This window comes from Rummeliibacillus sp. JY-2-4R (genome assembly GCF_053847205.1).
Map to the genome: position 1 here is coordinate 3979336 of NZ_CM132623.1, position 57671 is coordinate 4037006.

General features: G+C 35.1%; 54 protein-coding genes and 1 pseudogene (2 of these 55 only partly in view). 19 read left to right on the top strand and 36 right to left on the bottom strand.

The features are described 5' to 3' along the window. Positions 1 to 511, bottom strand: partial view of an L-aspartate--L-methionine ligase LdmS gene (ldmS, locus tag ACWV26_RS19635; RefSeq protein ID WP_455896336.1) — the beginning only. The gene continues 668 nt to the left of window position 1, outside the view; the window shows 511 of its 1179 coding nt (coding positions 1-511); its start codon is at positions 509 to 511; its stop codon lies off the left edge, out of view. A 278-nt stretch (positions 512 to 789) separates the two neighbouring features. Between ldmS and guaC the strand changes: the two genes are divergently transcribed. Together guaC and ACWV26_RS19645 are read left to right on the top strand one after the other, a co-directional pair. Further along, a complete protein-coding gene (gene guaC / locus ACWV26_RS19640) occupies positions 790 to 1773 on the top strand; it encodes a GMP reductase (RefSeq protein WP_455896337.1) in 984 nt (327 codons plus the stop codon). Positions 1774 to 2058: 285 nt separating this feature from the next. After that, positions 2059 to 4020 (top strand): methyl-accepting chemotaxis protein, encoded by a 1962-nt coding sequence (locus ACWV26_RS19645; protein ID WP_455896338.1) that lies wholly within the window; start codon positions 2059 to 2061, stop codon positions 4018 to 4020. Positions 4021 to 4086: 66 nt separating this feature from the next. Here the strand turns inward: ACWV26_RS19645 and ACWV26_RS19650 are convergent, their stop codons facing one another. Further along, positions 4087 to 4467 carry a VOC family protein gene (locus tag ACWV26_RS19650; protein ID WP_455896339.1) on the bottom strand — a complete coding sequence of 127 codons (381 nt, stop codon included), beginning with the start codon at positions 4465 to 4467 and terminating at the stop codon, positions 4087 to 4089. 296 nt (positions 4468 to 4763) lie between these two features. On the opposite strand from ACWV26_RS19650, the gene ACWV26_RS19655 reads away from it, so the two are divergent. After that, positions 4764 to 5660 carry a hypothetical protein gene (locus tag ACWV26_RS19655; protein ID WP_455898307.1) on the top strand — a complete coding sequence of 299 codons (897 nt, stop codon included), beginning with the start codon at positions 4764 to 4766 and terminating at the stop codon, positions 5658 to 5660. A gap of 83 nt (positions 5661 to 5743) precedes the next feature. Here ACWV26_RS19655 and ACWV26_RS19660 read toward each other — a convergent pair whose 3' ends face one another. After that, positions 5744 to 6115 (bottom strand): hypothetical protein, encoded by a 372-nt coding sequence (locus ACWV26_RS19660; protein WP_455896340.1) that lies wholly within the window; start codon positions 6113 to 6115, stop codon positions 5744 to 5746. Positions 6116 to 6362: 247 nt separating this feature from the next. Here ACWV26_RS19660 and ACWV26_RS19665 point away from each other — a divergent pair, with 247 nt between their 5' ends. The 5 genes from ACWV26_RS19665 to ACWV26_RS19685 all read left to right on the top strand — a co-directional run bounded on the left by ACWV26_RS19665 (position 6363) and on the right by ACWV26_RS19685 (position 11729). Then, positions 6363 to 6515 carry a hypothetical protein gene (locus ACWV26_RS19665; protein WP_455896341.1) on the top strand — a complete coding sequence of 51 codons (153 nt, stop codon included), beginning with the start codon at positions 6363 to 6365 and terminating at the stop codon, positions 6513 to 6515. A gap of 412 nt (positions 6516 to 6927) precedes the next feature. After that, positions 6928 to 8316, top strand: a complete 1389-nt coding sequence (locus ACWV26_RS19670; protein ID WP_455896342.1) for an amino acid permease — start codon at positions 6928 to 6930, stop codon at positions 8314 to 8316. Positions 8317 to 8387: 71 nt separating this feature from the next. Then, the gene (gene pgeF, locus ACWV26_RS19675; protein WP_455896343.1) at positions 8388 to 9152 is read left to right on the top strand and encodes a peptidoglycan editing factor PgeF; all 765 of its coding nucleotides are present in this window, start codon (positions 8388 to 8390) and stop codon (positions 9150 to 9152) included. A 214-nt stretch (positions 9153 to 9366) separates the two neighbouring features. Further along, on the top strand, positions 9367 to 10557 hold the full coding sequence (locus ACWV26_RS19680; RefSeq protein ID WP_455896344.1) for a M14 family metallopeptidase: 1191 nt from the start codon (positions 9367 to 9369) through the stop codon (positions 10555 to 10557). Between the two features lie 356 nt (positions 10558 to 10913). Beyond that, a complete protein-coding gene (locus ACWV26_RS19685) occupies positions 10914 to 11729 on the top strand; it encodes an alpha/beta fold hydrolase (RefSeq protein WP_455896345.1) in 816 nt (271 codons plus the stop codon). A 94-nt stretch (positions 11730 to 11823) separates the two neighbouring features. Here ACWV26_RS19685 and ACWV26_RS19690 read toward each other — a convergent pair whose 3' ends face one another. Further along, positions 11824 to 12396: a GNAT family N-acetyltransferase gene (locus ACWV26_RS19690; protein WP_455896346.1), complete on the bottom strand. Its 573-nt coding sequence runs from the start codon at positions 12394 to 12396 to the stop codon at positions 11824 to 11826. Positions 12397 to 12712: 316 nt separating this feature from the next. Between ACWV26_RS19690 and ACWV26_RS19695 the strand changes: the two genes are divergently transcribed. The 3 genes from ACWV26_RS19695 (at position 12713) to ACWV26_RS19705 (ending at position 18140) form a co-directional block, all read left to right on the top strand. Further along, positions 12713 to 13936, top strand: coding sequence for an ATP-grasp domain-containing protein (locus ACWV26_RS19695; RefSeq protein ID WP_455896347.1), 1224 nt, complete (start codon positions 12713 to 12715; stop codon positions 13934 to 13936). Positions 13937 to 13950: 14 nt separating this feature from the next. After that, positions 13951 to 15993: a hypothetical protein gene (locus ACWV26_RS19700; RefSeq protein ID WP_455896348.1), complete on the top strand. Its 2043-nt coding sequence runs from the start codon at positions 13951 to 13953 to the stop codon at positions 15991 to 15993. A gap of 320 nt (positions 15994 to 16313) precedes the next feature. Continuing rightward, complete coding sequence (locus ACWV26_RS19705) at positions 16314 to 18140, top strand: hypothetical protein (RefSeq protein WP_455896349.1); 1827 nt, start codon at positions 16314 to 16316, stop codon at positions 18138 to 18140. A gap of 173 nt (positions 18141 to 18313) precedes the next feature. Here ACWV26_RS19705 and ACWV26_RS19710 read toward each other — a convergent pair whose 3' ends face one another. The 5 genes from ACWV26_RS19710 to ACWV26_RS19730 form a co-directional block, all read right to left on the bottom strand. Beyond that, complete coding sequence (locus ACWV26_RS19710) at positions 18314 to 18826, bottom strand: glutathionylspermidine synthase family protein (protein WP_455896350.1); 513 nt, start codon at positions 18824 to 18826, stop codon at positions 18314 to 18316. Between the two features lie 351 nt (positions 18827 to 19177). Next, the gene (locus ACWV26_RS19715) at positions 19178 to 20659 is read right to left on the bottom strand and encodes a malate:quinone oxidoreductase (RefSeq protein ID WP_455896351.1); all 1482 of its coding nucleotides are present in this window, start codon (positions 20657 to 20659) and stop codon (positions 19178 to 19180) included. A 559-nt stretch (positions 20660 to 21218) separates the two neighbouring features. Then, a complete protein-coding gene (locus tag ACWV26_RS19720) occupies positions 21219 to 21494 on the bottom strand; it encodes a hypothetical protein (protein ID WP_455896352.1) in 276 nt (91 codons plus the stop codon). Positions 21495 to 21603: 109 nt separating this feature from the next. Next, the gene (locus ACWV26_RS19725) at positions 21604 to 22818 is read right to left on the bottom strand and encodes an MGDG synthase family glycosyltransferase (RefSeq protein ID WP_455896353.1); all 1215 of its coding nucleotides are present in this window, start codon (positions 22816 to 22818) and stop codon (positions 21604 to 21606) included. A gap of 703 nt (positions 22819 to 23521) precedes the next feature. Continuing rightward, positions 23522 to 24139 carry an NUDIX hydrolase gene (locus tag ACWV26_RS19730; protein ID WP_455896354.1) on the bottom strand — a complete coding sequence of 206 codons (618 nt, stop codon included), beginning with the start codon at positions 24137 to 24139 and terminating at the stop codon, positions 23522 to 23524. A gap of 185 nt (positions 24140 to 24324) precedes the next feature. Between ACWV26_RS19730 and ACWV26_RS19735 the strand changes: the two genes are divergently transcribed. The 4 genes from ACWV26_RS19735 (at position 24325) to ACWV26_RS19750 (ending at position 29458) form a co-directional block, all read left to right on the top strand. Further along, positions 24325 to 25515 carry an MFS transporter gene (locus ACWV26_RS19735; RefSeq protein ID WP_455896355.1) on the top strand — a complete coding sequence of 397 codons (1191 nt, stop codon included), beginning with the start codon at positions 24325 to 24327 and terminating at the stop codon, positions 25513 to 25515. Between the two features lie 285 nt (positions 25516 to 25800). After that, complete coding sequence (brnQ, locus tag ACWV26_RS19740; RefSeq protein WP_455896356.1) at positions 25801 to 27150, top strand: branched-chain amino acid transport system II carrier protein; 1350 nt, start codon at positions 25801 to 25803, stop codon at positions 27148 to 27150. Between the two features lie 209 nt (positions 27151 to 27359). Next, positions 27360 to 28196, top strand: coding sequence for an alpha/beta fold hydrolase (locus ACWV26_RS19745; protein WP_455896357.1), 837 nt, complete (start codon positions 27360 to 27362; stop codon positions 28194 to 28196). A gap of 2 nt (positions 28197 to 28198) precedes the next feature. Then, positions 28199 to 29458, top strand: a complete 1260-nt coding sequence (locus tag ACWV26_RS19750) for a SpoIIE family protein phosphatase (RefSeq protein ID WP_455896358.1) — start codon at positions 28199 to 28201, stop codon at positions 29456 to 29458. A 113-nt stretch (positions 29459 to 29571) separates the two neighbouring features. Here the strand turns inward: ACWV26_RS19750 and ACWV26_RS19755 are convergent, their stop codons facing one another. Both ACWV26_RS19755 and ACWV26_RS19760 read right to left on the bottom strand, forming a co-directional pair. After that, on the bottom strand, positions 29572 to 30171 hold the full coding sequence (locus tag ACWV26_RS19755) for a hypothetical protein (protein WP_455896359.1): 600 nt from the start codon (positions 30169 to 30171) through the stop codon (positions 29572 to 29574). A 14-nt stretch (positions 30172 to 30185) separates the two neighbouring features. Next, complete coding sequence (locus tag ACWV26_RS19760; RefSeq protein WP_455896360.1) at positions 30186 to 31358, bottom strand: Alp7A family actin-like protein; 1173 nt, start codon at positions 31356 to 31358, stop codon at positions 30186 to 30188. Positions 31359 to 31802: 444 nt separating this feature from the next. Here ACWV26_RS19760 and ACWV26_RS19765 point away from each other — a divergent pair. Beyond that, a pseudogene (locus tag ACWV26_RS19765) lies at positions 31803 to 32110 on the top strand (anion permease); the annotation flags it as partial. 144 nt (positions 32111 to 32254) lie between these two features. Here the strand turns inward: ACWV26_RS19765 and rlmH are convergent. The 8 genes from rlmH to yycF form a co-directional block, all read right to left on the bottom strand. Next, entirely contained in the window at positions 32255 to 32734 is a 480-nt protein-coding gene (gene rlmH / locus ACWV26_RS19770; RefSeq protein ID WP_455896361.1) for a 23S rRNA (pseudouridine(1915)-N(3))-methyltransferase RlmH, read from the bottom strand. Positions 32735 to 32824: 90 nt separating this feature from the next. After that, positions 32825 to 32989: a CxxH/CxxC protein gene (locus ACWV26_RS19775; RefSeq protein ID WP_455896362.1), complete on the bottom strand. Its 165-nt coding sequence runs from the start codon at positions 32987 to 32989 to the stop codon at positions 32825 to 32827. 162 nt (positions 32990 to 33151) lie between these two features. Further along, positions 33152 to 34396: a S1C family serine protease gene (locus tag ACWV26_RS19780; protein WP_455896363.1), complete on the bottom strand. Its 1245-nt coding sequence runs from the start codon at positions 34394 to 34396 to the stop codon at positions 33152 to 33154. A gap of 174 nt (positions 34397 to 34570) precedes the next feature. Further along, positions 34571 to 35359, bottom strand: coding sequence for an MBL fold metallo-hydrolase (locus tag ACWV26_RS19785; protein WP_455896364.1), 789 nt, complete (start codon positions 35357 to 35359; stop codon positions 34571 to 34573). A 12-nt stretch (positions 35360 to 35371) separates the two neighbouring features. After that, on the bottom strand, positions 35372 to 36199 hold the full coding sequence (locus ACWV26_RS19790) for a two-component system regulatory protein YycI (RefSeq protein ID WP_455896365.1): 828 nt from the start codon (positions 36197 to 36199) through the stop codon (positions 35372 to 35374). Next, complete coding sequence (locus ACWV26_RS19795; protein ID WP_455896366.1) at positions 36186 to 37523, bottom strand: YycH family regulatory protein; 1338 nt, start codon at positions 37521 to 37523, stop codon at positions 36186 to 36188. Before ACWV26_RS19795 ends, ACWV26_RS19790 begins: the two co-directional genes overlap by 14 nt. Further along, positions 37514 to 39337 carry a cell wall metabolism sensor histidine kinase WalK gene (gene walK / locus ACWV26_RS19800; RefSeq protein ID WP_455896367.1) on the bottom strand — a complete coding sequence of 608 codons (1824 nt, stop codon included), beginning with the start codon at positions 39335 to 39337 and terminating at the stop codon, positions 37514 to 37516. The genes ACWV26_RS19795 and walK overlap by 10 nt, the downstream gene beginning before the upstream one ends. Before the next feature lie 5 nt (positions 39338 to 39342). After that, positions 39343 to 40053 (bottom strand): response regulator YycF, encoded by a 711-nt coding sequence (gene yycF, locus ACWV26_RS19805; RefSeq protein WP_455896368.1) that lies wholly within the window; start codon positions 40051 to 40053, stop codon positions 39343 to 39345. A gap of 419 nt (positions 40054 to 40472) precedes the next feature. Between yycF and ACWV26_RS19810 the strand changes: the two genes are divergently transcribed. Next, positions 40473 to 41369 carry a YitT family protein gene (locus ACWV26_RS19810; protein ID WP_455896369.1) on the top strand — a complete coding sequence of 299 codons (897 nt, stop codon included), beginning with the start codon at positions 40473 to 40475 and terminating at the stop codon, positions 41367 to 41369. A gap of 64 nt (positions 41370 to 41433) precedes the next feature. Here ACWV26_RS19810 and ACWV26_RS19815 read toward each other — a convergent pair whose 3' ends face one another. From ACWV26_RS19815 to rpsF, 8 genes are all read right to left on the bottom strand, one after another. Then, positions 41434 to 42726, bottom strand: coding sequence for an adenylosuccinate synthase (locus ACWV26_RS19815; protein ID WP_455896370.1), 1293 nt, complete (start codon positions 42724 to 42726; stop codon positions 41434 to 41436). 199 nt (positions 42727 to 42925) lie between these two features. Further along, entirely contained in the window at positions 42926 to 44284 is a 1359-nt protein-coding gene (dnaB, locus tag ACWV26_RS19820; protein WP_455896371.1) for a replicative DNA helicase, read from the bottom strand. A 12-nt stretch (positions 44285 to 44296) separates the two neighbouring features. Continuing rightward, entirely contained in the window at positions 44297 to 44746 is a 450-nt protein-coding gene (rplI, locus tag ACWV26_RS19825) for a 50S ribosomal protein L9 (RefSeq protein ID WP_455896372.1), read from the bottom strand. Beyond that, the gene (locus ACWV26_RS19830) at positions 44743 to 46719 is read right to left on the bottom strand and encodes a DHH family phosphoesterase (protein ID WP_455896373.1); all 1977 of its coding nucleotides are present in this window, start codon (positions 46717 to 46719) and stop codon (positions 44743 to 44745) included. Before ACWV26_RS19830 ends, rplI begins: the two co-directional genes overlap by 4 nt. Positions 46720 to 46732: 13 nt before the next feature. Next, on the bottom strand, positions 46733 to 47674 hold the full coding sequence (locus ACWV26_RS19835) for a YybS family protein (protein WP_455896374.1): 942 nt from the start codon (positions 47672 to 47674) through the stop codon (positions 46733 to 46735). 180 nt (positions 47675 to 47854) lie between these two features. Then, positions 47855 to 48091, bottom strand: a complete 237-nt coding sequence (gene rpsR / locus ACWV26_RS19840) for a 30S ribosomal protein S18 (protein WP_455896375.1) — start codon at positions 48089 to 48091, stop codon at positions 47855 to 47857. 55 nt (positions 48092 to 48146) lie between these two features. Next, the gene (ssb, locus tag ACWV26_RS19845; RefSeq protein WP_455896376.1) at positions 48147 to 48695 is read right to left on the bottom strand and encodes a single-stranded DNA-binding protein; all 549 of its coding nucleotides are present in this window, start codon (positions 48693 to 48695) and stop codon (positions 48147 to 48149) included. A gap of 47 nt (positions 48696 to 48742) precedes the next feature. Then, positions 48743 to 49033, bottom strand: coding sequence for a 30S ribosomal protein S6 (rpsF, locus tag ACWV26_RS19850; protein WP_455896377.1), 291 nt, complete (start codon positions 49031 to 49033; stop codon positions 48743 to 48745). Positions 49034 to 49199: 166 nt separating this feature from the next. On the opposite strand from rpsF, the gene ACWV26_RS19855 reads away from it, so the two are divergent. After that, positions 49200 to 49745, top strand: coding sequence for a DUF3267 domain-containing protein (locus ACWV26_RS19855; protein ID WP_455896378.1), 546 nt, complete (start codon positions 49200 to 49202; stop codon positions 49743 to 49745). 106 nt (positions 49746 to 49851) lie between these two features. Here ACWV26_RS19855 and ychF read toward each other — a convergent pair whose 3' ends face one another. The 3 genes from ychF to ACWV26_RS19870 form a co-directional block, all read right to left on the bottom strand. Beyond that, on the bottom strand, positions 49852 to 50952 hold the full coding sequence (gene ychF / locus ACWV26_RS19860) for a redox-regulated ATPase YchF (protein ID WP_455896379.1): 1101 nt from the start codon (positions 50950 to 50952) through the stop codon (positions 49852 to 49854). A 94-nt stretch (positions 50953 to 51046) separates the two neighbouring features. Further along, entirely contained in the window at positions 51047 to 51253 is a 207-nt protein-coding gene (locus ACWV26_RS19865; protein ID WP_455896380.1) for a DUF951 domain-containing protein, read from the bottom strand. A gap of 6 nt (positions 51254 to 51259) precedes the next feature. Further along, a complete protein-coding gene (locus ACWV26_RS19870) occupies positions 51260 to 52150 on the bottom strand; it encodes a mechanosensitive ion channel family protein (RefSeq protein WP_455896381.1) in 891 nt (296 codons plus the stop codon). A 73-nt stretch (positions 52151 to 52223) separates the two neighbouring features. Between ACWV26_RS19870 and yyaC the strand changes: the two genes are divergently transcribed. Further along, positions 52224 to 52820: a spore protease YyaC gene (yyaC, locus tag ACWV26_RS19875; RefSeq protein ID WP_455896382.1), complete on the top strand. Its 597-nt coding sequence runs from the start codon at positions 52224 to 52226 to the stop codon at positions 52818 to 52820. Here the strand turns inward: yyaC and ACWV26_RS19880 are convergent. From ACWV26_RS19880 to mnmG, 6 genes are all read right to left on the bottom strand, one after another. After that, entirely contained in the window at positions 52779 to 53483 is a 705-nt protein-coding gene (locus tag ACWV26_RS19880; RefSeq protein ID WP_455896383.1) for a DUF554 domain-containing protein, read from the bottom strand. The genes yyaC and ACWV26_RS19880 overlap by 42 nt on opposite strands. Before the next feature lie 10 nt (positions 53484 to 53493). Continuing rightward, positions 53494 to 54333: a ParB/RepB/Spo0J family partition protein gene (locus ACWV26_RS19885; RefSeq protein ID WP_455896384.1), complete on the bottom strand. Its 840-nt coding sequence runs from the start codon at positions 54331 to 54333 to the stop codon at positions 53494 to 53496. After that, a complete protein-coding gene (locus tag ACWV26_RS19890) occupies positions 54326 to 55087 on the bottom strand; it encodes a ParA family protein (RefSeq protein ID WP_455896385.1) in 762 nt (253 codons plus the stop codon). The genes ACWV26_RS19885 and ACWV26_RS19890 overlap by 8 nt, the downstream gene beginning before the upstream one ends. Before the next feature lie 158 nt (positions 55088 to 55245). Further along, entirely contained in the window at positions 55246 to 56106 is an 861-nt protein-coding gene (gene noc / locus ACWV26_RS19895; RefSeq protein WP_455896386.1) for a nucleoid occlusion protein, read from the bottom strand. A gap of 187 nt (positions 56107 to 56293) precedes the next feature. Continuing rightward, positions 56294 to 57010, bottom strand: coding sequence for a 16S rRNA (guanine(527)-N(7))-methyltransferase RsmG (gene rsmG, locus ACWV26_RS19900; protein ID WP_455896387.1), 717 nt, complete (start codon positions 57008 to 57010; stop codon positions 56294 to 56296). Between the two features lie 222 nt (positions 57011 to 57232). Continuing rightward, on the bottom strand, positions 57233 to 57671 hold the end of the coding sequence (gene mnmG, locus ACWV26_RS19905) for a tRNA uridine-5-carboxymethylaminomethyl(34) synthesis enzyme MnmG (RefSeq protein WP_455896388.1). 1448 nt of this gene lie beyond the right edge of the window; only the last 439 of its 1887 coding nucleotides appear in the window; the start codon falls outside the window, past its right edge; its stop codon occupies positions 57233 to 57235.

Genomic DNA, 57671 nt, shown 5'->3' on the forward strand with positions numbered 1-57671 from the left:
TTAGAATTAGAGGAGTTGACCATGATTTCAACTCATCGACTAACTTATTTCCATTTATAACAACACGTCTAGGGACAAATTGTTCAGGTACAATTTCCCCTAAATATGCCTTGCTATTTAAATAATTAAAAACATCTGCATCCATCCAATATAAATCACGTGCTATTTCATCCTCATCATGGATATAGTGAAACACAATTTCTTTCTGCTCTTTTTCCCAAGTTTTTAATACAGCTGCATACTCTTTTGCATTCTCAAATTGATACGGTTGCTCAGGGAGATTAATGCCGAGGATATTAAATAATTGTTTTGCTTTATTTGTTTGAGTTGCCTTGTGAACTAAGGTGGGGAGATCTGAAATTACTATTTCTCTCGCTGTTAGAAAATTAGATTGATCTGTATCTTGTGGCATCCATGGATTTTCACGAAAAGATGTCCTTGAACAATATACGACATCTTCACCATACAATTGCTTTAATGTATATTTAGGTTTAATTTTCAATCTATTCATTTGACATACTCCCTCCTATAATAAACTGTATTCTAGATAAATTTATGCTTAACTGTATCTATGCCTATAAGGTGCTTTAAGCATAAGCAAGCAACTTAACACCTTATTAGTTATGTACCCCATTTTAAATTTCCGAAAACGCTATCATTAGTATAAAAAATAATATTATTAGAAAAGCTAACTTTGTTTTGACAAAAGACTAAAAATAATGTAAATTACCAAAGGACGAACATTTTTACTAAAATAAAAAATAATATTCGTTTTTAGGAGTGTGTTTTATGGATAATGTATTTGATTACGAAGATATACAATTAATTCCCGCAAAATGTATTGTAAATAGCCGTTCTGAATGTGACACTAGTGTGATGCTTGGTGGCCACAAATTCAGACTTCCCGTTGTCCCTGCAAATATGCAAACAATTATAGATGAAAATATTGCAGCAAAATTAGCCGAACAAGGCTATTTCTATATCATGCATCGCTTCAATCCTGAAAAACGTGCAGACTTTGTCAAAGATATGCAAGCTCGCGGATTAATCGCTTCTATCAGCGTTGGTGTAAAACCAGAAGAGTACACATTTATTGAAGAATTAGCTAAATCCAATTTAACTCCAGATTATATTACAATCGATATTGCTCATGGACATTCAAATGCCGTGATCAATATGATTCAACATATTAAACGTTTGCTTCCTACTACATTTGTTATTGCAGGTAATGTTGGAACACCTGAAGCTGTACGTGAACTTGAAAATGCCGGTGCAGATGCTACTAAAGTTGGGATTGGACCTGGTAAAGTATGTATCACTAAAATTAAAACTGGCTTCGGTACAGGTGGTTGGCAATTAGCTGCACTTCGTTGGTGTTCAAAAGCTGCAACTAAGCCAATAATTGCAGATGGCGGTATCCGTACACACGGCGATATTGCAAAATCTGTCCGTTTTGGTGCTACAATGGTCATGATTGGATCATTATTCGCAGGCCACGAAGAGTCTCCTGGTCAAACAGTTGAAAAAGACGGTAAACTATACAAAGAGTACTTCGGCTCTGCTTCTGAATTTCAAAAAGGTGAAAAGAAAAATGTTGAAGGTAAGAAAATGTTCGTTGAATATAAAGGCAGTCTAAAAGATACATTAATTGAAATGGAACAAGACCTTCAATCTTCTATTTCATATGCTGGTGGTACAAAGCTTGAATCTATTCGCAATGTTGATTATGTTGTTGTAAAAAATTCTATTTTCAATGGCGATAAAGTGTACTAGTAATAATAAATATAAAAAACTGCACTTACATTTCTGTTAGAATGTAAAGCGCAGTTTTTTTATATTCTCTATATTTTTGTATTTTATAAAGCAATATTTTGATTTATTTATCAGAATTTTTGGGAATTTAAATAATAATTATTCTATTGAAGTATCATATACCTATGTATTATACTATCTTACGGTAACAAATTACTAGTATAGAAATCAACAGCACGTTCTATAGTTACACATAAAGGGAATCCGAAAATCATTTCCTATCAATTACATAGTGAGGTACTTCAAGTGAAAAAGATATTAAATTGGAAGCTGCGTACTAAATTAATAAGTTCATTTTTGGTTATTTTAATAATACCTTCTCTTATTTTAGGAGGAATTGCATTTTACAGCACAACTATTCAAATTGAAAAGGAACAAGTGAATAGTGCTAAATCTAGTATCAATCTTTTAAACTCAAGTATAACAAATACGATTGATCCAAAAGTTCATGATGCACAATATTTTTCCAAAAGAATCACTTCTTCATTATTAATTTCTTCAAAGAATTCAGAGTTACGTAAAATTTTAGATCAATATGTCAACGAGCATCCCGAAGCCGCAATGGCCTATGTAGGAACTGCACATGGCGAAATGATTCGTATGCCATTTTACCAATATCCAAAAGATTATGACCCCCGTGAACGCCCTTGGTACCAAGAAGCAATGCAAAAGAACGGAGAAGTTGTTATTACAGAACCTTATGTATCTTCTACCAGTGGGAATCTAGTCATTACGATTTCTAAAAAATTAGCTGATGGTTCAGGAGTTATTGGAATCGATATCAGTATTGATACATTGCGTAGTATTACAAACAAAATAAAGATTGGCCAAAATGGTTTTATTTCATTAGTAGATAATAATGGTGTTTATATTTCGCACCCAAATAAAAAAAGTGGAAGCCCTGCAAATGAATCATACATAAAAAAAGTTATGGCTAATTCAATGGGACAAATGACGAACAAAAAACATGAAATTCTCTATATGACCAATAATTCAACAGGTTGGAAAGTAATTGGTTCAACAGACAAATCGGAAGCAACTAAAGCATCATTACCAATGCTCTATACTAACATGATTGTACAAATCATCTTCTTCATTATTGGAGGAATTGTAATTTCGTTAATCGTTCGTTCTATTATAAAACCAATTGACCGTTTAAAAAATAGTGCACAAAAAGTAAGTGATGGTGATTTAACAGAAGATATTGTTGTTAATTCAAATGATGAAATTGGCGAACTATCAAAATCATTCATCGATATGAAAGATAAACTTTCTACTTTAATAAGTAAAGTAAACAATAGCACCACCCTAGTGCGCTCTTCTTCGGAGGAATTGTCTGCAAGTGCAAGTCAAAATATAGCAGCCTCTCAACAAATTGCCGCCGCTATGCAACAAGTGACTATTGGAACTGAAAATCAAACTGTAGGAATAGAACAAAATGCGGTTTCAGTAGAAGAAGTGTCTATAGGTATTACAGCTATAGCTGAGGATGCTTCTCAAGTTTCCAATCTTTCAGTACAAGCCACTCAACAAGCAGAAGAAGGTGGAAAATCCATTCAACATACAGTATCTCAAATGGATTCAATTCACCAGTCTGTGACTCAATCTGATACTAAAATTAAATCTTTATATGACCGTACGAAAGAAATAGGGGCAATTTTGGATATCATTGGTGATATTGCTGACCAAACAAACTTACTAGCACTTAACGCGTCGATTGAAGCTGCAAGAGCTGGCGAACATGGAAAAGGGTTTGCTGTTGTTGCAGATGAAGTGCGAAAACTTGCAGAGGGTTCTAGAGAATCGGCATCAAAAATTGCAAGTCTTATTACCTCTGTCCAACAAGATTCTGGGGAAGCCGTGAAAATAATGGGTCAGACTTTAGAGAATGTCAAAAAAGGCATTACGATTTCTCAAAGTACTGCGACCAAATTTGAGGCAATTATTGAAAGTATGCGAGATATTACGCCAAAAATTGAAAATGTCTCTGCAACATCCGAACAAATTTCAGCATCGATTCAGGAAATAGCTGCAACTGCAATAAATCTTAACGACCATGCCAAAGATAATGCTGCTGCTTCTGAAGAGGTTACTGCTTCTACAGAAGAAACATTGTCTTCTATGGAATCTATGGAATTGGCAGCAGGGCAATTACTTAATATGGCAGAAGAATTACAACAGATTGTCCAACAATTTAAGATTCAATAATATTAAAAGGCTATCCAAGAGTGAGGTACTAAGAACACTTTTGGATAGCCTTTTCCTTATAGTAAATTATTTATTCTTCTGCATTACTGCAAAATAATTATTCTCAACATCTGCAAAGTTAAATACTTTGCCACTAGGTAGACTTATCATCTCTCCTACGGTGATTCCCTTTTCTTTAAATTCTTCGTATAAGCTCTCTACCTTATCTGTAAAAAACATTAAAGAAGGTGTTTCTAAATTTAAGTATGGCTCCATTTCCCCAATTACCTTTTTGTCATAAAGCATAAAGCTTGTCTCTGCAACATTAGTAGGTGCAATTTCAATTTCACGTACTGGGCCATTCATCCCTTCAGAGCGGATAACAAACCCTACTTTTTCAGTCCAAAATTCTTTCACTGCGTCTTGATCGTTTACATAAAGCATAACCTGTCCTAGTCGTTGAATCATCATATACCCCTTTCAAATTATAAGTTTCTTCTATATATTATTGACTATACATACGATTTTATAAAGGATATTCTAAGCACTTTTCATAAATATTCCTGTCCAGCATAAATTTATATAAAAAAGGTGGGGTTAATATTAATAACGATTTACAATTTATCCGATATTTTTTACCTCCGACCGCAACTATTTTAGAATTACCACAAAAGGGGCCGCTGATTCAACATATTGATGTAGATGGCGATTCTGTTGAAGAATTAGTGAGCGCATACATTTATCAAGGGGATACCTTTTTATTGATGCTAAAGCAAATCAATTTTCAGTGGCAGCCAATTGTTCACCTCAAAATAGACGAGCATACAATTGCCGGAATACATTCATATAAGCTTAAATCTAGTACAAAAAAGGCTTTAGTCATTGAATGGAATACAAATGAATTGCCACCGTATTTAGATTACTTAACTTGGACACCGAATGGTTTTGAAAGACTACCTGTTGACTCTCCGCAGGTAATAATTACAAAGAGTTACGGAGATGTCACTGGAGATGGTGTAATCGATACCATTTACCTTACAGGGACCAAAAAACCCGATAGCCCATATTGGCAAGATATAACACTTGTTATCTTCCAACAATCCAAAAATGCTATTGAGAGGATACCCTTAAAAGACCACAGTGGATACAATCCGACAATTTTCCTTGGTGATTTAACTGGCAACCATGTAAATGACATTCTAGTTACCATTGATACAGGAGGTAGTGGGGGCACAATCTATACTGATATCTTTTCATATATAGATGGTAAGATGCATCACATTTTTGATGGAGATGAGTATCAAGAACGTTCAAATTATAATGTTACATATGAGGATTTTTACAAAGTACGTGTAACAAGTTCATCGCCTCAAAAACGTTATCTATTAGATATTCAGTATAAAGGAAAAGAGTATTTATCAGAAATATATAATATAAACGGTTCGTTAAAGGCCCCTATTGAAGGTTGGGTCGATCCAATAGGAGGGCTATATCCTATTGATTTTGATCGTGATGGAATATATGAACTGTTAGCATTTCAGAAGATTGCCGGTAGATATCATGCAGATGGCTTGGGGTATGTACAAAATGTATTGAAATGGGATGGCAAACAATTTGCTACAGAGCGCCAAGAGATTTCAATTGAAGGCGAAAATTTATAACAAACCTTAAAGAGTTCACTAACCAAAAAGGTAAAGCCCTCATTTACTAGCTAGTTGGCTTTACCTTTCTTTTAAGTTCTAAATTATTTTACTTTTTTTAAAGTGAATTTTTGTTGTTCATAATTTGAGAAATCCAATACTACTTCTAGGTAATTGCCTTTGGTTTCTTGTAATTCAAAACCTTGGCTTATTAGCCCTTTCCAAAGTGCTAAGTCTAATGCATAAGGAGCTTCATGCTGAAGAATATCAACGAAGTTTTTAGATAATGCAACTTGATACGTTCTTTCATCATTTTGAATACATAATACATATGTTCTCCAAGTTTCTACAGTAACTTTATACCCTTTATGCCACTCCTGTAATTGGCCTTCAATATCGCTTGCTACACGTTTAAAGAACTTTCTTGTTGCAAAACTATTTGCCATCGTTGTTCTAAAAAAAGCATTTGTATTCATCACATTCTCTCCTTCGCTTTAATTTCCTAGTTATCTTATAGGTATTATATAAAATTGTTTATAAGAAGTAAACTACTATCTAAAAAATTCTTTTTAATTGAATTCAGATAATCTAAAATACCCTCTCATATTTTAGTTTCCATTTGCATAAAAATTTGGTACAGGGTATCAAAGTAGCATTTAAATACCCTTCAACGTAAAAATGGAATTTAGAAAGACCAATTGGAATTTGAACAAAGGTTTTATATTGAAGTTCCATACTAAGACATTACCAAATAAATTAGAACAGGAGAGAAAAATTGCAGAAGATGCTGCCAAGGAACAAGCCATTAAGATTGATACTGAGAAAAAGGCAAAAGCAAATGCTGAGGCAAAAAAGGACACAGTTAAGAAAGCCTGAAAAGAAACGGCAAAAAGTGTTATCAGAACAACAAACCCTTATCACCAACTAGCCCTTTCAGATCAATATTTGAATAGCACTTCCCAAGAAGGCACCATCATTGGTGATTTTAGTACTGTTATATAAGGATTAGAGTTGTTCAAATTGGACGATTCCTTCCATATCGAAAGCCTCGTTTAAAAAAGAAAGGGAGTCATAAAAGTGTCCTTTTGCACCTTTATGACTCTTTCTTTATGTACTCTTGCCTTTTCTAAAGTTAAAATTTATTTCACATTCTTACTTAATTTATTAATAAATAATTTGAAATCATCTTTTTTCGACAAATATCGCCGTTATTTGACAAACTTCTATTGACATTCATTGTATAAATGTTTAGAATTTTTATATTATTTAAACGAAACGAGTGTACAAAATGAAAAATTCTATTTTCCGTAAGAAATCAGTTGATGAGCTTTTACACGAACGCGGAAAAGTTCACTTAAATAAAACAATTGGTGCATTCGATTTAATGTTACTAGGAGTCGGTGCTATTGTAGGAACAGGAATTTTCATACTTCCAGGAACCGTCGCTGCTGAGCACGCTGGTCCGGGAATTATCTTTTCCTTTATCATAGCTGCCATCGTCTGCACATTTGCCGCTATGTGCTACTCTGAATTTTCTTCATCGATTCCAGTAACAGGCAGTGCATATACCTATAGCTATGTCGTATTTGGCGAACTAGTTGCTTGGCTTGTCGGTTGGTCCTTAATATTAGAATATGGACTAGCTGTAGCAGCAGTTGCAACGGGTTGGTCAGCATATCTTAACTCATTATTAGCAGGCTTAAACATTCATATCCCTCTTGCCATTTCAGGAGCATTTGATCCTACCAAGGGGACACTAGTGAATATACCAGCAATCTTAATTATTTTATTTACAGCACTCTTTTTAACTAAAGGCGTTAAAGAATCAACTCGCCTTAATTCCATTATGGTTGTTATAAAAGTAACAGTTATTTTACTGTTTATTTTTGTTGGTGCGTTCTATGTAAAGCCTGACAACTGGCATCCTTTCACCCCATTTGGCACAAGTGGTATTTTATCTGGAGCTGCTCTCGTCTTTTTTGCATATTTAGGTTTTGATGCCGTATCATCAGCAGCTGAAGAGGTAAAGAATCCACAACGGAATATGCCAATTGGAATTATTGGTTCTCTTCTTATTTGCACCGTCTTGTATATTGCTGTATCGCTTGTTTTAACAGGAATGATTCCCTATACTGATTTAAATGTAAGTAACCCTGTTAGCTTTGCCATGCAAATGGTCCATCAAGATTGGGCATCAGGTATCATTTCTCTCGGTGCAGTCCTTGGAATGATGACCGTCATTTTAGTAATGCTTTATGGAGGGACACGCCTTATTTATGCATTTAGTCGTGATGGTTTACTACCAAAAATCATGTCTGAATTAGAACCAAAACATCATACACCTGCCAAAAATACATGGATTACAGCAATACTTATTGCATTTTGCGCAGGATTCATTCCATTAGATAAATTGACAGAGTTAGTTAACATAGGCACCTTATTAGCGTTTACAGTTGTTTCAATTGGTGTGATATTTTTACGAAAAAACAAAGGAATACCAACTGGTGGATTCAAGGTTCCATTCTTCCCAGTTATACCTCTTATCTCATTTGCCTTGTGTATTTTCTTAATCACAGAATTATCTACACATACTTTCATTTTTTGCGGAATCTGGATTATTATCGGGTTAATCATATACTTTATGTACGGCAAAAAGCACAGTCTATTGAACAAATAAAGTCGCAACCAGTCAATCCACATGCCTATACATTCCAAATTCTTTAGGATATATTAAAATCGGGTGATGAGATGAAAACAAATATTTACTTAGACAATGAAAAGTTAATCGCAGGTATTACGATGAAAGATCTAAATGAACCAGAAGAAGGAAATATGGCTCTCCATACATGCCTAAACCCAGAAGATGTGCTAGCTAATCGCAAGAGACTTGTAGCTACTTTGAATTGTGGGTTAGACAACTTTGTTTGTGCCAATCAAACACATAGCGCAAACGTTCATAAAGTAACAATTGAAGACATCGGCCGTGGTGCAAAAAGTAAAGAAACCGCGATTCCAAATACTGATGCCCTTTATACTTATGAATCGAATCTGTTATTGGGTGCATTTACTGCAGATTGTGTTCCAGTTACTTTTTATGATGAGAAGAGCGGTCTGATTGGTGTAATCCATTCTGGATGGCAAGGGACTGTTAAAGAAATTTCACTAAAAACTTTTGAGCATCTACAACAGATGGAGCATTGTAATCTAAACGATTTACATGTCCATCTTGGGACGGCACTTAGTCAAGAAAAGTTTGAAGTTGACGAAGATGTTTACTTGAAATTTAAACAACTAGGCTACGCTGATGATTTTATGTTTTATAATGACCAAACCCACAAGTATCATATAGACAATCAAAAAACCGTAAAAAAACAATGTGAACTAGCAGGAGTTCCATCTGACCACATTACAATTGATGAAACTTGCACTTTTATAAATCCCCAAGGCTTCTCATATCGCCAAGACAAAAAGGCTGGAAGACACTTGACGTTTATTATGAAAAAAGAAGATTAAATGTAATTGAATAAGAATTAGTCCATTACTTAGCATTGAAAAAGATGATTTCTATATTTATAGGAATCATCTTTTTTATCTTATAGATGCATTTTTAGTTGTTCCATTTTTGTCTTCTATCCTCGTTTAACCCAATTCAACTTTTAATAATATATATTCTCTTTAACATATACTCTTATGATGAGCAATTTTATATTTAAGGAGGAACATTTTTTTGGACATATTTGTTAGACCTGGGGATTCATTTTGGCATTATAGTCAACTATTTGGAATTCCACTGCAATTAATTTTGGATTCTAATGGTGGTAATAATCCGCAAAGTCTTACCGTAGGGCAAACCATTCAGATTCCCGGGTTTATAGCTACAAGTTACCAAATTAAAGACGGAGACAATTTGTGGGCAATTTCTCAGAAGGAAAACATCCCTCTTGAAAGAATATTGCTCGTTAATCCCGGGCTTAATCCCTATTATTTATATATTGGTCAAACAATAAAAGTTCCTAGAAGGGTTACTTGGAGGATTATTAATGGGAAACAGGAGTATGACTACAGTCTTATGACTAATGATATTAAAAAATTACTTGCGATATATCCATTCTTACAAACGTCTTCTATTGGAAATTCAGTATTAGAGAAAAGTATTCCAGAAATTCGAATAGGATCAGGAAACAAAAAGGTCCATTATAATGGTTCCTTCCATGCAAACGAATGGATCACTACCCCAATTATCATGAATTTTTTAAACGATTATTTACTTTCTCTAACAAACCATACACCTATCCATAGGATTTCCACCTTCCCTCTGTATCAGCAAACATCTTTGTTCATTGTGCCAATGGTCAATCCAGATGGCGTTGATTTAGTGTTGAATGGACCACCTGAGAATGAGTTATGGAGAGAAAGAGTCATGGAGATGAATCATAATAGTGATGATTTTTCTGGATGGAAGGCGAATATTAGAGGCGTAGATTTGAATGATCAATTCCCTGCCGATTGGGAAAAAGAGCGAGCTCGTAATCCTAAAAAACCTGGTCCAAGGGATTATGGAGGAGAAAAGCCATTATCCGAACCTGAAGCAATTGCAATGGCTGAACTGACAAGAAAACAGGATTTCGCATGGGTACTTGCTTTTCATACACAAGGTGAAGAAATTTATTGGGGATTTAATAACCTCGAGCCGCCTGAATCTGAAGACATGGTGAATGAATTTAGTAGAGTCAGCGGCTATGAAGCAGTTCGTAATGTTGAAAGTTATGCAGGATATAAGGATTGGTTTATTCAAGATTGGCGCAAACCAGGGTTTACAGTTGAAGTTGGTAAAGGGGTCAATCCACTATCTTTAACACAGTTTGATACAATTTATGAAAAAACCTTGGGGATTTTTCTAGCAGGACTATATTTATAAATTAAAGCGTTAAAAAGGCGGCAATTGTTTGATTGCTGCCTTTTCTTGTTCCATGTGAAACGTGATAAAAAATCCCATCTTAATTCCTCCATGGTTAATAGGGTTAGTACCTTGTATGTATCATTCTTTACATTGGATATCTAACACCTTTTTCCTTTAGATGAATACAATACACTTAAAGTAAACCGATAAAGTGAAACTTCAATCAGTGGAGGTTTTCCTCCATATCCCTCTGATTGTTAGTTGAAACCATCATGCTTTATGGGCAGTTTATCTAAACCCTGCCCCTTTGAATTTTCTCAAGCCTTGAGATGGAATCTTACTGAACATTAATACGGATAAAATGGGGTTTGAAAATGGAGTATATGATTAGTGTTGAACCAGGTGTAAGGATTTTTGTCAATGATATGAACCCAAATGGCAAGAAAACAATTCTGTTCCTGCACGGTTGGCCAGCAAACCACAAAATGTTTGAATATCAATATAACGATTTTCTAAAAGAAGGTTACCGGTGCATAGGGATGGACATGAGGGGGTTTGGGAAATCAGATAAGCCTTTAAATGGATATGATTATAATCGACTTGCAGATGATATTCGATATGTAGTGGAGGCTTTAGGATTATGGGATTTCACATTGGCTGGCCATTCCACAGGGGGAGCTGTTGCCATTCGATATATGGCACGCCACAATGGATATGGTGTTAACAAACTTGCACTCTTTGCCGCTGCAGCACCTAGCCTTATTCAACGTCCTTATTTCCCATATGGTTTAAAAAAGGAAGATGTTGAGAAGTTAATTCTTGAAACGCAGAAAGATCGCCCTAACATGCTTCGTGGATTTGGCGAACAATTCTTCTATCAAAAAATCTCTAAAGCCTTCTCAGACTGGTTCTTCCAATTGGGTTTAGAAGCTGCAAGTTGGGCAACTATAGCTGTTGCTAATACTTGGTTAGTTGAAGAATTGTTTTATGATCTTGCTAAAATCCATGTTCCAACTATAATTCTCCATGGCGTTCACGATCAAGTTGTGTTATTCCCATTAGCACTTGCTCAACAACAAGGGATAAAACATGCGAAGTTAATACCATTTGAAAATAGTGGGCACGGCTTGTTCTATGATGAACGGGAAAAATTCAATCTGGAGTTTTCTCGCTTTCTTCTACAAGAATAGAATGGATTTATGACTTTAAATAAAAAAGAGAAGCAAACCATCATTTGGTGAGTATGCTTCTCTTTAACTTTTTTATGTTTCCTACGATAAGCAGTTAAACGCTTACTTTAGAGGCAGCAATAGGCTCCTTTAGCCACAGAACTTCTGACATTGGCTGAGAATCACATCCATATAATTCTTGTGATTTAAATGCATGAACCTCTTTATAAATATTTTGCATTCTACTAAGCACCCAGCTTTCAGTTGCACGTTCTGGAGACCAGCAATAAATATCCATAACATTTAACTCACCTGTAACCATATGAATTCTTTCGTAACCTATAGAATCCATCTTTACGAAATCATTTCGGTCATAGAATCGAATTCTTTTTTCCGAGTCGGGATCACTAGCAGTAATAGGCTCTACCTCTAATATAATGGCTTTCCCCTTTTTCTTAAGTTCATTAAGAACTAAGCTTCCAATACCTTTTCCACGAGTTTTTCCTGTTACAAGGATATAATCGATGAAAATGTAATCTAGTTGTTCAAAATACACAAGAGTATATTCTGGATCCTCCAAAAGTTTGTAGATTCCTTGTTTCTCTTGAAAAAGTAATTCAAAATGTTTTTTTGACTTCATTTCTCTTTCTGGAAAATACTCCATTAGCCTATTGTACCAGTTACTCATCCCTTACACTCCTCCAATTAAACTTTTAGATAAACCTAATTTCCCCATTGCATAAAATTACCACTTTCAATATAATATTTTTAATATTATATTTATTCTATAAAATCTGAATATTGCATTTCCAATTCTAACATCTCAATTCAATAATAGAAATAAGAGATATTGTCGAAAATGATTAATATTCAATTACAATAATTACAGAATTGTAAAATTTTATAGAATTTAAATAGAAACATTCAAATATAATAGAATCTTCAGTAAAATAGAAATTGATTTAAGCACTTCAAATATTTTACAGACAGGGAGTTTAGTAGACATGGAAATTAAAGAGAATCATAAGAAAAACACAGCGTTGTTAGGATGGAGTCTACAAGCAATTGAGGCAATTGATAAATTGGATCGTCCTTATGTTGTTGTTGGTCCACCTGAATTTCAGACTTTTGCTGAAGCAAATGGCATTCAGTTTGTTCCATGGCAGTTTGATGTTTCAATCGAAAAAGCAGATGAACTCTATGAAAAATTAAAAGAACTTCAAACAAAAGTTGTTGTTCCAATATATGAAAATACGGTTGAATGGGCTGGCGTTTTAAACGCCAAAATATGGAATAACCCTAAAATCTTCAACAAATCCCTTCTATTAAGAGATAAAGGCTTAATGAAACGTAGAGCACACCTAGCCGGACTACGAGTAGGCATTTTCGAAGAGGCATATGATAAAAATGACGTCCATCGTTTCTTTAATCGTATTAATCAAACATTAATTAAAAGTGATGGAGATTTTGAGCCAATTCATGTAAAGCCATTTGACAAGGCTGGTACCGTTGGCCATTTATTCATTAAAAAGCCAGATGATATTGAACAGATCATTGATTCTGAATTTCCTCTGCTTATGGAAAGTCACTTGGAAGGACAAGAATTTTCATGTGAGGCCTTTATCCATAACGGCAAGGTTAAATTCTTAAACATAACGGAATATGTAAAGCTTGGTCACTCTAATTTTGTTCCAGCTTCACCTTCACTTGAAAAATATCGACCACAAATTAGAAAAGAAATTGAAAAGATTGTTAATGGCTTTGATGTCAAGTATGGAATGATTCATCCTGAGTTTTTCGTTACCCCTGATGGAACAATATACTTTGGTGAGGTTGCTGGGCGTATTCCTGGAGGCCATATTTTTGAGCATATTGAAAACGTTTATGGGTTTAGTCCATATCAAGCTCAGATACTTTGCAGCGACCCAGAAACAACTGAAGAAGAACTTAATGCCTTTTTCCCTAAAGAAGTAGTTTCGTCAAAGGGATTTTCTGGTAATGTTATGGTGTATCCAAAAGTAAAAACTGTTGAAAAGCTTGATATACCAAAAGAGCTTAAAGAACATCCTTATTTTGTAAAGCATGACATGTTTATTCCTGCAACATCCAAGGTATCAGAGCGGGTAGGTTTCGGAAATCATTACGGAACTATTTTCTTCTTCGGCGAAGATAGCAAGGAAATTAAATCCCTTTTAGAACAATATGAAAAGCACAATTTCTACCTATAAGGAGGATATGAAGGATGACTACTTCAACTACTGTGAAAAAGCAAAGTAATGAAGCGAATACAAAAAAGACTAATACTGCAAACAGAAAAAAAAGATTAGATAGAAGAACTTCTATATTAAAGAACAAATTTGAAGAAGCACTAAAAACACTTGATCAAGCAAAACCATTTGCTAAGAGCCTTTATCAAACACAAGTATTCCAATTAGCTGTTGAGCTTGCTTCTACAAAAGAAGGTATGCCTGTTATTTATAGCTATGCACATTTGTTCGATCAAGCTGGTGTTTTCAACGGTGGACAATGGGAAGATGTAACAAAGATGCAACCTCCATTCGTAGGTGGCTCGCTTCGACTTAAAGGCATCAATTCCATTATTGAATTGTTAAGTGAAATGAGAATACTTGCAATTGCAAAAGGAAGCTATGTACATGAGAGCATAACCGAGGAAGATGCAAGCACATTCCTAAATGAAGTACTAGCTTTAAATCTTGACCTTTTATTCCCTACTGATGTCGATACAGAGTCTCCTTTAGAAGATCACACTATTCGAGCTCAAAACTTATTTGATTATCTTGGACAAGAACTTTCTTTTAATGCAATCGCTGATAAAATGGTTCAGGAGATTGATAGACTAACTGTTCAACGGCCAATCATTACACATAGAATATTGGATATGGTCCAAATGTCTTATCGTTTAATAAAACATAGCACCATCGATGATAAATCTGTAAAAGCTCTTGAAAAGTATTTCCTTGCTACTTCTGTTCCTACTCCATTAGGTAAGAATGTATCAGATCAACGGGAATATAGACTGAAATTAGAACAGGCGAAAGAGGAAGAACTTGTTACAGAGGCTAAAGTATTTGCACAATACATGAATGGAACTGGTCTTGTATCTCCATTCCATGCGGTCCTACTTCGCTTCCTTAATCGCAAACATCAAGATATTATTCAAGCAGCACTTGATTTATCTGAAATAGGAATTGCAAGTTTCAATGCAAATAAAGAATTAATCCATGATATTATTCAAATATCCATTTACCCTGAAACAAGACAAGCCATCTACGGACTTGCTAAATTGCTTGATCGTGGTGTTCTCTCTGTAGAGCCATTAATCCCTGCAATTCGCAGACTTTTTGAACTTCCTATTAATGCTCAAGTGCGCAATTTGCTTGCCAAATTTGCGAGCGAGCAAAGCGGAATTACAATCAATGGCATTCTTATTTCTGGTGTTATTAGCGTACTTGGACAGCCACTAGGTATTGGACAAGGTCTAAACCCTATTTGTCAATCAGCCAGAGCAATTTCTCTATGGGCACAGTTTGATACTGTAAGATTAGTAGAATACATTACTCGTGCAGCAAGAGACAATGATATTGAAATGACTTTTGAAGGCGAGAAGATTAATTCCAGCCTTTTAGGTATTGGCGTTGCAAGTGAAATCCAAGGTGACTTAGACCCAGTGTCTATTATTCTTGTCCCTCATCTTGACCGAGTTTATAACGAAATGATGAAAAGAACTCTTCTTCGTGGTGAAGACGGTCATAAATGGGTAAACCCTGAGTTCTATGGCGAATGGATTTCAAAAGGTTTTATTAATGTGATTGATCAATTTACATTGAAGGTTACAAATTATTCAGCATTTGTGAAACTATTTTATGCTACTCATCATCCAGACTATAATGAAGGTCACGAATTAATATATCCAAATCCTGTAGGCATATTTATTACAAATGTACACGCAGAGTTACTTGGCTTACATGCCGTTTCGATTCAAAGAATTAAAAAAGACCAAAATGGGGAATATCGCATTTACTTCTACAACCCTAATAATGATAGTGGACAAAATTGGGGACAAGATATCAGAGCAAGCGTTACAGGCTTTGATGAAAATGAGGGAGAGTCTTCCTTGCCATTCCATGAATTCGCATCAAGATTGTACGCATACCATTATAACCCATACGAACAAGGTGATACCTATATGGTAGAAGATCATCTTGTTGAAAAGGTAGAAGAATTGGCAAGAAAAAGCTGGGGCAAAAACTATATTTGGGCATAGTGAAACAACCCCAGTAGCAGCCAATTCTTATAAACAATAAAGTTTAAAAAAGACCCGAATCTTTCGTGGTCTTTTTTAATTAAAGTATATGCCAAAAATTTGAAATAATGTTTATTTAATGGTACATTAATTGGAATTTCAAATAATCTAAAAGTAAAAACAACAATTGTTTATACAGTGTTTCATTCATTCATATAATAAATTAAGGCACTCTTTTCTCTCAAATTTTTTCAAATAAAGCATTTTGGTTGAATAGTAACTCATATTGTACTCCACAATAAAATATATAAAGGACATTTACTTTAAAGGAGGATAGATATATGGGACTTTTACAATTTTCTTCAGAGAATGCATTTCAAAAAGCCTTTTACCAGTTAGCACAGGCAACCTTACCAAGTAAAAAGTTATTTCAACAAACAGTATTAGATGAAGCATCAGTCCTTCTAGAAGAACATAATGGATTAGAAATACTTTATCATTATGCGCCTCTTTTTGATCAGGCAGGGATTTTTATTGGGAAACCGTGGGAAAATGTCCAAAAACTTAACCCTGTGCTTGTTAGAGGTACTTTTCACGCCGGGGGCTCCACGGCAGTAGCCGAAGCATTAAGTGAATTAAGAATTCTTGCCATTGCAAGTGGTGACTATGTACATCCAGAAATGACTGCAACTGAAGCAAATGAATTTTTGACAAAAGTTTTAGCTTTAAATATCGATTTACTTCTTATGAAAGAAACAGAAGAAAACCGTGTAAATATGCTTTATAAGGATCAACAGGCATCTGAAATTTTAAGGTTTATTTCAGAACACTGTTTTTCACCACGTGTTTTTCAAAACGTTTATCAAGAAATAAATAACCTTGCTGTCCAAAGGCCTATTGTCACTGATAAAATATTGAAATTAATTGCTAGTGCAAAAAAATTAACAGATGGATTAGAAAATGTAGATGCAAGCTTGCTTCTATATGAAAAGGCAGTCTATTCACCCTCAGATATGTCTACTGGCATTGATGTAGAAAATTATGAAACAAAATTAAAAGAAGCTAGTGTTTTACAACTAACAACAGAAGCTGAGCAGCTCCTAACATCTATGGTACAAACAGGGCTAGTATCAACATACCATGCAATTTTTTTAGATTACATTAATAGAGAAAAGCCTGATTTGTTACACCACATACTTGCTGTTGATCAAAAAGCAAAGGATAACCTACAATCAAATTTATCCCTTATTTCTTCTCTTATTACTACCTCAATTACCCGACAAACACGGAGAAGCATCTATGGACTTGTGCGTTTATTACAAAGAGATATATTTACAAATGAACTTATTATGGAATTGGAAGCGCTTATGAAGGTTCCTATCCAAGATAAGATTAAAAATAGACTGATTTATTATCATAAATCAGCAAATACTGATACTCTCAAAAAGCTGCTGGTTTCAGAAATTATAAGCATTTTAGGTACCCCTTTAGGCATTGGGCAAGGGTTTAATCCTACTTGTCAATCGACAAGAGCACTTAGTTATTGGGCACAAAAAGAGCCCGTCTTGCTACTCAAAATGTTTAATCAATTTCTAAAAAAAGGGTATATCACAATTCATTTTGAAGGGAGAGCTTTTTCCTCTGACATACTATCCCCAGTTCCTCTTGAAGATGAAGTGAATATTGATGCGGTATCTTTCCTTTTAATTCCTCACCTAGATTCTATTTACTTTGAAATGTTAAAGGCTGCTGACGGACGTGGGCAAGACTCGCATAAATGGATTAATCCAGCGTTCCATATGACTGGAATATGGCCAGGGTTTTCTGATATTTATAGTGACTTTGATTTTCAAGCTAATTTCCTTCGTCACTATCATCCAGTAAACAACCCTGACGTCAATAAAGAATTACCACAACCTGTTGGTATAACAATTTATAACCGCTCTGGTCAAGTGCTTGGCGCACATGCAGTTTTGATTCAAAGAGTTGCTCCTGATCCAAACGGTATAATTCGTGTTTACTTTTACAATCCAAATAATGACAGTCTCCAAATTTGGGGAAGTTCCATACAAACAAGTGTTAATGGTAATGGAGAACTTGAAGGGGAATCATCCCTTCCTATTGAAGAATTTGTGCATTTTTTGTATGCATTCCACTTTCCAATATAAGAGGCAAGCGTAAGTAAGCAATTCATAACTTTGTATTCCAGAAAAAACTACAATATTAAATAGCCAAGACAAAAGCCGATTTTCTGAAATTCTGAAAATCGGCTTTTTATTAGCCCTATAAGTAGGAAATTTTATAACTTAAAAACAAAGAAACATATGTAAGAGCCTATCCCTTATTCATTAACTTTTAAAACTCCAGCAGGCAGGTAATAAGAAAGGTTATTGGTAATGTTACCACCTATTCTATAACCAATTGCTGTCGCCTTTCCATTAAGTAGGAAACTTCCGAGTAGGAGTTTTCCCCGTTGTTTTCCCTTATTACAATTAAAGGTTATTGGCGGATGCTCTACAAATTGCTGATAGACAGGAATGAATTCTGAATAAGACCTTTCAACATCTGCATGGATTAACTGACCATCTTTATTAAAAATTTCTACTGTGTCACCTTCTCTCCCGAAAGAGGGCTTTTTTACATAGGGGATACCCTTTTGTAAAAAATAATCAGGCTCAAGATAAGTTGGTAGAAAATATTCATCTATCCACGTATGTTCCTCTTCAGTAAAAAAGGGATGATGCTCCTCATGCAATCCCCAAATTTCTGACTGAACTGCTTTATTTTGTAATAAAAAGGCTGACGGGGGGTTATAATAGAAAGTTTTTGCTCCCTGATAAGTTCCAAAAGCCATAGCCCAATTGGATTTCCTCTCTCGTCTTCATCCATTATTAAGTTTTCTATAGGGAATGTTTGCCGATAAAGGATGTCTATTTTGATGCTTTTGATGCCTCTTTCATCAAAAAGGCCCACACCTCTTTGGATTTGAAGCTTATGGAGTGGTGCAAAGGTAGATGGTATAAGATTTTGTTAAATGAACCCAGTACGTTTATTTCTTTATGAGCATAAGTAGGAACCTTAATACTCACTTCTTTAATGATGTTGTACTTTCCTTTCTTTAAAAACAAAGAACCTTCAATCCAAAGATGGATTAAAGGTTCTTTGTTTTATTTCAATAATAAGCTGTTCTCCACTGAACTTTTTACTATTTGTTTAAGTGAAGAGCTTTATCTGTTGAAGCATGAAGTTCTTTAAGAAGTTCTGGGTTATCCATAAGTTTAGTACCATATGAAGGAATCATTTCTTTAAGTTTTGGTTCCCATTCCTCGATATATTGAGGGAAACATTTATTGATAATATCAAGCATTACGTGAACAGCAGTAGAAGCACCTGGAGATGCACCTAACAATGCAGCAACTGAGCCATTAGCTCCAGTAATTACTTCTGTACCAAATTGAAGTGTCCCTTTACCACCTTTTTCGGTATCTTTGATAACTTGTACACGTTGACCTGCTACTACGATATCCCAATCTTCACCTTTAGCAGTTGGAATGAATTCGTGTAACTCTTCAATGCGTTGATCTTTTGATAACATTAATTGTTGAACAAGGTATTTTGTTAAATCTAAGTTTTTGGCACCTGCTGCTAACATAGTGAACACATTGTTTGGTTTTACTGAACCTAATAAGTCCATATTTGAACCTGTTTTTAGGAACTTAGGTGAGAAGCCAGCGAATGGTCCAAATAGTAGTGATTTTTTATTGTCAATGTATCGTGTATCAAGATGCGGTACAGACATTGGTGGTGCGCCAACTGCAGCTTTACCGTAAACTTTTGCATGATGTTGTTCAATTACTTCTTGGTTATTACATACTAAGAAGAGACCGCTTACAGGGAATCCACCAACATGCTTGCTTTCAGGAATACCTGTTTTTTGAAGTAGAGGTAGACTACCACCGCCAGCACCGATAAATACAAATTTAGCAGTATGGTATTGTAGTTTACCGTCAGCGCTTTTTACTTTTACTTCCCATAGTCCATCGCTGTTTTGTTTAAGAGTTTCAACTGTATGTTCGTAGTTAACTTCTACATTTTGATTTTTTAAGTTATCAAATAACATACGTGTTAAATTACCAAAGTTAACGTCTGTACCAGAGTCAATTTTTGTTGCAGCAATTGGAGTATTTGAATTACGGCCATCCATAATTAGTGGAATCCATTCTTGTAGTGTTTCTGGATCTTCAGAGAATTCCATACCTTCGAAAAGAGGGTTTTTTGAAAGCGCTTCAAAACGTTTTTTAAGAAATTCTACATTTTTTTCACCTTGTACTAAACTCATATGAGGTAGTGGCATGATGAAGTCCTCTGGATTACTGATTCGCTTGTGATTTACTAAGTGAGACCAAAATTGTCTAGATAATTGGAATTGTTCATTGATATTAATTGCTTTGCTGATATCTAGTGTGCCATCTGGTTTTTCTACTGTATAGTTAAGTTCGCAAAGTGCAGAGTGTCCTGTACCTGCGTTATTCCATTCATTAGAACTTTCTTCACCAGGTTTGTTTAATTTTTCAAATACTTTAATGTTCCAGTCAGGTACTAATTCTTTAAGCATAGTCCCCAAAGTTGCACTCATTATTCCGGCACCAATTAAGATAACGTCTGTTTTACTTTGTCTGTTACTCATTTTTACCATCCTTATACATTAAATTTGCAAAAAAGGAAAGGCGCTCCTGCAAATCAAGTACAGCAAGCAGGGTACGACCTAGTCACACACCTTTTCTGTATCAATTATATCTTTTAGCGTATCACAATTAATTATTGATTAAAATATCTTCTATTATATAATAGTTAAATGTTTATTAAAAGCGATAAAAAGCGTCATTTTCGTACATTATTTTCTGTTTTATTGCTTATTTAAGCAAATGTAGGTTATTTCGCGTGATATTTTGTCATAAAATTTAGTTATTTATATTTTTTGGGGGTTATTTCATAAATATTTACTTGCTGAAAAGCCAATTCAATATTCATTTTATTTTGATGTACTAAAACTAATATTTCCAGTGAACTAAGTGGATATAAGCCTATTAAAATAATAGTTTTCTTATCATAGAGTATAAAATTGTTTCACGTATAATAATTCCATTTGCATCTAATAATGTAGTTAATTCTATAATTCATTAAATTCATGAGGATTAATATGCAATAACCCCCGATGAATTTATGAATTCACCGGGGGTTATTTACTATCCTTGATTCTTTTGCTGTACCTCATGTAATTGTCGTTTTATGAGCTCTAGGTATTCTTTATTTTGCGTTATTGTATCCATATGCTCACCATACTCGACTGCATTTAAGAATGCATTTTCTGCATGCTCTATTTGATTGAAAGCATGCTCAAGTGCTATCTCTTCCGGATGGGATTTTGCTTGTTTCAACAAACGCTCTGCCTTTGTGACAGAGTTACCAAACAAAGTGCTTGGATGATCCTGTTTCCAACTTACATCTGAGTGCTTAGCCAATATGATTTCATCCTTTCCTACCAATTAGATAACCACATTATCTATTATGTAGTATTGGAAGTGTCCAGAAAAATATGCATAAGGATCACTTTAAAGAAGAAAAACATAGTCAGTCTTGAAGTATAGAGAGCTCACTTTTATCGTAAGTAGTTTGAAGTATTACATCAACAGCATCTACGGATGAGTTTTTTGTATAAAATAATTTTGCCCTATGCTTAATCAAAGTTAATTGGAAAGAATTATCCATAATTTGCTTAACTTTTTCAATTACATCATTTTCATCATCACATAACATAGCCAGTCCTAAATTCATAAGATAATCTGCATTTTCTTCTTCCTGGCCTGGTAAAGGCTTATATATTAATAGCGGCAACTCCATTACCATAGCCTCTGTGATTGTGACCCCACCAGGCTTTGAAATCAAGAGATCAGATATAGCCATTAACTCATTAACATTTTCGCAATAACCCAATATCAACAATTTGTGTTTAGAATTGCACAATTCCTCTGATAGTAGCTTTTGCAGTTTTTTATTTCTTCCACATACGAAAATAAGCTGAATAGAGACATCAATCTTTTCGAACGCCCTGATAGTACCAATACCTTTTCCTATAAAGCCATCTCCGCCCCCCATTACGAGGATAGTAAAATGGTTTGGTTTTAGTCCATACTTAAATGCTAACTGTTCTCGCGATTGTGTGTGGCTAAATTTTTGCATTATTGGAATACCCGTACAATTAATTTTTTCACTCTCAACTCCTGCAGCAATTAAGCTATCCTTTACCTTTTTAGAGCCTACTATATATTGATCGGTGAAGGGATGAATCCAATAAGAATGATTTGTATAATCTGTAATTACTGTGACGTTGGGTATATCGATTAACTTGCTCTCCTTTAACCTTGAGATAATACTCGCTGCAAATGGATAGGTACTTATGACCACTCTTGGGTTTGTTTCTCTTATAGTTTCAAGCATCGTATTCATACCAGATGAAAACAGAACATCTAATTTAACGGAAAAAGAGCTTCGTATTTTTGTTTTTTGATAAAAATAACCGTAGATAATTGGGAATTTCTTTATTACTTTTTTATAAAAATATCTACTTACTGGATATAAATACGGATGAAGACCTAGCATAACGTCAATTGTAATAGGCTCTAAATCTGAAGCATAATAATTTATTGCCTCACTAATAGCTTTTGCAACTTGCTTATGACCATCCCCAAATGTTGCCGAAAGTATTAAAATTTTATCCTTCTCTTTTATTGACACGGCTTCACTCCTTACTACATCTGAATCCATGTTTTCCTGAAATTTCTCCATTAAGCATACCTCTCATCTATAGAAAAGCATTTTTTATGTATATTGACGTAGGAAAATGGGTTAGTTTATATTTACTTCAAAAATTAATATTTAAAAGGAACGTTTTAAATTTAAAATTCCATTGAATATGGTTTCATTTTTAACTTGTAATTGAGTGTACTTTGCCAACATCAACTAATTGGATAACAACATTATCTAGAGCATAGTACTGGATTTGTCCTGAAAATATGCACGGATACTTAGCAAAACTTTATATTCTAGTAAAAGGATTGTTGAACGTAACGCGAACTAATGATTTTAATTGGCAGGAAATCCACTAATCTGCGGAAATATATAAAAGCAAAAGCACATCACCTTTAGCATGATGTGCTTTTACTTTAATTCTTAATTAAAAATTGAGGCTAAATAGGTTTGAATCGTTTTAGGCAATGTTTGAAAGAATAATCCTTCATATTTAATATCGAGTAGTCCCGCAATGAAAATTATTATAATTAAAATTATAAAAAGGGGTTTCTTATTTTTTTTAGAAATCCTCTTCAAATAGAATCCCTCCTCTTTAAAAAAGATAATTTGATAGACAGCTAATTAAGTATATAGTGATTCATGCAAAATACATATATTATTCTTGAAAAGACTACTCGCAGAAATCAAAAAATAATCACCGTAAGGTTTGCAAACTTTTGGAGGTGATAGATTAAGCCTATTATTTAATGACTTCTATAAAATGTTTTAAAATTCTTGCTGTTAATCCCCAAATCGTATACTTCTCATAATCGAAAAACCATTCTTCTATTGAGCGCGTTCTCCATTTATATTGATTGCCATTCATAATTTTATCAAATGGGAAATCTGGTGAAGGCACTGGTTCAGACGATACTAAATGCATAGACGGCTCAGTATTTAATAGCCATTTAACTGGTACTGTAAATACTTCTTCAACTTCCTCTTTGTTGTATGAATGAATACTTTGATTGTAGTTGATTGTTGCCACAAATGGATAGACAACAAATGAAGGAGAAGCAATATACGGACTTAATTGTCCAACAACATTGATATCCTTTGGGTCGATACCTAATTCCTCATTGGCTTCACGCATTGCCGCAGCCATTGGAGATTCATCCGTTGGATCAATTCGACCACCTGGGAAACTAATGTCCCCTGGTTGTTTCCTCATAGTAAATGAACGTACCTCAAATAGGATATGCCACTCATTATTTACTTGAATAAGTGGAATCAAAACTGCTGAACGAAACGCTGTTTCCTCTCCAATGAATAAAGAATGATTTTGGCTTAATTGATTCTTCAATCGATCTAGGAACATGAACTTCCCTCACTTCAAATGTTTTAATATTTTTAATCGTATCATTAATAGATTCATGGATAAAGAAGATTCAAATAGTGATTTTATAAAATATAGCAGCCTTGCAAAAATATTTTATGATATGATGTTTAGACTGTGTATCTACCCAATGACACAATTACAACCATCAAAGAAAAGAGGTATTTATGCACCCCCAAAAATTATCTAAGCAACATTGGTTGCTTATTCTAACTCTTACTTTATTAACATTTGTTCTAGGGACAAGCGAATTTATTATTGTCGGAATCTTAACCGATATTTCCTCTAGTCTTCATATAACAAATGCAAAAGCGGGCACCCTCGTTTCTGCGTTTGCAATTTCTTTTGCAATCGGCACACCACTAGTGATGTCAGCTACAAGTCAATTTCAAAAGCGCAGATGGATGTTACTTTTAATAGGATTTTTCATCATCCTAAATGCTTTGTGCACCATTTCGACGAGTTACATCATGCTCATTGTCCTTCGGATGATGATTGCTATTGTATCAGGAGTATTAACCTCTCTAGCCATGATTGTTGCAAGCGAAACTATGCCTATTGAAAAGCGCGGACTTGCTATTTCATTTGTTTTCGGTGGTTTCACACTTGCAAATGTCGTTGGCGTGCCAATTGGTACTGTCATTGCTGAATGGTATGGCTGGAATGCTACTTTCATGTTAACCACTTGCCTTGGGGCATTAGCGTTTTTAACATCCTTTTTCGTCTTGCCAAATAAACTTAGCCAAATACGCAGTTCGATACGGGATCAGCTTTCTTTATTGACCAAGCCACGAATTTTGATGGCTTTTTTCATCCCTGCTCTTGGATTTGGTGCGACTTATGTGGTCTTTACGTTCCTTGTCCCTATTTTGAAGGGAATGGAAGTACCAAATCATTCAATTAGTTTCATCTTGTTTGGGTACGGATTTATCTCGATTTTCAGTAACATCCTCGCTGGTAAAATTGCTAGTTACAATGCAATTGGTCGGCTTCGGTTTGTTTTTCTCTTACAGGCAATTGTACTGATAAGTTTATTTTGGACAACAAATTACTTTGTTTTAGGACTTGTAAACATTGGCTTGATGTCTTTAATGTCCATCCTCTTAACAACATCTACTCAACTTTATTTGATAGATCTTGCCAAAATTTATCAGCCAAAGGCAACAGGACTCGCTGCTTCACTTATGCCAGTGGCTAGCAATGTAGGAATCGCTTTTGGTTCTGCATTAGGTGGAATAGTGTACCATCAAGTAAATTTAATAAATGTAACATGGGTAGGTGGGTTAGTTGCAGTCTGTGCAAGTCTACTAACTTTCCTTAGTTATCAATTAGACCAAAAGCAAAAGAAAGCAGCATAAAGGGGCCATAAACATACTTCATTGCAATTATTTGTTCTCAAGAAGCCTACAGTCTCTTTTCGTTATATTTAATGAAATTAAATTTATCCCTTATAAAGAATGTAAAAGAGTATTAAGGACACTTAGTTGTGCCTTGATACTTTTTTAATTACTGACCATTTGCTTATTAATAGTTTGGTTTCACTTTCTCTCTTGCTCAAATGTAGCTTATATTCTCTTTTCTCTATAGCTAATTCCTAAAAAAGTGTTAAAATAGATAAAATTCACCTTAGAAGGAGCACAAGTATGCAACAAAAAATATCATTTTCTACCTATGCCATCATTGGTACGATGCTGTTCGGAATGTTCTTTGGGGCAGGAAATTTAATTTTTCCAATCCAAATGGGGCAACTCGCTGGCACGAACTTTTGGCCGGCATTAATCGGCTTTTTAATAACTGCAATCGGACTTCCATTTATGGGCATTCTAGCATTTGGTTTATCCGGAAGTAATGGATTACGTCATTTAGCAAGTCGAGTTCATCCACTATTTGGGGTCATCTTCTCTGTAGCACTCTACCTAACCATTGGACCGTTTTTTGCCATTCCACGTACAGCAACAGTACCTTTCGTGGTCGGTTTTGAACCATATATCAATCCAGCACATAGCAGTTTATATCTCGGGCTCTTTAGCTTTGTGTTTTTTGCGATTGTCTATTATTTCTCCTTAAATCCAGCAAAAATCATGGATTATATCGGCAAATATTTAACCCCTGCATTTTTAGTGTTTTTATTAATTCTGATTGTCATTGCCATTATCAAACCGATGGGCCATTTTGGTAATCCAACAGGTGACTATAGCAACTTAGCTTTTATAACGGGCTTTAAAGAAGGATATAATACGATGGATGCCCTTGCGTCACTCGCATTTGGTATTGTTGTCATTCAAGCGATTAAGGGACAAGGCATTACTAATACGAAGGAAATCGCCAAAACCACTTTGAAATCAGGCATATTTGCTATGGTATTAATGATGCTAATTTATGGACTCATTACCTACATGGGGGCATCAAGTGTATCTGCCATCGGAACACACGATAATGGTGGTTTGATCTTTGCTGCAGTAGCTCAGCATTACTTCGGTTCATTCGGATCCATTTTATTGGGGATAATTATCGTATTAGCTTGTTTGAAAACGAGCATTGGACTTATTACGTCTTGCAGTGAATTTTTTAATCAACTATTTCCAAAAGTAAGTTATAAATTGTTTGTTCTTGTATTATGTCTTATGTCATTTTTCATTGCCAACTTTGGTTTAAATAACATCGTTCAATATGCGGTACCAGTATTAATGTTACTGTATCCATTAGCCATTGTACTAATCATATTAGCCCTTTGTTCCCCTTTATTTGGCCATAAGCAAAGTGTTTACTTGATCACAATGTTCTTTACTTTTTGTGTAAGCCTGTTTGACGGCTACAGTGCGTTAGTCGATAGCTTACCAGGTGCGTCTCTCTCTTTGTTTAATTCTATTAAACAGTTCTACACAGATTATTTACCACTTTACGATATTGGACTTGGCTGGATTTTTCCTGCTATAGTTGGTGTTTTTATAGGCATTTTATGGCCAACAAGTGGTAAGAAAGCTACTGCCTGATAATATATTAAGAACCAGCTCAGAGTAACTTCTAAGCTGGTTCTTATAATTTCCCCTACTTATTTTAAAAATCATATGTCCTAATTTATTTTATATTCAAAGTTACTTAATAGGTATTTGATATCATAGTTAACCTTACGTTATCTTTATAAAAAGGAAGTATGTTATGATTACTACTATTCAGAATCATATAAGAAAGGATCCTTAGTATGGAACAAAATATCTTGCTTCGTAATAATGTCAAAGTAATTGGCAAAGGTACTACATCTATCGTTTTAGCACCAGGGTTTGGTTGCGATCAAAGCGTATGGAGTTCAGTTTCACAGGCTTTCGAAAATGATTATCAGGTAGTCTTATTTGACTATGTAGGTTCAGGGAATTCTGATATAGAGTCCTACAATCCAAAAAGATACAGTACACTTTCAGGTTATGCACAAGATATATTAGATATTTGTGCTACTTTAGATTTAAAAAATTCTATCTTCGTCGGCCATTCGGTTGCAAGCATGATTGGTATGCTCGCAAGTTTAAGCCATCCTGAATACTTCTCACATCTTATTATGATTGGCCCCTCACCTTGTTATCTCAACAAACCACCTCATTATTTTGGCGGATTTGAAGAGGATGATCTACTAGGGTTAATAGATATGATGGAGAAAAACTACATAGGTTGGGCGAATGTATTTGCATCGACCGTAACAAATAATCCAAATCGCCCGGAAGTTAGGCAAGAACTAGAGAACCGCTTTTGCTCAACGGACCCTGTTATTGCCCGTAATTTTGCAAAGGCAACTTTTTTTGCAGATAACCGGAATGATCTCGAAAAAGTAACACACCCAACGCTTATTTTGCAATGCTCTGAAGATATTATTGCTCCTGCAACAGTAGCACAATATACACATGAGCATATTCCAAATAGTGTATATAAAAGATTAGAGGCAATTGGACATTGTCCGCATATGAGTCACCCTGAAGAATTAGTAAGCGTCATCCATCAGTACTTAAAGAAATATTCGGTTAAAATCCCGAAAGAGGAGATTTTATAAAAATGGATGAGCAATTAAACCATGCACCATGTGGATTTCTGACCATGTCAGAAGACGGAATTATTAACTTAATGAATCAAACCTTATTAGAATTACTTGGCTATACTAGTTTAAATGGACAACACATCAATTCAATTCTTACCACGCCATCTCGCCTTTTTGTTCAGTTTTATCTTTTTCCACTTATAAAATTAGAAAACCATATTGAAGAACTGTATATCTCACTAAAGGCATGTAATGGAGAAGAAATTCCTGTACTTATTAATGCTTCTAAAAAAAATGTTGAAGAATACACTATTATTGAGTGCATTCTTATCCCAATGAGGCAAAGAAGCAAGTATGAGAATGAACTGCTGATTGCAAAAAGAGAGGCTGAATCCGCTTTAATAGCAAAGCGAGATGCTATTGAAGAATTAGAGGAAGCTCTTAAAACGCTTGAATCTCAAAAAGAAGAATTAGTTAAACTGAACAAGCAGAACCTACAATTCAAAATAGATACAAAAAGAGAGTTAGAACTTGCTAGAAAAATCCAACAGACATCTCTTACAAAGCCTATTCATAATGAACATATTGAAATGGAGACATTTTATAAAGCGTCAAAAGAATTATCAGGAGATATTTATGGTATTTATCAACTTGATTCAAACCGATATGGAATTATAATACTGGATGTAATGGGACACGGAATTTCTTCAGCGTTAATCACCATGTCTCTTCACGCTCTTTTCCATAGACTAATTATGGAGGAGGGACTTACAATTGATAAGGTTATGAAAGAGTTGGATAATCATTTGCATGAATTGTTTCATAATAATGAAGATGCAAGACATTATTGCACTGCTATTTTTCTTTTGATTGATACAGATAAACAAAAAATTGATTACATTAATGCTGGTCATCCATCTGCTTTATGGCAAGATGATACTGGAGCCCAATTTGAATTACATTCAACTACTCCACCTCTTGGACTCTTTGAAGGTGTTAAGTTTAAAACCCAAACACTTTCATATACAAACAGAGGTAGGCTACTGCTATATACGGATGGTATAGATCCGCTAGGATCAGACTATTTGTGTACACTACTTATGGAGAGTGCAAACTTACCTGTAATTGGATTTAAAGAAAAAATTATACAGTCGCTTGAAAAGTGCGAATATGGGAATTCAAAAAGTGATGACCAATGCTTTATTATAGTGGATCTAAAGTATAATTTTTTACCAGAATCATCACAATATTTAGAGAAAAATTGCGCTCCCTCATAAAAGTGAGGAAGCGCAATTGGTTATTAATTAATTATATATATATCGCAAATTATATATTAGACATCTACCTAAGAAATTGGTTTACATAATAATCTTTATTGATATATTTACGATTACATATTCATTCTATTAAGAAAATCCCCTAACAGACTATCTAGATCTTCCTCTTTTTCATCATGCTCTGCTTCCGCTATAAAAGGTTCACTTTTCATTGCGCCTTTCCAATCAAACTTATTAAGATCATCATCTAGATTATTTAATTCTTGTATTGCAGATTCTTCTTCAACAGAGTCCATATACTCATCATTTTCCAAATTTATTACCGGGCTTTCCATTGCCCTTTCTTCTTGTAAATACAATGCTTCATTTATATCTAAAGAATTGCTATTTAGTGAAGCAAACAGGGAAGAGGCCCGTATTGGATCAGTTAGTAATTGAAAAATAATACTTCCTAACATTGCTTCAGAGTGTTCGTGCTTTAGCCAATCCCTCTGTGATTTACTTAATTTATAAGGTAGCGGAATTGTAACTGTCTCTCGTTCCATTGATAAATTCTTTCCAACACCTTGCATTACAAATTCAGCAATTTTACTTGAGAAATTCCTTTTTTCTGATTCCTTTAATTTCTGTAAATGCTTTAATAAATAATCCGGTGTATCAGAAGGAATACGAAACGAAATGGCTTGTCCTCGCTTAATCTCATTTGACTTCATACAACCACCCTACATTATTTCTTCACTAATTCTTGAGGCGATTTTTGTTTTTCCTTTTTTCTAACGAATTCAGAAATAAGCTTATAATAAGCGTTAGCCATCATCCAAATACTCTCTTTTTCGTCTTCAAAGAATTCAATATTATAACCATCCAAATTATTATTTAAAGTTTTAATATACTCTTTTAATACGATCGACCCGCCACCAACAAAATAACAAATTTCTGTTTGGGAGTTTTTCTGCCAAACATTACGTAATAATCGATATTGTTTTTTAGCTAATTCAAGCAAGATCCGATCTGTAATATCATGGACACTTGTTCGGCTACCCTTTACCATAATATGATTCCGGTCATTTTTCCTTGTAATGATTTCAACTACATCACGACGGCTGTCTAATTCAACGTCATGCTTCGTTCTGATTGCCTCTCGAATCGCCTCTAATGATTCAGATACACCCAGGTTAAATCCTTGTGCCTTATCATCATCAACATTTCGATTCTTAATAACGGCAATATCAGTCGATAATCCCCCGATATCTTGAATAATAATTCTTTTATCAATTAAATCCTTATTAACGATTTTCAGACTATTATCCATTACAAGATTTATAAAAGCAGCAAACCCTTCCGGATAGATTTTCACTTCATCAAATTTAATATTTACTTTTAAGCCTTGATATTTTGGTGTAACTAGAAATTCTACTTGATGGACAGATCCCACTAATTTAGAGCGGTATCCAGCATCTCTACCTTCCTTTACTTCGCGAAGAGGAAGACCAGTACCAAGTGTATAACTTGCATCAATCACATTATTTGCTTTTGGGAATGTGTGTGAACTACCCTCATTTACTGCATCTAATGCCAATGTTGTAAAAAGCATTACCAATGTCTGATCTTCCTCTGATTTAGAACTTCCTGGGTCTAATTCCGTTGCATTGTTACTCTTCGTCGCTAAATTCCCTACTCGATAGATAGCGTTATTCTCTTTCAATGCAGGTGAATGAACCCTGATGTGAATTCCTTGAAGAGGTTCTTTTGCATTTAATTCTTCTATTCCAATCACCGGTCGATCCTCTGTATCCCTTGCCATAATATTAGGAATATTAACTTCATAATCTAGTTCCCCAAAGAATGCCTTAATTGAGTCATTTCCCACATCTACAGCAGCAATTCTTGATTTAGTCATATAATCATTCCTTTTCAATTATTTTAAAAGAAGAAGGAGTAATGCAGTTCCCACTATTTATAGATTATATAATATTTATAGAAAATTCAATCTATTTAACAGAAATGTAAAATAGTAATGTTTGTTTATATATTTGTAAACTTTAATAACAAATGCGTATACAAGCCGTACTTTAAGGATGTATACATGTTTGTTTACATGTAAACGAATTCGTGGACGTTTTGTATACTTATTGTAAACAAGTATACAATTTTGTATACAAGTAAACTGTTTTTGTAAACTTATATATTTAAGTAAATTGTAGTTGTATGTAGATAAATTCTTGACCCATGAATGCTGGCAGATTTTTTAATATACTCGATAAGGAAATCCTTCTAATCATGAACTGAAGAAGCTAAAAAGAAACTTGATACAATGGGAAGCTTTAAAAAGAGAAGAATTGGAATTGCTTTAAACGTACTTTTAGTTATTTACTTCTATTCTCCTATTTTTTCGCCAGTAATACAGCCCATGTAAGTGCAATGTATGGTGCATTTCTTTCCGTCCTTGTAACTGTTGGTGCACCACCTATGGTTTCAACATTGGCTCTTGCATTTTTTAGTAATCTATTTGGATGTTTAACGAATTACGGTAGCGGACCTACTCCAGTTATCTTTGGGACAGGCTATGTTACACAAGAAAAATGGTGGACAATTGGCTTTATTATTTCTCTTGTTTGCCTCGTTATTTGGTTTGGTATTGGCGGTTTATGATTTGAAGTTATGGGACTTTGGTAAGGGACAATTGTTTTATGCATTTTGCGTACTGTATATCATAATAGTAGAAAGCATAAAAGACGCCCTTCGTGGACGCCTTTTCCTTTAGTTAAATATCAAAACATTATACTTATCTCACATTTACTTATGATACGGTTCACCTTTCATAATCCGAAAACTACGATAAATTTGCTCCACCAACACAAGCTTCATCAGTTGATGGGGTAGAGTCATTTTACCAAATGATAATTGATCATCTGCACGACTTATTACATCATCATGTAAGCCAAGTGAACCGCCAATAACGAAGGTAATTTTACTGTGGCCATATGTTTGGAGATTCTCGATGTCTTTTGAGAGTTCTTCGGAGCTTCGCATTTTGCCGTTAATTGCTAATGCTACGACATATTGGTCAGATGAAATTTTAGCGAGGATTCTTTCTCCTTCCTTTTTCTTTACCAATTCCATTTCTGCTTCACTTAGTTGTTCCGGTGCTTTTTCATCTGGAACTTCAATCAGTTCGATTTTTGTGTAACCGCTAAGCCGTTTGACATACTCTTCAATCCCCATTTTTAAATACTTTTCTTTTAATTTCCCAACGCTTATAATTGTAATACTCACAGGTTATCCACCTTTACATTCAGTTTACAAACACTTTATCCACAGAAGTTATACACATATCCACAGGCTTTTTCAATATATTGTATACGCTCATTCGTTCGCCACAATATATGTCGCCTGCTCTTCACAGTAGTTACACTTTGTGGATAACTTTTCTTCCTCTTTTACTTTTTCCATGATTGGTACCTTTTTTTCTATCGCAACAAACATATCTAATGCGTGTCCTATATGGGTTTCACAGCTATAAACTTTCAAATTTTCCAATCCTTTCGAACTTTCAGATTTCCACAGAGTTATGCACAATTCATCAATTGTTATCCACAACCTATTGTAACAAAAGAAAAGCGAGTGGGAAAGGTAGGGATTTCTCTTCCACACTCGCTTTTTTTACTCTTTACTGCTTTTTAGTTATCCACATCATTTATTTTTTGAACTATCTGCTAAAGTTAATGTTTTTTCAATTATTTCCCCACCGCGATATGCTTTAATCTTCACTTGGTCACCTACATGCTTTTTATTGTAAAGGATTTTGCGTAGGTCAATCGAGCTATCAATTTTTTCGCCATCCATTTCGACAATTACATCATATTTCTTCAATCCTGCTTTTGATGCTGGTGAGTTACCAACGACTTCACTGATTACAATACCTGATGTTACTTCTGCAGGTAATTTTAGAGTTTGTCTTTGGTGGTATGCTGGTACGTCTGTCAAATCAATTAACGCCACTCCCATTGATGGTCTTTCCACTTTACCAGTAGCTTGTAATTCATCGATAACAGGTATTGCTGTGTTGATTGGGATAGAGAACCCTAATCCTTCAACAGTGGATTCAGAAATCTTCATAGAGTTGATCCCAATTACTTGCCCTGCAAGGTTTATAAGAGCACCACCACTGTTACCAGGGTTAATAGCTGCATCTGTTTGTAAAACTTCTGCTTGCCAATCTTCTATACCATCACCATTTAAATCTACTGGCACTGTTCGGTCTTTACCGGAGATGACACCTGTTGTAACAGATCCATAAAAGTCCATCCCTAATGGATTACCAATAGCAATTACTGTTTCACCTTGTTTTAGTTTATCTGAATCACCAAAGGTAGCAACTGTTTTTACATGCTTATTTGAAATTGAAACAACAGCTAAATCTGTCCATATATCTGTTCCCACTAATTTTGCAGCCTCTTTAGATCCATCAGAGAAGGTCACTTCTAGTGATTTTGCTCCTTCAACTACGTGGTTGTTTGTCACTATATATGCTTTATTTCCTTCTTCTTTATAGATTACACCTGAACCGCTTCCAACTTCTTCATTAGCATTACTATCGCTTTTATTACTTCCATCTCTAAATGGAATGTTTCCCCATAAATCCATAGATGATTGTTGAATATTAGTTATTCCAACAACTGCATCCTTTGTTTTATCTACTGCATCTGTTACATTTGTAGAGATTTCAGTGGAAAGTTGCGGTGTGGCTGTTTTATTTACAGTAGTTGTAGCACCTGTTGTGCTAGTACTGCCCGGTAAATAACCAACCATTGATGGTAGTAAGAGCCAAACTAGTAGTGCACCAACAATTACACCAATAATTCCGCTAAAGAAGTACCCAGCTTTACTGCCACCATTTCTACGACTTCTAGTTTCGTCATTATCGTAATAGCCCATTGATTTCATCCTTCCTACGATTATTCTTTTGTTTTGGTACTTTTACTTTAAACTGAAAAGATTAAAATCAGATGAAAATAAATTTAAAATCAGTTCAAAATTTATAACATATCTTAACTTCCCCATTTTGCACACAAAAAAACCCCCAAATTTTTTTGGGGGAAATTGTCACTTTTATACTGTTACTAGCTCAGTTGGCTCAGAAGCATCTGTATCAAATAAGTTTAAGAATTCACCAGGCATAATGCCACATGATTGTAAGGTTTGTGAAACGCTCATTCTTGCTAAATCCTTCATGTTATTATCTTTGCTTAAATGGGAAAGATAAATACGTGTTGGTTTTTGTTCAACTACTTCACTCATCGCAACTGCAGCATCTTCATTACTAACATGTCCAAGGTCGCTTAAGATTCTCCGCTTGACTGACCAAGGATAGCGTCCCATTTGTAGCATGCCTACATCATGATTACTTTCAAAAACGAATGAATCAGCACCTTTAATAATGCCCTTCATACGATCACTTACATAACCTGTATCTGTGATAACAACAAGCTTTCGATTATTTTCATGGAAGCAATAAAACATTGGATCAGCTGCATCGTGTGAAACAGCAAATGATTCAATATCTAAAGAGCCAAATGTTTTGACTGTCTCCATATCGAATTGAAACCTTTGTTCTATAGGGATATTGCCAACTAGTCCATCCATAGCTTGCCATGTCTTTTCATTTGCAAAAACAGGGATGTTATATTTTCTTGCAAGTACACCCACACCTTTAATATGGTCTGAATGCTCGTGTGTTACTAATATACCACTTAATTTTTTTATATCACGGCCAACTTCTTCAAAAAGCTGCTCCATCTTTTTACCAGTCAATCCTGCATCAACGATAAAAGAATGCTCTCCACTCTCTACATAGATGGAGTTGCCCGTACTGCCACTGGCTAATACACTGAACTGCACTGTAAAGACCCCTTACTGTTTTTGTAATTCCTTTTCTTTTGCATTTTGTTCGATATCTACAATTGTACCATCTACAGCATTAACAAAATAATCTGTCTCATGGTGTTCGCCATTTTGGTCAAGGGAAACATGGATATACCATGTAGGCGATAACACTTGGATTTCAGTTAATGGGACAAGTGTTGAGTAGCCCAATTGTGTTTTTGTAATGGTCGAATTCGGCAATAAATAGCCTTTATCAAGGATTTGCTTGATTGCTTGTTTTGTTGAATATAGTGGGCTCTTTTCTCCAAAACTTTTTAGTGAATCAAACATTTTTTGCTCATAACCAGTAATCTCCAAATGATCATTCCAATAAATTTTAATCTCAGCATTTTGATTATAGTAAATCATACTATTTTCTGTGCTTTGGAAGAAAATTGCTTCATTATTTTTCCGATCAATTTTCCACAACATATAGGAACTACCTTTATATATATTCTTTGTCACAAAGTCTGTCAAACTCTCATCAGTAATTTCCGCCAATGGAGTAGGATTAAGTATCTTTGCTTCAAGTTTTGTACCATCCTCATTTAATTGAATTCGCTGATTTGTTAGACCTAATAGTTCATCCTGTGTAAATTTCTTAATCTTCCCCGAAATATAGGATACATTTAAGCCTTCTATTTGTTCACTTTTAACAGTTATATTCTCATCCTTTAATCGAGTAAGGGTATCTGTTTCACCAATTAGCTCAACATTTTTCCCTTCATTGTACTTGTTCACATACATCCAATATAAAAAAACATTCAAAATCGAGAAAACTATAATGAATATCGTTTTTGTTTTATTCCAATCCAACTTGGACACCTCCTACATTAGCAGGTGATAGAACTGTCCATTTACCATTTACCAAATAGAACCATGTTGGTTTTAGTACAAAAACATTTGGACGATTACTTTCTGTTAAATAGTATCCAGGTCGAACCTCTTTAACCATATTGATATCTACCTTTTTAGATTCCGTCAACTTATCTACTACACTCTGTCCATCCATAATTGTAACAGCATTATTCTCTGGTACCGATACTAATTTATAGTAAGGTCTTATATAACGTGCAATACTATTGTCCCCCCATACTGTCACAATCTGTGTAGAAGTGACATGTGAATCCGTAAATACGGGGTAGTCTTGCATATATAGTTGATATAATACCCTATTATTATTGTAATCCAGAGAATCAAAGCGAAAATCGCCAGTCCAACCACCGTGTTCGTTGATAAAATCAAAAGTATTTAATACTAACTTGGATTCTTCTAATGTTTCAAGATTATCAGAAGCTGTCGTATTGACAAAGTCTAATACTCTTTCATTATTATTTACAGTCAACATGGATGTACCATCTGTATAGACTTCTTCCATATTTGCATCATCTACACTGCTTTTAACAATCTTTGGATTATCAAATAGGGCATTTTTAAAACGATCAATTGATGAAGTAGAAATAAGATAAGTATACTGCATCATTTTTAGTTGTTCTGCAGGTAAATAAAGCGTACTTCCCTTATCACGTGTGAACGCCAAGTATCTCTCTAACTTATTAGATTGATCGATAACTTGTTTATTAAAAATTGCTTCACTTTTTACATGTATCTTTGCTTTATACAGTTGTCTTTTTGATGTATTCGCGAAGAATACAGTTAGCTCTTCATTTGAAGACAATTGAGACCAGTCCACAATCATTTCGTTAAAAGATATGTTAGATGGTTTTTTTTCAATTGTTGGTAATAGACTCTGGAAAATAGGATATGGAACATCATCAGGAAAGAATAATGTAAAGGAATTATCTCCTTCTATTAATTCGTTCATTCTTGAATTATTTGCATTATTACTTACGTGTACAAGACTGGTTACTTGCCAATCTTTCATTTGACTGATGATAGGTTTCATTTCCTCAGAGCGATCTGTTCCACGCCACACACCATTTTCATGAAATACCATTCTATAAGGTACTATGATATCGGTAAGCTGTAGTTTTTTCTCAATTGAAATATTAATGTTTGCCTTTTCAAGTGGGTCATAATTTGGTTTATAGGTCCAAATGGAAAAAGTCAAACTAATACTAAGTAATACTAGAACAAAGAGGACAAATGATTTGATCTGCTCGAGATATTTCAATCCCATTCACCTGCCTCATCATCTTCATAAGGTAATGTAAAGAAGATTGTTGTACCAATCCCTTCTTCACTTTCAGCCCAAATTTTACCGTTATGGGCTAATATCATTTCCCGAGAAATGGCTAGACCTAAGCCCGTGCCGCCCATTGAACGTGCTCTTGCTCTATCAACACGATAGAAGCGATCAAAAATCCGCTCTACATTTTCCTTCGGTATACCCATACCATCATCTGAAATCATTACAGTGACTACACCATCATTTGCAGTCATACCAAAGCGTATATTTCCACCATCTGGGGAATATTTTAGAGCATTAGAAATAATGTTATCAATTACTTGTGTGATTTTATCCGTGTCAATTTCAACATAGCATGGTGCTGAAGGCAGTAGTCGCTTAAACTCAACGTTTTTGGACTTAGACATTTCAAATCGGTCGATAATTCGATTAAAGAATTTATTGAAGTCCACATAGTCAGCGTTAATTTCATATTCTCTGCTATCCATACGAGAAAGCTGTAGTAAATCATTAACTAGACGAATCATACGCTCCGTTTCTGTTTGTGTAACATTTAAAAATTGGGGAGCAATATCTTTGTTTTGCCATGCACCATCAGCTAATGCCTCTAAATAACTACGCATTGTTGTTAGAGGCGTTCGTAATTCATGTGATACATTTGATACAAATTCGCGTCGTTCCATCTCAATCTTTTCTTGTTCCGTAATATCATGTAATACAGTAATTACACCATTTACAAATCCTGTTTCCTTCTGAATAACAGAAAAGTTTGCTCGCCAAATATACGGGCGATCAGGTGAACTAAAGTCCAAATTAATGGAATCCTTCATATGAATTAAATCTTCAAATGTATGTTCTTCTTCTAGTCCTAGAACAGAAACTAATGGTCTACCCATTAACTCATCTTGTTCACCATTTAATAACTTTTGGGCTGGCTTATTAATTAAGATAATTTTGCCTTTACGATCTGTTGCAATCACACCATCTGTCATATTGGTTAAGACAGAAGCTAACTTTCTTCTTTCACCTTCCGTAGTAGACGTTGCTTCTTGGAGTCTGTTTGTAAGATGATTGAAGGAAATAGCTAGTTGTCCAATTTCATCATTACCGTACACTTTAACCTTTCGAGAAAAATTTCCTTTTGCCATCGCTTGTGCTTGTCTACGCATATCTGAGATTGGCTTCGTAATTGTACGTGCTATGAAAATCCCTAAGATAATTGTAATAGCTAAAGCTAGTGCAGTACCACCCGCTAGAATTTGATTAATCTCGTTCATTTGTTCAAATATACGTTCAATATTTGATTTTACATAAACAGTACCGATGACTTTGCCATTAGACATAATTGGAGTAGCTACTACCCATATGCGCTTTCTGGTCTTATCATCAAGTGCAATTTTTTGGTATCTTGTTTGTGTACTTATCGATTGTCTTACAAGTTGGTCCATTGACCGTTGACCAATAATAGATTGATTGCTTATATCTGAAGTCGCTAGAATACGATAGCGTGGGTCTATTACTCTAATCTCTTTAATATCTTCTGAAGACAATCCATTTAACACACTTTTTAAACTTTGTTCTACTGTTAAATCATTATCTGTTCTTTCTTTTAGTAGCTCTTCTTTAACACTAAAGTTAACAAGCTTCAACCGATCCGTGATAGATGTTTCAAAGTTTTGTTTTAATGTTTGTTCTAATTCTTTTGCAAAATATAACCCTATTATTTGCATAGCAATTATTATGAGCAACACATAAATCAGTACAATCTTGACTTGTACTGATTTTAAAAAACGAACCCTTAGCATGTTCTTTACTCCTGTTCAGGATTTCTTAAATAGTATCCTACACCACGGCGAGTGACAATCCAGGTTGGATGACTTGGGTTATCCTCTATTTTCTCTCTTAATCGGCGTATTGTTACATCGACTGTCCGGACATCCCCAAAATAATCATAACCCCAGACTGTTTGAAGTAAATGTTCACGTGTCATCACTTGTCCAATATGTTTTGCTAAATAGTGAAGTAATTCAAATTCGCGATGCGTTAATTCAATCGCCTCATCACGTTTTAATACAAGATACGCATCAGGTTGAATTATTAAAGTGCCAATCACAATGTCGTTGTTTTCTTCTACAACTTCCTCAGGAGTTGCAACCGTTTGATGTCTACGCATATTTGCCTTTACACGTGCAATTAATTCCCTTGTAGAAAAAGGCTTTGTCACATAATCGTCTGCACCAAGCTCAAGTCCTAGTACTTTATCAATTTCCGAATCCTTAGCTGTTAACATGATAATAGGTAAGTCATACTTTTTACGAACTTCACGGCAAACTTCCATTCCATCACGTTTAGGTAACATAATATCTAAAAGCATTAAATCTGGCTTAATTTCTTCCACCTTTTCTAATGCTTCATCACCATCATAAGCACAAACTACTTTATATCCTTCTTTTACTAAATTAAACTGTAATATATCTGCAATTGGTTTTTCGTCATCTACTACTAATATTGTTTTATCCACAGTTTTATTTCCCCCTTCTTACACTGTTATTAGGTTATTCATTACTGTTAGACTATATTTCTCAAATATAACTCTACCATGCTTTAATGCCTGGCGCATCCTTCGCTATTATTATACTTGAAATTTCCTGGGCAATAATTTGCTAATCTTCGACATAAAAAAATAGTATGAATCTATATTAGTTTAACATAAAGTAAATCATCAGGATTTCCTATTAGTATGATAAAAAGGACTCATATTTTATGTTACCAAGCATTTCTGATTTACCTTTACCCTAATTTTTTTAAATTTTTTTCTAATGTTTTCAGATATTTGTTACCTTTTCAATTTTCCATTTCTATATTTTAGGTAAACCAGTGGATTACTATTAATTTTTAGAGGATTGGGGAGATTATATGAGCGATTCGAGCAGGGTATCCATGGAAGCAATACTAAAAAAGGCAACAGAAATTAATAAGACAAATAAGAAATCATCCAAAAAAAAACTATTTCAGAGAATCATTATGGTAATGCTTGGTGCCTGTATTATGGCATTTGGACTTGAACTATTTTTAGTTCCAAATAGAATTCTAGATGGTGGAATTGTTGGTATTTCCATTATCATTTCTCATCTAACAGAATTCCCCCTAGGAATATTTATTTTCCTCTTAAACATTCCATTTATTTTCCTCGGTTATAAGCAAATTGGTAAAACCTTTGCCTTATCATCTGCCCTTGGAATTACAACTTTATCAATTACTACTCTCTTGCTACGCCATATAGAGCCTGTTACAAGGGATTTACTGTTATCTACCGTTTTTGGTGGAATTGTATTAGGCATTGGTGTAGGACTTGTTATCCGATATGGTGGATCACTTGATGGCACTGAAATATTAGCTATTCTATTCAATAAAAAAATGCCTTTTTCAGTTGGCGAAATTATTATGTTTTTCAACCTTATCATTTTTGCTATTGCAGGCTTTGTCTTTACATGGGAACAAGCAATGTACTCTGGTTTAGCTTATTTCATCGCTTATAAAATGATAGATATTGTTATTCAAGGGCTAGATGAATCAAAAGCAGTATACATTATTAGCGATGAATATGATGAAATAGGGCGAGCCATTATTGATCGATTAGGACGTGGTGTCACTTATCTAATGGGTGAGGGTGCCTATACTGGAGAACATAAGAAAGTCATCTTTACTGTAATCACCCGTTTAGAAGAATCAAAGCTTACCTCAATCGTTGGTGAATTAGATGCCAATGCATTCTTAGCAATCGGTAATATCGCAGAGGTAAGAGGTGGACGGTTTAAAAAGAAAGATATCCATTAAAAAATGCGATTTTCCTTAAAGAAAATCGCATTTTTTGGTCTTATAACAACTAGCTTAAATAAAATTAAGCCTCTTCCCAAACATCAACTAATACGTTTGTTTGTTCACGGTCTGGCCCTACTGAGAATGTAGCAATACGGATACCCGTTAATTCACTTACACGTTTTACGTAATTACGTGCGTTTTCAGGTAACTCTTCTAACGTTTTGCAGCCTGTAATATCTTCAGTCCATCCTGGAAGCTCTTCATAAATTGGTTTGCAGCCTTCAATAATATGGAGATTTGCAGGATATTCAGTAATTGTTTCACCATTGTAATCATATGCAGTACAGATTTTAACAGTTTCAAGACCTGTTAAAACGTCAATTGAGTTAAGAGCTAAATCTGTAATACCGGATACACGACGGGAATGGCGCACTACTACTGAGTCAAACCAACCCACACGACGAGGACGGCCTGTAGTTGTACCATATTCGCGACCAACTTCACGAATTTGGTGACCCACTTCATCAAATAATTCAGTTGGGAATGGACCGTCTCCTACACGAGAAGTATAAGCTTTACTTACACCAATTACGCGTGAAACTTTAGAAGGACCTACGCCAGCGCCAGTAGCAACACCACCAGCAACAGGGTTAGATGAAGTAACATATGGGTAAGTACCGTGATCTACATCAAGTAAGATACCTTGTGCACCTTCAAACAATACTTTTCCTTCTTGATCTAGAACATCATTTAATACTTTAGAAGTATCTGTTACATATTGTGCAATTTCTTGACCATATCCGTAGAATGCTTCGAAGATATCCTCGAATTTTAATGGTTCTACTTCATAGAATTTAGTAAATAGACGGTTTTTAATTTCCAAGTTGTTACGAAGCTTTTCTTCAAATACATCTTTGTCTAAAAGATCTGCGATACGGATACCAATACGTTGAACTTTATCAGTATAGCAAGGTCCAATACCTTTACATGTAGTTCCGATTTTTGCATCTCCACGAGATTCTTCGTCTACTTTATCTTGATAAATGTGATAAGGAAGAATAACATGAGCACGATTTGAGATACGTAAGTTAGAAGTATCAACACCGCGGTCTTGTAAGCCTTTAAGTTCTTTTACTAAAGATTCAGGGTTAATAACCATACCATTACCCATTACTGAAGCTTTATCTTTATAGAAAATACCAGAAGGAATCAAGTGTAATTTATAAGTTTCGCCTTCAAATTGAATTGTATGTCCTGCGTTATCGCCGCCAGAATAACGTGCGATCGCATCTGCTTTTTTAGATAGGAAGTCTGTAATTTTACCTTTACCTTCGTCTCCCCATTGTGTACCTACTACTACAACTGATGTCATGGTCAGCACCTCCGTCAGACACTTTCATTGTGTCCTGATTCAAACAGAATAATTGTAACAACGATATTAAGTATAGTCAAGAAAAAACAGCAAAAAACACGAACATATGATAAAAGTCAGACATCAATGTTCGTGTTTTTTAATCAATTAACTGGATAAAGCATTTCCACTTCGAGTGTTGTTAGCAAAAGTTTGCTGTTTAGTATCCACCTGATGGGGCTTCTGCTGTCCAATCAACGCTAACAAATTTATTAAATTCCTTTTTAAACGCTAATTTTACTGTATCTGTAGGACCATTACGTTGTTTTGCAATAATTATTTCAATCGTATTGGCATCTTCTGTTTGCTTATCGTAATAATCTTCACGATATAAGAATGCCACGATATCGGCATCTTGCTCAATACTTCCTGATTCCCGAAGGTCACTCATCATTGGCCTTTTATCTTGCCGTTGTTCAACGCCACGAGATAATTGAGATAATGCAATGACTGGAACTTCCAATTCACGTGCTATTGCTTTTAGTGAACGTGAAATTTCAGAAACCTCTTGTTGTCTATTTTGCCCTGCAGCACCACTGCCTTGTATTAGTTGAAGATAGTCAATTATAATCATGCCAAGACCGCGTTCTTGCTTTAAACGTCTGCATTTTGCACGAATCTCATTGACTCGAACGCCAGCGGAATCGTCAATATATATTCCTGCACGAGAAAGAGTTCCTGTCGCCATAGTTAGTTTACGCCAATCTTCCGAATTTAAAGCACCCGTACGTAAAACTTGTGCATCAATGTTTCCTTCAGCACAAAGCATACGCATAACTAGTTGTCCTGCGCCCATTTCAAGCGAGAAGATTACCACATTTTCTTCTGTTTGTGTACCAACAGCTTGCGCTATATTCAATGCAAAGGCTGTTTTCCCAACAGAAGGTCTAGCTGCAACAATAATTAAATCACCGCGTTGGAAACCAGCTGTTAATCGGTCTAAATCTCGAAAGCCTGTTGGTATACCAGTAATATCAGCTTTACGGTTTTGTAGAGTTTCGATATTGGCATATGTTTCAACAAGAACATCCTTAACATGCTTAAAATCGCCGGTATTTTTGCGATTGGCTACTTCCATCATTTTGCTCTCTGCTTCAGAAAGTAGTGCATCTACTTCATCCTCGCGAGTATAACCATCTTCTACTATTTTCGTAGCTACTCTGATTAAACGACGAAGTACAGCCTTTTCAGATACAATTTGAGCATAATATGCGACATTGGCTGCTGTTGGCACAGCACTTGCAATTTCAGTAATGTAGGAAATACCCCCAACATCCTCTAATTCATTATGAGATGATAACTCCTCTGTTACTGTAACGATATCAATTGCCTTCCCTTGGTCACTTAAGCGCAACATCGTTTGGAAAATCTTCTGATGTGCTGAACGGTAGAAATCGTCTGGAAGTAGGATTTCTGAAGCCGTAATCAGTGCTTGTGGTTCAAGGAAAATGGCCCCAATGACAGATTGTTCAGCTTCCTGGTTGTGAGGTGGGACTCGGTCCAATTGTGGATCGTTCATAAATGTCTCTCCTTACGCTTGCTCTGCAACATGTACTTTCAATGTAGCAGTCACTTCATGATGAAGTTTTACAGGTACTTTCGTAACACCTAATGTACGAATAGCATCTTTTAATTCCATTTTACGTTTATCAATTTTAATTCCGTGGTCTTTTTGTAATTGTTCCACGATTTGTTTAGATGTAATCGAACCGAAAAGTCTACCGTCTTTACCAGGCTTCGCGGAAAGTTCCACAGTTAATTCTTCCAATGTTTCTTTTAATGCTTTTGCATCTTCTAATTCTTGTTGCGCATCTGCAGCAGCACGTTTGTTTTGTGCCTTTAATTTTGCTAGTTCTGCAGCTGTTGCTTCTACTGCACTTTTTTGTTTGAACAATACATTACGTGCATAACCGTCTGAAACCTCTTTTGTTTCACCTTTTTTACCGTGACCTTTAACATCTTTTAAAAATATTACTTTCATGAATCTGTACTCCCTTCTAATACATCATCTATTGCTACTTTTAGTTTTTCAATTGCTTCATCAATTGTTTGGACTTCTAGTTGGCAAGCGGCATTTGTTAAATGGCCTCCTCCACCTAATTCCTCCATTACAAGCTGTACATTGATCTCACCTAACGATCTTGCACTTATACCTACTGTTCCATCATTTCGATGAGCGACAACGAAGGATGCTGAAATATCCTTCATCGTTAATAAAATATCAGCAGTTTGAGCAATTAATACTGAATTATATATTTTATCACTATCACCGCGTGCAATTGTGATTCCTTTATGTACAAACTCTGCTGTTTGTACAATTTTTGAACGTTCTATATATGTGCTAATATCTTCTTTTAATAAGCGTTGAACAAGTACAGTATCTGCACCATTTGTACGTAAATAAGATGCAGCTTCAAATGTTCTAGCACCTGTACGTAATGTGAAGCTCTTCGTATCAACAATAATACCAGCTAGTAGGGCTGTTGCTTCTAACATAGTTATTTTATCATTTTTTGGCTGATACTCTAACAATTCAGTTACTAATTCAGCAGTTGAAGAAGCATATGGTTCCATATAGACAAGCATTGGCTTTTGGACAAATTCTTCTCCGCGTCGATGGTGATCAATGACAACCACTTTATCTGACTTATTTAGTAACTTCTCCTCAATTGTCATACTTGGTTTATGTGTATCTACTATAACAAGTAGTGACTTATCTGTAATTTTATCCAATGCTACCTCTGGCGTGATAAAACGATTATATAAATCTGACTTTTCCTTCACTACTTGCATGAGGCGACTGATGCTATTATCGATATTATCAAAATCCATAACGACATAACCATCAATACCATTCATATCCGCCATTTTGCGAACACCAATAGCAGCACCTATCGCATCCATATCAGGCATTTTGTGACCCATTACAAAGATTTGATCGCTATCTTGTATTAAATCACGTAATGCATGCGAAATAACACGTGCACGTACTCTTGTCCGTTTCTCAACAGGGTTGGTCTTTCCACCATAGAATTTTACTTTTCCATCAGGATTCTTAATTGCTACTTGGTCGCCGCCACGACCAAGGACAAGATCTAAACTAGATTGAGCAAGTTCCCCTAATTCCAATAAGGATTGAGAGCCCGCGCCCACCCCAATACTTAATGTTAAAGATAAGTTTTGTTGTGCTGTAATTTCACGAATGTCATCTAAAATTGAAAACCGTTTCTTTTCCAATTCCCGCAAAATAGACTCATTTAATACAGCAATAAAGCGGTCTGAATTAATACGCTTTAAGTAAATTCCATTTGTAGAACTCCAATTATTAACTAATGAAGTAACAAGTGAATTCGTTTGACTACGTAATTGATCATCCATTCCTTGAGTTATTTCATCATAGTTATCTACAAAAAGGATAGCAATTACTGTACGATCTTCATAGTACAATTCTTCGATTTCTACTTGTTCAGTAATGTCAAAAAAGTAAAGAAGTTTTTCCTCTGGTTTATAAAATGCACGATACTTCCGATTGTTTAACGTGATATTTAGTTCATTAGATTCTTCATGTTTAATAAGATTGTATAAATCATTTGATAGAGAGAAAATTTCTTCTCCAATCAATGAACCCGTCCCTACAATACGTTGCATGTATGGGTTTGTCCATTCAATTGAAAATTGTTCATCTATTAAAACAATTCCAATTGGCATTTCTAACAATGCCTCTTCTCCAACCTTCTTTAACCGGTAAGATAGCATTTCAATATGCTTTTCAGTTTCAATATACGTGTCTGATTCAGCTTTCCAAGCAAGAATCAAAACCAGCACGAGAACAATACCATATACAATACCTGTCACTAAATTCCACATTACGCATATAACAATTCCTGCTATTCCAAGCAATGACAGGATTAAAAGAGGATAACGTATTGGTCGTTTTCTAAAAAGAGTACCCATAATTCTCAACTCCCTATTTTCTTGTCATGCCACTAAAAAAAGAACGGATATTAAATCCTAAATCAACTATGCCAAGCAAAACGGCAAAAGAACTTAGTGGAATAGCTAAGATAGTACCAACTGCAGCAGTCCACTTAGGCCATCCTTGCTGATACGTAAAAAAGTGAATAAACGATATACCCTGTAACATTAATAATATGCTTAAAATTGTCGATAAATTTAATACAATCATGTAAATAAGTGTACCTACTTCGGGTTTTATAAATAAGGTAATCACTAAAATGACCAGATAGTACCACAAAATAGCGCGTGGTAATCTAAAGTCTTTGAATGGTTCAAATTTAGGAACCTCTAAACCAAAGCGACGGAGCAACGGCAAATTCAAGGAAATAATAATAAATGTCATAACAAAAACAGATATAGTTACAATTGATGGGAGTACCATCTGCATCGTATCAAACAATGTATTTAATTGATCTGTCGGAATTGGTGTCTGACCTGTGATTGCCTTTGTTAACTCATTTGACTTTTCATAACTTTCTCGAATACTTTTTATTGTCTCTTTCAAAATATCCATATTGAAGAACTTAACCGAAATAATGTACTCCAAAGTAAAAGAAATCAAGACTGTAAATGCTGTAGATAAAAATAAAAAGATTTTACTTTTCTTTGTACGGATTACATCTCCAATAACAAATCCAATCGCTGCAAATACTATTGCCACAGGTAGAACCAGAAGTCCACCTATCAAAAGTGAGATTACAGCACTGACAATTGCAACTAATAACGACGAACTACGGCTATACCTTGCGCTATACCAAGCAATCGGTAACGGATTAAACCAAATCGCTATAATACTTAAGACAGGTATATATGTAGAGATGGCTAATAATATTGTAAATAATGCAACCATCATAGCGCCATGTGTAATTCTCCGTGTCTGATTTTCCGGCATTCAAAACCTTCCTTTTCATAAAGAAAAACTATTATTCATCTTATTATTGTACCATGTTTCATGATATGTAACAAAAAGCATACTACCTCTAAATATCCGTTATTTGCCGAATGATTAGCCTTTCATCGTCATATACCTATAAAAAAAGGACCGGCATAAAGCCGGTCCTTTTACTAAATACTATTTATCATCTGCAGTGAATGGTAGTAATGCCATTACACGAGCCACTTTGATAGCTGATGTAAGTTTACGTTGGTATTTTGCGCTTGTACCAGTCACACGACGTGGAAGAATTTTTCCGCGTTCAGAGATGAATTTTTTTAATAAATCAACATCTTTGTAATCGATGTGTTTGATGTTATTAGAAGTAAAATAGCAAACTTTACGGCGTTTGCGGCCTCCTTTACGTGGTGCCATTGTATATTTCCCTCCTTATACGATAAATATATAGAGCGTGCAATAAGTCATTTGCTTAGAATGGTAGGTCGTCTTCTGTTACGTCGACTTTCCCTCCACCATTGCTAACTGGTGCAAATGGATCTTCATCTACACGTGTATAATTCTGCTGACTAGGTGATTGATTCTGTTGATAAGATGGTTGTTGATAGTTACCTTGCTGTGGAGCTCCATATGATTGACTACCACCAACTGATGACTGTCCGCCAAATTGTTGTCCTTGTTGAGAACGATCTCCTGCAGCACTACGAGGTTCTAAAAACTGAACGCTATCTGCGATAACTTCTGTTGTGTAAACGCGTTTACCATCTTGTCCTTCATAACTACCTGTTTGAATTCGGCCTTCGATACCTGCTAGGCTTCCTTTTCGTAAGAAGTTTGCAGTATTTTCGGCTTGTTTACGCCAAACAACGCAATTAATAAAGTCCGCTTGTTTCTCACCTTGTTGGTTAGAAAACGTTCTATTTACAGCAACTGTAAAGCGAGCCACAGCTACGCCACTTGGTGTGTAACGGAGTTCTGGGTCTTTTGTTAGTCTTCCAACTAGTACGACACGGTTAATCATCAGAATACAACCTCCTTATCTGCTTTTAATAAAGTTCAAATTATCAATTATTTATCATCTTCGCGAACTGCAATATAACGAATGATATCTTCGTTGATATTTGCAAGACGAGTATATTCATCGATTGCTTTTGCATCAGCGTTAACTTTCATAATTTCATAATAACCTTCGCGGAAATCTTCGATTTCATAAGCTAGGCGGCGTTTGCCCCATTCTTTTGATTCGACAACTTCAGCACCGTTAGAAGTTAAGATGTCATTGAAACGTTCAACTAAAGCTTTTTTAGCTTCATCTTCGATGTTTGGACGGATAATATACATTAATTCGTATGCTCTCATTTTAAGCACCTCCTTATGGACTTTGGCCAAAAGCTTTGCTATTGGCAAGGAGCAAGTAATAGTTACTACTCACATCTTCGAATTATATCACAGGCAATATCATTAAGCAATAAATTTACTAGGCATTTCAAGTGATATTCTCTATAATTTAATAAGGGGTGTTCAATTGGAAAACAATTTTGAACCTTTTGATGTTATTGAAATCGATATCAAAAAGATGGTTTGGCATAATCTATTTTGGACTTTCTTTTTAATGATTGCCTTCTTTTTTATAAATGCACTTATATATCAAAGCATTACTATTCATATAACATTGTGGGATTTCCCTTTATTTTTGATTCTTTATATAGTACTAATTATATTGCATGAAGCTTGCCATTTAATTGGATTCATCCTTTTTGGAAAGGTGCCATTTAAGAAATTAGCATATGGCATCAATTTGAAAATGGGTGTTGCCTATGCAACAACTAAAGAATTAATGCCAAATAAGGCTATGAAGAAGGCATTGTTGCTTCCCTTTTGGATAACTGGTGTAATTCCTGCACTCATAGGATTTATCACAAATAGCAATCTATGGCTCTTTATAGGTGCATGGCTAATAGCCGGTGCTATCGGTGATTTTATGATGTATGCAAAGCTTCGAAAATATCCGCAGCAGTATTTAGTGAAAGATGATCCGAATCTTCCAAAGTTATATGTATATAAAACATAAGATATTTTGATATTCTTACTTTCTTCAAACAACTCATTTCCTGTAAATAAAAATGCCATAATAGTGCACTTAAATCACTATTATGGCATTTTTTTATTTTTTAAAATTACACATTAAAACGGAACAACATAACGTCGCCATCTTGAACAACATAATCTTTTCCTTCAAGACGCACTCGACCCGCTTCTTTTGCAGCATGCATAGAGCCATGTTGCATTAAGTCATCGTAAGAAACAGTTTCAGCGCGAATAAATCCACGTTCAAAGTCAGAGTGAATAATTCCCGCACATTGTGGTGCCTTCATCCCTTTGCGGAATGTCCAAGCTTTAACCTCTTGTACGCCAGCTGTGAAATATGTGGCTAGTCCAAGTAAGCTATAAGATGCACGGATTAATTGGTCAAGGCCAGATTCTTCAATTCCTAATTCTTCTAAGAACATTGCTTTTTCTTCATCATCAAGTTCAGCAATTTCCTCTTCAATTTTGGCACATACAACAATTACCTCTGCACCTTCTCTAGCTGCATACTCACGGACGGCTTTTACATATTCATTGTGCTCTGCATCTGCTACTTCGTCTTCAGAGACATTTGCAACGTAAAGCATTGGTTTAATTGTTAATAAGTTTAAACCTTTGATCACTTTCTTCTCATCATCTGTCAATTCAACAGAACGAGCAGGTAATTCATTTGCGAATGCTTCTTTAATCTTTTCAAGGATTGGCGCTTCAATCATTGCTTCTTTGTCTTTTTGACGAGCAAGCTTTTCAACTTTTGAGTAGCGTTTATCAACTGTTTCCAAATCAGCAAGAATCAATTCTAAGTTAATCACTTCTATATCGCTAATCGGGTCTACTTTACCTTCAACATGTGTAATATTTTCATCCACAAAACAACGAACTACTTGAGTGATAGCATCAACCTCACGGATATGAGCTAAAAACTTATTGCCAAGACCTTCACCTTTACTAGCACCTTTTACAATACCGGCAATGTCTGTAAATTCAAATGCAGTTGGAACAGTTTTCTTTGGTTGTACTAATTCAGTTAATTTATCTAAACGGGCATCTGGAACCTCTACAATCCCTACGTTAGGATCAATTGTTGCGAACGGATAGTTTGCAGCAAGCGCACCTGCTTTTGTAATTGCATTGAACAATGTAGATTTACCAACGTTTGGCAGACCTACGATTCCGGCTGTTAAAGCCATTCTTTCCACAACCTTTCGAAATAAAAATGCTATTAATGTATTTACTATTCAACTTGTTAATTATAGAGATTTGCTAGGCAAAAGTCTAATTTTGCTATTCTACTGTCGGGTTAGCAAAAACCAATACTTTTTTCATTTTCTTTTCAAATTCTCTTCTTGAAATCATCACACTATGTTGACAACCCACACATTTAATTCGAATATCCGCACCCATACGAATAATCTTCCACTCGTTTGTGCCACATGGATGTTGCTTTTTCATCTCAACAATATCAAAAAGTCCATACTTTTTTGCTTCCATTTACCTCTACTCCTCTTCTTCAAATGCTTTATTATTATCACGCTCATAAACCATCATTTTTGGATAAGGAATTTCAATACCATTGCGATCGAAAATCTCCTTAACATCGCGGCGAATCATTCTGGAAATAGGGAAATGTTTCATCGGTAATGTTTCGACTGAGATACGTAAAGTAACTTCTGCTCCAACAACATTTTGGACTCCTAGTAATGTTGGTTCTGAAACAATTTCTTCATGTGCAGCCGGTAGAGCCTTTAAATAGTTCTCTATTAGCCTTTCAGCTTTTGCTATATCTGAACTATACGCTACACTAACATCAATTATTGCTATTGAGTTATTTATTGAATAGTTGACTACTTCTGTAATAGAGCCATTAGGAATTATATTAATCTCTCCTGAAGCCCCTTTAATTTTAGTAGTACGTAAACCAATTTCTAGAACTGTACCTTCCGTTGAAGTAATTTTAATATAGTCTCCAACACCAAATTGGTCTTCGAAAATGATAAAGAAACCAGTTATAACGTCTTTTACTAAACTTTGTGCGCCAAACCCAACAGCTAAACCGACGATTCCAGCACCAGCTAATAAACCAGCAACTTTAATATTCATAGCGGATAAAATAGCAATAATCGCTGAAAAGTAGACAACATACGAAATGACACTTTGCAATAGTCGTAGAATCGTTCGATAGCGACGTTCTGAAGCGGGTTGAAGGGCAATTGGGCCATTCACTCGGATATGAAAAAATTTCTTAATAGCTATCTTTGCTACGCGGACAATGATCATTGATAATAGAATAATTGTAATAATTTTTATTGTCGCAATTCCAATGGTATTCCATAAATCTTCATCTGTTAATACATTCATAAAGTGATTATACATTCTCTCAAATTTCACTTTTATAACTCCTCTTGCATAAAAATTTTCTATCATACGTATACTGCTGAAAAAGAAGAAAGTGAGACTTCCTATGACACTTCCCATTTCTAACTCGGCATTCTCATATTCATTGCATTATCAAGAATCAGGTACCGTCTGGCGATTAAGTTCTTTCTTATTAGAGCATATACCATTTCACCATGAAAATCTTGTTTTTTGTTGTATTGGCTCTGATCGTTCTACTGGTGATGCATTAGGGCCTTTAACAGGCAGTTTGCTATCCAATTATATATCATTTCCATATCAAATAATTGGATCCTTAAACCAGCCATTGCATGCTTTAAACTTAAAGGAAACGGTAGAGTCTTTGCAAGCTCAATCTACTACACCTTTTGTAGTTGCCATTGATGCTTGTTTAGGTGAACAACAGAGGATTGGCGAAATCCTATTCCAAACAGGCCCCCTCTTACCAGGAAAGGCCGTAAAAAAAGAATTGCCACCAATAGGGGACGTATCCATTAAAGGAATAGTCAACTTTGGCGGCTTTATGGAACATACTATATTACAAACAACTAGATTAAATGTAACTTATGAAATGAGCAATCGAATTGCTCGAAGTCTTTATTTAGCTTGGCATCGTTATTCACTAAAAAATATGCATACAAGTAACTACAGCAGCCACCACTAAAATGGCTGGGAGTAAATTAGCTACGCGGATTTTGGTAAGACCCATCATATTTAGACCTATTGCTATAATCATTGCGCCACCTGTTGCAGTCAATTGTTGGACAAATGTATCTAACAATACATCTGGAACAACATTACTTATTTGCTTGGCAAATAGGGTAATTATTCCTTGGTATAAAAACACTGAAACTGCACCAAATATTACACCTATACCTAAAGTAGAAGCCAAAAATATTGCAGTGAATCCATCTATAATACCTTTAGTAATTAATACTGAGTGGTCATTTCGTAAACCACTATCAAGCGCACCAATAATTGCCATGGATCCAATAACGAATATTAATGTACTTGTTATAAAGCCTTGGGCGATATCACCATTGTCGCCCTTCTTACCAATTTTATGTTCCATCCACTTTCCGAATTGGTTTAGTCGTAAATCTAAATCAACCCATTCACCAATAATAGCACCAATTACTAAGCTAATAATCACGACGATAAAATTATCACTAGTTATTCCCATTTGGATTCCTAGTACTGCTACTGCAAGCCCAATAACCTGCATAACTGTTTCCTTCATCCTATCGGGAATTCCTTGCAAAAATCTCCCGATTATTGAACCAATTACGATAAGCACTGTATTAATAATAGTTCCTAATAAAACCAATGAAATCCACTCAATCCTCTAATAATTCTAATATACGTTCTAAATCATCCTCAGAGAAAAATTCAATTTCAATCTTCCCTTTATTTTTTGTCTTTTTAATCAAGACATTGGTTCCAAAGTAATCTCTTAATTGTGTTTCCTTTTCTTCAATGAAAATATCCTTTTTCACTTTTTTATCTGTTTCACGTGGAACATCTTCATTCATTGAATGGACTAATTCTTCCAATTGGCGAACATTAAGTTGTTGTTTTATCACTTTTTCAGCAACTAGTGGAATTTGCTTTTTGTTTTTCAAGCCTAATAGTGTTCTACCATGCCCCATCGATAACTTACCCTCATTGACATACTTTTGTATTTCCTTTGGTAAAGTTAGAAGGCGAACATGATTTGCGATATGTGGCCGACTTTTCCCTAAACGCTTTGATAGCTCTTCTTGTGTTAAATTAAGATGCTCCATCAAGCTATGATAGGCTTCCGCTTCTTCAATTGGGGTTAAATCTTCACGTTGAAGGTTTTCCAAGATGGCCAACTCCATCATCTGAGCATCGCTTAAATCTCGAACTACTGTTGGAACTTCTGCTAAATTTGCCAATTTAGCTGCCCGAAAGCGCCTTTCTCCAACAACGATTTCATATTTAGACCCTTTTTTACGCAAAATTATAGGTTGTAAAATACCATGCTCCTTAATGGATTGCGCAAGTTCTTGCAAAGCATCTTCATCGAATAGTTTACGTGGTTGGAATGGATTCACAACGATATCTTTAACTGCCGTTTGTGTTACTTTATCTGAATCCATTAGCGCTTGATCTTGGAAAAGTGCTCCAAGCCCTTTACCTAATCCTTTAGCCATTTTTAATCACCTCTCTAGCCAATTCTAAATAAACTTCGGCACCACGAGATTTTCGATCATATATAATAATTGGTTCACCATGACTAGGTGCCTCACTCAAACGTACATTTCTAGGAATAATGGTTTTATAAACTTTGTCTTGAAAATACTTTTTAACCTCATCTATTACTTGCAATCCCAGATTTGTCCGAGCATCTAGCATTGTAAGTAACACACCATCAATTGTTAACTGGTTATTTAAATGTTTTTGAACAAGGCGTATTGTTGATAGCAATTGACTTAATCCTTCTAAAGCATAGTATTCACATTGCACGGGGATTAATATTGCATCTGCGGCCGTTAATGAATTGATTGTAAGCAACCCTAAAGATGGTGGACAATCAATAATAATATATTCATAGTCATTTTTTATCTCTTCGAGTGCATGTTTTAAACGGACTTCTCTAGAAATTGTTGATACTAGCTCTATTTCTGCTCCTGCAAGTGCAATTGTCGCTGGGACAGTATATAAGTTATCGATTTCAGTTTTGCGTATGGCACTTTGAATAGGTTCATCATCAATCAGAACATCGTAAATACATTTATCTACTTCACCCTTATTGATGCCTACTCCACTTGTTGAGTTTCCTTGTGGATCAGTATCAATTAGTAATACCTTTTTGCCTAATGTTGCAAGGCAGGCGCTTAAATTTACAGATGTTGTTGTCTTACCAACGCCGCCTTTTTGGTTTGCAATTGCTATCGTTCTTCCCATTTTTTATGGTGCACCTGCTTTCAAAAAACATTTTGGTAAATTATATAACATTCCTTTTTATACATTTTAACAAAAAAAAGTTTGTTCGGCTTCATTTACTAGTTGAAAATTAATAAAAAACTCTTAATCTAGATAGCTAGACTAAGAGTTTTTTAGATTTAGGATTTCTTTTTCGGAATTTTAACTGTAATTTGGTAAAAATCGTCATTTTCTTCTTCTTCGGTTTCTAACCGAATACCAGATTGGTTAACCATAGTAAAAGATTGACGAATTGTATTAAGCGCAATTCGAATATCCTTACTAACGGCTTTGCGTCGAGGTTTGGCCTTTTTAGGTTTTTCCTCAGGATTTAATACTTCGCTGATTCTTTGTTCTAATTGTCTAACATTATAATCTTGTTCAATCGTCTCTTGAAGTAAGCTCAATTGTAATGCTTCGTCTTTAATTGGTACTAATGCACGAGCATGTCTTTCAGAAATTTCCCGTTTCAAAATAGCCTGTTGAATTATTTCAGGCAGTTTTAATAGGCGTAATTTATTCGCAATAGTTGACTGACCTTTTCCTAGCCTTTGTGCAAGAGCCTCTTGTGTCAGCTCATGTAACTCTAAAAGTTTTTGATAAGCTTGAGCTTCCTCTATTGATGTAAGTTCTTCACGTTGCAAATTTTCAATTAGTGCAACAGAAGCTGTCTCCTTATCATTCATATCACGAATTATTGCGGGTACTTCAGTCCAATTCAATGATTTCATTGCACGGTATCGACGTTCACCTGCAATTATTTCATAACCTTCATTGTTTAACCTACGTACGACAATCGGTTGTATTACGCCGTGCGTATGTATTGTACGCGCTAACTCTTCAATTTTTGAATCATCAAAAATTGTACGTGGTTGGTAGCGGTTCGGGCTAATTTTATCTATCGCAAGCTTCACAACCGATTCCGAATTATCCACTTCATTTTTTGAGGTGTTTGCTACTTTCTCACCACTTCCAAACAAACGTGAAAAAGTACTTTTCATCCCTTTGCACCACCTTTAAAGATATTTCTGTCCATTCTCCATCGTGAATTTTCTAGTTGGTGGAGATGACTATCTATCTATATATATTTACTAACATTATACAAAAAGTAAGTATGTCCATTTATTATTATAGTTTCTTTCTATAAAAAACGGTAGATTCCTTTTTCTGTTTCATGTGAAACATATATTAGTGAATTGGTGATTTATTTGGTATTCCTGGTTTACGAGGATATTTCTTCGGTGTATTTTTTATTTTGTCAAAAACATAGATTGTACGTTCGCTGTTTTCTATTGGTAGTAAGAATTCAAATTTCTCTCCAAGTTTTGTACCAAGTGTTGTGATTGCTTTTTTAGCATCTTGTAATTCTTCTTCTCCACTTGCTGCTTTCATTGCAACAAAACGTCCACCTGCCTTTATAAGTGGAACACATAACTCAGATAAAACCGATAATCTTGCAACTGCGCGTGCAGTTACCATATCAAATTGCTCACGATAAGCTACTTGTTGTCCAAAATCTTCTGCACGAGAATGAACAAAGTTTACATGTTCTAGTTGTAAAGCATTACTCAAGTAATTCAAAAATTGAATTCGTTTATTTAGTGAGTCCACGATTGTAATGTGCAAATGTGGGAAGCAGATTTTGATTGGAATACTTGGAAACCCTGCACCTGCTCCAACATCACACAATGATTGAACTTTGTTAAAGTCAATATAAAAGGCAGCACTAATAGAATCATAGAAGTGCTTTAAATAAACAGACGGCTGATCAGTAATAGCTGTTAAATTCATTTTTTCATTCCATTCAACTAGTGTTTCAAAATAAGTATGGAATTGTTGAATTTGTTTCTCTGACAACTCAATTCCTTGTTCCTTTAAAGCTTGCACAAACTGTTCTTCGTTCATGATATTCCCCTTTCACTTAGTGCCACTAATGATTTTTCAATTATTTTTTGTTTTTTCAATTTATATAAAGTCAAGCAGCTAGACCCTCGGGTGCACAGCATATGTACCCGATAGCCGTTGCGACACGACGCGGCGTTTCTAGGCTATCTTCCTTAATACGAGAGCCACTTCCGCTTTTACGAAAGCACCCGTCAGGGCTTGACGGGCGCGTTCTGCTTTAAATTATACTTTCGCGATTCTACCATGTTCAATATACACTAGTAGAATAGATATGTCAGCAGGGTTTACACCTGAGATACGTGATGCTTGAGCAACAGATAGTGGGCGTACTTCCTTTAGCTTTTCTTTTGCTTCGGTTGCGATACCAGAGATTGCATCATAGTCGATGTCTTCTGGTATTTTCTTGTCTTCCATTTTCTTCAGTTTCTCAACTTGTTGAAGAGCCTTTTCAATATAACCTTCGTATTTTACTTGAATTTCAACTTGTTCTTTTACTTCTTCACTTAACTCTATACTTGGTGATGTTAAAGAAGCGACAAGTTCATAGTTTATTTCAGGACGTTTTAATAAGTCAGTTCCGCGAATGCCATCTTTTAATGGGCTACTACCTACAGCTTGGATTGTAGTTTGTGTTTCCTCATTTGGTTTTATGATGATATCA

Bases quoted from the DNA above. Each gene is read 5' to 3' on its own strand.
- ACWV26_RS19695 (WP_455896347.1), top strand. From the start codon at position 12,713: ATGGAAATTAAAGAGAATCATAAGAAAAACACAGCGTTGTTAGGATGG.
- dnaB (WP_455896371.1), bottom strand. From the start codon at position 44,284: ATGAACGATCCACAATTGGACCGAGTCCCACCTCACAACCAGGAAGCT.
- pgeF (WP_455896343.1), top strand. From the start codon at position 8,388: ATGAAAACAAATATTTACTTAGACAATGAAAAGTTAATCGCAGGTATT.
- ACWV26_RS19890 (WP_455896385.1), bottom strand. From the start codon at position 55,087: ATGGGAAGAACGATAGCAATTGCAAACCAAAAAGGCGGCGTTGGTAAG.
- brnQ (WP_455896356.1), top strand. From the start codon at position 25,801: ATGCAACAAAAAATATCATTTTCTACCTATGCCATCATTGGTACGATG.
- ACWV26_RS19755 (WP_455896359.1), bottom strand. From the start codon at position 30,171: ATGAAGTCAAATGAGATTAAGCGAGGACAAGCCATTTCGTTTCGTATT.
- ACWV26_RS19655 (WP_455898307.1), top strand. From the start codon at position 4,764: ATGCTAAAGCAAATCAATTTTCAGTGGCAGCCAATTGTTCACCTCAAA.
- ACWV26_RS19730 (WP_455896354.1), bottom strand. From the start codon at position 24,139: ATGTTCCTAGATCGATTGAAGAATCAATTAAGCCAAAATCATTCTTTA.
- ACWV26_RS19750 (WP_455896358.1), top strand. From the start codon at position 28,199: ATGGATGAGCAATTAAACCATGCACCATGTGGATTTCTGACCATGTCA.
- guaC (WP_455896337.1), top strand. From the start codon at position 790: ATGGATAATGTATTTGATTACGAAGATATACAATTAATTCCCGCAAAA.
- ACWV26_RS19700 (WP_455896348.1), top strand. From the start codon at position 13,951: ATGACTACTTCAACTACTGTGAAAAAGCAAAGTAATGAAGCGAATACA.
- rplI (WP_455896372.1), bottom strand. From the start codon at position 44,746: ATGAAAGTAATATTTTTAAAAGATGTTAAAGGTCACGGTAAAAAAGGT.
- ACWV26_RS19670 (WP_455896342.1), top strand. From the start codon at position 6,928: ATGAAAAATTCTATTTTCCGTAAGAAATCAGTTGATGAGCTTTTACAC.
- ACWV26_RS19780 (WP_455896363.1), bottom strand. From the start codon at position 34,396: ATGGGCTATTACGATAATGACGAAACTAGAAGTCGTAGAAATGGTGGC.
- ACWV26_RS19660 (WP_455896340.1), bottom strand. From the start codon at position 6,115: ATGAATACAAATGCTTTTTTTAGAACAACGATGGCAAATAGTTTTGCA.
- rpsF (WP_455896377.1), bottom strand. From the start codon at position 49,033: ATGAGAGCATACGAATTAATGTATATTATCCGTCCAAACATCGAAGAT.
- rsmG (WP_455896387.1), bottom strand. From the start codon at position 57,010: ATGAACGAAGAACAGTTTGTGCAAGCTTTAAAGGAACAAGGAATTGAG.
- ACWV26_RS19685 (WP_455896345.1), top strand. From the start codon at position 10,914: ATGGAGTATATGATTAGTGTTGAACCAGGTGTAAGGATTTTTGTCAAT.
- ACWV26_RS19760 (WP_455896360.1), bottom strand. From the start codon at position 31,358: ATGACTAAATCAAGAATTGCTGCTGTAGATGTGGGAAATGACTCAATT.
- ACWV26_RS19810 (WP_455896369.1), top strand. From the start codon at position 40,473: ATGGAAGCAATACTAAAAAAGGCAACAGAAATTAATAAGACAAATAAG.
- ACWV26_RS19705 (WP_455896349.1), top strand. From the start codon at position 16,314: ATGGGACTTTTACAATTTTCTTCAGAGAATGCATTTCAAAAAGCCTTT.
- ACWV26_RS19885 (WP_455896384.1), bottom strand. From the start codon at position 54,333: ATGGCTAAAGGATTAGGTAAAGGGCTTGGAGCACTTTTCCAAGATCAA.
- noc (WP_455896386.1), bottom strand. From the start codon at position 56,106: ATGAAAAGTACTTTTTCACGTTTGTTTGGAAGTGGTGAGAAAGTAGCA.
- walK (WP_455896367.1), bottom strand. From the start codon at position 39,337: ATGCTAAGGGTTCGTTTTTTAAAATCAGTACAAGTCAAGATTGTACTG.
- ACWV26_RS19815 (WP_455896370.1), bottom strand. From the start codon at position 42,726: ATGACATCAGTTGTAGTAGTAGGTACACAATGGGGAGACGAAGGTAAA.
- ACWV26_RS19830 (WP_455896373.1), bottom strand. From the start codon at position 46,719: ATGGGTACTCTTTTTAGAAAACGACCAATACGTTATCCTCTTTTAATC.
- ACWV26_RS19735 (WP_455896355.1), top strand. From the start codon at position 24,325: ATGCACCCCCAAAAATTATCTAAGCAACATTGGTTGCTTATTCTAACT.
- yyaC (WP_455896382.1), top strand. From the start codon at position 52,224: ATGACACTTCCCATTTCTAACTCGGCATTCTCATATTCATTGCATTAT.
- ACWV26_RS19650 (WP_455896339.1), bottom strand. From the start codon at position 4,467: ATGATTCAACGACTAGGACAGGTTATGCTTTATGTAAACGATCAAGAC.
- ACWV26_RS19745 (WP_455896357.1), top strand. From the start codon at position 27,360: ATGGAACAAAATATCTTGCTTCGTAATAATGTCAAAGTAATTGGCAAA.
- ssb (WP_455896376.1), bottom strand. From the start codon at position 48,695: ATGATTAACCGTGTCGTACTAGTTGGAAGACTAACAAAAGACCCAGAA.
- ACWV26_RS19795 (WP_455896366.1), bottom strand. From the start codon at position 37,523: ATGGGATTGAAATATCTCGAGCAGATCAAATCATTTGTCCTCTTTGTT.
- ACWV26_RS19715 (WP_455896351.1), bottom strand. From the start codon at position 20,659: ATGAGTAACAGACAAAGTAAAACAGACGTTATCTTAATTGGTGCCGGA.
- ychF (WP_455896379.1), bottom strand. From the start codon at position 50,952: ATGGCTTTAACAGCCGGAATCGTAGGTCTGCCAAACGTTGGTAAATCT.
- ACWV26_RS19835 (WP_455896374.1), bottom strand. From the start codon at position 47,674: ATGCCGGAAAATCAGACACGGAGAATTACACATGGCGCTATGATGGTT.
- ACWV26_RS19865 (WP_455896380.1), bottom strand. From the start codon at position 51,253: ATGGAAGCAAAAAAGTATGGACTTTTTGATATTGTTGAGATGAAAAAG.
- ACWV26_RS19690 (WP_455896346.1), bottom strand. From the start codon at position 12,396: ATGAGTAACTGGTACAATAGGCTAATGGAGTATTTTCCAGAAAGAGAA.
- ACWV26_RS19725 (WP_455896353.1), bottom strand. From the start codon at position 22,818: ATGGAGAAATTTCAGGAAAACATGGATTCAGATGTAGTAAGGAGTGAA.
- rpsR (WP_455896375.1), bottom strand. From the start codon at position 48,091: ATGGCACCACGTAAAGGAGGCCGCAAACGCCGTAAAGTTTGCTATTTT.
- ACWV26_RS19710 (WP_455896350.1), bottom strand. From the start codon at position 18,826: ATGGCTTTTGGAACTTATCAGGGAGCAAAAACTTTCTATTATAACCCC.